General features: G+C 60.9%; 42 protein-coding genes and 2 tRNA genes (1 of these 44 running past the window's edge). 29 read left to right on the top strand and 15 right to left on the bottom strand.

The features are described from left to right. On the bottom strand, positions 1–208 hold a 208-nt coding region (locus KSY82_RS03375; protein ID WP_217752367.1), incomplete at its 3' end, for an IS110 family transposase. A gap of 543 nt (positions 209–751) precedes the next feature. Between KSY82_RS03375 and KSY82_RS03370 the strand changes: the two genes are divergently transcribed. Both KSY82_RS03370 and KSY82_RS03365 read left to right on the top strand, forming a co-directional pair. Beyond that, a complete protein-coding gene (locus KSY82_RS03370) occupies positions 752–2,572 on the top strand; it encodes an adenine deaminase (protein WP_217750274.1) in 1,821 nt (606 codons plus the stop codon). 206 nt (positions 2,573–2,778) lie between these two features. Further along, a complete protein-coding gene (locus KSY82_RS03365; RefSeq protein WP_217750273.1) occupies positions 2,779–3,573 on the top strand; it encodes a Cof-type HAD-IIB family hydrolase in 795 nt (264 codons plus the stop codon). 105 nt (positions 3,574–3,678) lie between these two features. Here KSY82_RS03365 and KSY82_RS03360 read toward each other — a convergent pair whose 3' ends face one another. The 6 genes from KSY82_RS03360 to KSY82_RS03335 all read right to left on the bottom strand — a co-directional run bounded on the left by KSY82_RS03360 (position 3,679) and on the right by KSY82_RS03335 (position 7,949). Continuing rightward, positions 3,679–4,521: a Cof-type HAD-IIB family hydrolase gene (locus KSY82_RS03360; RefSeq protein ID WP_217750272.1), complete on the bottom strand. Its 843-nt coding sequence runs from the start codon at positions 4,519–4,521 to the stop codon at positions 3,679–3,681. Positions 4,522–4,608: 87 nt separating this feature from the next. Beyond that, complete coding sequence (locus KSY82_RS03355) at positions 4,609–6,027, bottom strand: citrate synthase (protein ID WP_217750271.1); 1,419 nt, start codon at positions 6,025–6,027, stop codon at positions 4,609–4,611. Positions 6,028–6,104: 77 nt separating this feature from the next. After that, the gene (locus KSY82_RS03350; RefSeq protein WP_006235289.1) at positions 6,105–6,392 is read right to left on the bottom strand and encodes an ACT domain-containing protein; all 288 of its coding nucleotides are present in this window, start codon (positions 6,390–6,392) and stop codon (positions 6,105–6,107) included. 396 nt (positions 6,393–6,788) lie between these two features. Continuing rightward, complete coding sequence (locus KSY82_RS03345; RefSeq protein WP_303246696.1) at positions 6,789–7,157, bottom strand: site-specific integrase; 369 nt, start codon at positions 7,155–7,157, stop codon at positions 6,789–6,791. Positions 7,158–7,175: 18 nt separating this feature from the next. Continuing rightward, the gene (locus KSY82_RS03340; protein WP_006235292.1) at positions 7,176–7,427 is read right to left on the bottom strand and encodes a helix-turn-helix domain-containing protein; all 252 of its coding nucleotides are present in this window, start codon (positions 7,425–7,427) and stop codon (positions 7,176–7,178) included. A 9-nt stretch (positions 7,428–7,436) separates the two neighbouring features. Then, positions 7,437–7,949: a DUF2975 domain-containing protein gene (locus KSY82_RS03335; RefSeq protein ID WP_217750269.1), complete on the bottom strand. Its 513-nt coding sequence runs from the start codon at positions 7,947–7,949 to the stop codon at positions 7,437–7,439. Between the two features lie 135 nt (positions 7,950–8,084). On the opposite strand from KSY82_RS03335, the gene KSY82_RS03330 reads away from it, so the two are divergent. From KSY82_RS03330 to KSY82_RS03260, 16 genes are all read left to right on the top strand, one after another. Further along, the gene (locus tag KSY82_RS03330) at positions 8,085–10,307 is read left to right on the top strand and encodes a hypothetical protein (protein ID WP_217750268.1); all 2,223 of its coding nucleotides are present in this window, start codon (positions 8,085–8,087) and stop codon (positions 10,305–10,307) included. Positions 10,308–10,312: 5 nt separating this feature from the next. Further along, positions 10,313–11,053, top strand: a complete 741-nt coding sequence (locus KSY82_RS03325) for an ABC transporter ATP-binding protein (RefSeq protein ID WP_117769450.1) — start codon at positions 10,313–10,315, stop codon at positions 11,051–11,053. 279 nt (positions 11,054–11,332) lie between these two features. Beyond that, entirely contained in the window at positions 11,333–12,565 is a 1,233-nt protein-coding gene (locus KSY82_RS10345; RefSeq protein WP_254881700.1) for a P-loop NTPase family protein, read from the top strand. Beyond that, a complete protein-coding gene (locus tag KSY82_RS03320; protein WP_254881698.1) occupies positions 12,466–13,014 on the top strand; it encodes an ABC transporter ATP-binding protein in 549 nt (182 codons plus the stop codon). The genes KSY82_RS10345 and KSY82_RS03320 overlap by 100 nt, the downstream gene beginning before the upstream one ends. A 186-nt stretch (positions 13,015–13,200) precedes the next feature. Continuing rightward, positions 13,201–13,626, top strand: a complete 426-nt coding sequence (rpmE, locus tag KSY82_RS03315; RefSeq protein WP_055285657.1) for a 50S ribosomal protein L31 — start codon at positions 13,201–13,203, stop codon at positions 13,624–13,626. A gap of 307 nt (positions 13,627–13,933) precedes the next feature. Beyond that, complete coding sequence (secA, locus tag KSY82_RS03310; protein WP_217750266.1) at positions 13,934–16,741, top strand: preprotein translocase subunit SecA; 2,808 nt, start codon at positions 13,934–13,936, stop codon at positions 16,739–16,741. Then, a complete protein-coding gene (prfB, locus tag KSY82_RS03305) occupies positions 16,741–17,889 on the top strand; it encodes a peptide chain release factor 2 (protein ID WP_217750265.1) in 1,149 nt (382 codons plus the stop codon). Before secA ends, prfB begins: the two co-directional genes overlap by 1 nt. A gap of 165 nt (positions 17,890–18,054) precedes the next feature. Continuing rightward, positions 18,055–18,945, top strand: coding sequence for a YitT family protein (locus KSY82_RS03300; RefSeq protein ID WP_217750264.1), 891 nt, complete (start codon positions 18,055–18,057; stop codon positions 18,943–18,945). A gap of 207 nt (positions 18,946–19,152) precedes the next feature. Then, on the top strand, positions 19,153–19,983 hold the full coding sequence (locus KSY82_RS03295; protein WP_117634793.1) for a transketolase: 831 nt from the start codon (positions 19,153–19,155) through the stop codon (positions 19,981–19,983). A gap of 1 nt (position 19,984) precedes the next feature. Next, positions 19,985–20,926: a transketolase family protein gene (locus tag KSY82_RS03290; RefSeq protein WP_217750263.1), complete on the top strand. Its 942-nt coding sequence runs from the start codon at positions 19,985–19,987 to the stop codon at positions 20,924–20,926. Positions 20,927–21,373: 447 nt separating this feature from the next. Beyond that, positions 21,374–22,594 (top strand): cell division ATP-binding protein FtsE, encoded by a 1,221-nt coding sequence (ftsE, locus tag KSY82_RS03285; RefSeq protein WP_217750262.1) that lies wholly within the window; start codon positions 21,374–21,376, stop codon positions 22,592–22,594. Next, complete coding sequence (gene ftsX, locus KSY82_RS03280; RefSeq protein WP_217750261.1) at positions 22,581–23,501, top strand: permease-like cell division protein FtsX; 921 nt, start codon at positions 22,581–22,583, stop codon at positions 23,499–23,501. Before ftsE ends, ftsX begins: the two co-directional genes overlap by 14 nt. A 135-nt stretch (positions 23,502–23,636) precedes the next feature. Further along, entirely contained in the window at positions 23,637–25,772 is a 2,136-nt protein-coding gene (locus tag KSY82_RS03275; RefSeq protein WP_217750260.1) for a ribonuclease R family protein, read from the top strand. 177 nt (positions 25,773–25,949) lie between these two features. Continuing rightward, positions 25,950–26,555 carry a recombinase family protein gene (locus tag KSY82_RS03270; RefSeq protein ID WP_035137411.1) on the top strand — a complete coding sequence of 202 codons (606 nt, stop codon included), beginning with the start codon at positions 25,950–25,952 and terminating at the stop codon, positions 26,553–26,555. A gap of 105 nt (positions 26,556–26,660) precedes the next feature. Further along, entirely contained in the window at positions 26,661–27,242 is a 582-nt protein-coding gene (locus KSY82_RS03265) for a VanZ family protein (protein ID WP_217750259.1), read from the top strand. 122 nt (positions 27,243–27,364) lie between these two features. Further along, positions 27,365–27,724, top strand: coding sequence for an arsenate reductase family protein (locus KSY82_RS03260; RefSeq protein ID WP_055251871.1), 360 nt, complete (start codon positions 27,365–27,367; stop codon positions 27,722–27,724). A 196-nt stretch (positions 27,725–27,920) separates the two neighbouring features. On the opposite strand, the gene KSY82_RS03255 is transcribed toward KSY82_RS03260, so the two are convergent. Next, positions 27,921–28,331 carry a hypothetical protein gene (locus tag KSY82_RS03255; protein WP_195503493.1) on the bottom strand — a complete coding sequence of 137 codons (411 nt, stop codon included), beginning with the start codon at positions 28,329–28,331 and terminating at the stop codon, positions 27,921–27,923. Positions 28,332–28,607: 276 nt separating this feature from the next. On the opposite strand from KSY82_RS03255, the gene KSY82_RS03250 reads away from it, so the two are divergent. The 6 genes from KSY82_RS03250 to KSY82_RS03225 all read left to right on the top strand — a co-directional run bounded on the left by KSY82_RS03250 (position 28,608) and on the right by KSY82_RS03225 (position 31,192). After that, a tRNA-Gln gene (locus KSY82_RS03250) sits at positions 28,608–28,681 on the top strand. Positions 28,682–28,698: 17 nt separating this feature from the next. Beyond that, positions 28,699–28,775, top strand: a tRNA-Glu gene (locus KSY82_RS03245). Positions 28,776–28,872: 97 nt separating this feature from the next. Then, entirely contained in the window at positions 28,873–29,790 is a 918-nt protein-coding gene (locus KSY82_RS03240; RefSeq protein ID WP_215694750.1) for a tetratricopeptide repeat protein, read from the top strand. Beyond that, positions 29,780–30,250, top strand: coding sequence for an SsrA-binding protein SmpB (smpB, locus tag KSY82_RS03235; protein ID WP_006235325.1), 471 nt, complete (start codon positions 29,780–29,782; stop codon positions 30,248–30,250). The genes KSY82_RS03240 and smpB overlap by 11 nt, the downstream gene beginning before the upstream one ends. Before the next feature lie 206 nt (positions 30,251–30,456). Next, on the top strand, positions 30,457–30,960 hold the full coding sequence (locus KSY82_RS03230) for a flavin reductase family protein (protein ID WP_217750258.1): 504 nt from the start codon (positions 30,457–30,459) through the stop codon (positions 30,958–30,960). 88 nt (positions 30,961–31,048) lie between these two features. Next, positions 31,049–31,192, top strand: a complete 144-nt coding sequence (locus KSY82_RS03225; protein WP_006235327.1) for a rubredoxin-like domain-containing protein — start codon at positions 31,049–31,051, stop codon at positions 31,190–31,192. Positions 31,193–31,345: 153 nt separating this feature from the next. Here the strand turns inward: KSY82_RS03225 and KSY82_RS03220 are convergent, their stop codons facing one another. Then, positions 31,346–32,602, bottom strand: a complete 1,257-nt coding sequence (locus KSY82_RS03220) for an Nramp family divalent metal transporter (protein ID WP_217750257.1) — start codon at positions 32,600–32,602, stop codon at positions 31,346–31,348. A 362-nt stretch (positions 32,603–32,964) separates the two neighbouring features. Here KSY82_RS03220 and gltB point away from each other — a divergent pair, with 362 nt between their 5' ends. The 5 genes from gltB to KSY82_RS03195 all read left to right on the top strand — a co-directional run bounded on the left by gltB (position 32,965) and on the right by KSY82_RS03195 (position 43,369). Further along, a complete protein-coding gene (gene gltB / locus KSY82_RS03215; RefSeq protein WP_217750256.1) occupies positions 32,965–37,662 on the top strand; it encodes a glutamate synthase large subunit in 4,698 nt (1,565 codons plus the stop codon). 5 nt (positions 37,663–37,667) lie between these two features. Continuing rightward, positions 37,668–39,149, top strand: a complete 1,482-nt coding sequence (locus tag KSY82_RS03210) for a glutamate synthase subunit beta (protein WP_055285688.1) — start codon at positions 37,668–37,670, stop codon at positions 39,147–39,149. A gap of 415 nt (positions 39,150–39,564) precedes the next feature. Next, positions 39,565–40,272, top strand: coding sequence for a hypothetical protein (locus tag KSY82_RS03205; protein WP_217750255.1), 708 nt, complete (start codon positions 39,565–39,567; stop codon positions 40,270–40,272). Positions 40,273–40,626: 354 nt separating this feature from the next. After that, positions 40,627–41,703 (top strand): hypothetical protein, encoded by a 1,077-nt coding sequence (locus tag KSY82_RS03200; RefSeq protein ID WP_217750254.1) that lies wholly within the window; start codon positions 40,627–40,629, stop codon positions 41,701–41,703. Between the two features lie 295 nt (positions 41,704–41,998). After that, positions 41,999–43,369: an amidohydrolase family protein gene (locus tag KSY82_RS03195; RefSeq protein ID WP_217750253.1), complete on the top strand. Its 1,371-nt coding sequence runs from the start codon at positions 41,999–42,001 to the stop codon at positions 43,367–43,369. A gap of 93 nt (positions 43,370–43,462) precedes the next feature. Here the strand turns inward: KSY82_RS03195 and KSY82_RS03190 are convergent, their stop codons facing one another. The 6 genes from KSY82_RS03190 to KSY82_RS03165 form a co-directional block, all read right to left on the bottom strand. Further along, complete coding sequence (locus KSY82_RS03190) at positions 43,463–43,936, bottom strand: hypothetical protein (protein WP_217750252.1); 474 nt, start codon at positions 43,934–43,936, stop codon at positions 43,463–43,465. Between the two features lie 112 nt (positions 43,937–44,048). Beyond that, a complete protein-coding gene (locus KSY82_RS03185; protein ID WP_229077164.1) occupies positions 44,049–44,318 on the bottom strand; it encodes a metal-sensing transcriptional repressor in 270 nt (89 codons plus the stop codon). Between the two features lie 138 nt (positions 44,319–44,456). Beyond that, complete coding sequence (locus KSY82_RS03180) at positions 44,457–44,678, bottom strand: heavy-metal-associated domain-containing protein (RefSeq protein ID WP_055251893.1); 222 nt, start codon at positions 44,676–44,678, stop codon at positions 44,457–44,459. Between the two features lie 147 nt (positions 44,679–44,825). Continuing rightward, complete coding sequence (locus tag KSY82_RS03175) at positions 44,826–47,165, bottom strand: heavy metal translocating P-type ATPase (RefSeq protein WP_217750251.1); 2,340 nt, start codon at positions 47,163–47,165, stop codon at positions 44,826–44,828. A gap of 500 nt (positions 47,166–47,665) precedes the next feature. Beyond that, positions 47,666–51,001 (bottom strand): CAP domain-containing protein, encoded by a 3,336-nt coding sequence (locus KSY82_RS03170; protein WP_217750250.1) that lies wholly within the window; start codon positions 50,999–51,001, stop codon positions 47,666–47,668. A 240-nt stretch (positions 51,002–51,241) separates the two neighbouring features. Continuing rightward, positions 51,242–51,547, bottom strand: the final stretch of a protein-coding gene (locus tag KSY82_RS03165) for a protein kinase domain-containing protein (protein ID WP_217750249.1). The gene runs 1,779 nt beyond the window's last position; 306 of the gene's 2,085 nt are visible here — the last part of the coding sequence; the start codon falls outside the window, past its right edge; it ends in the stop codon at positions 51,242–51,244.

Here is a 51,547-nt window from a genome sequence, read left to right as displayed (position 1 = left end):
CGAGGGACCCTATGTTGCGGAACTGGTCGACCACGACGAGCGTGCCGGCGGGCGCGGAGGCGAACAGCGCGTCGAGCTCGGCCTCCCTGTTGCGGACGGGGGCGCTGGCCAGCACCTCCCCGTCGCGGTCGATCAGGCAGGCCCAGTGCGACGACTTGCCGACGTCCAGGCCGAGCACGGCCGCGGGTCTGGTGGATGGCGCTTTCACGGTGGTATCCTTCCGGTAGTCGTTCGACCGGATGGCCTCCCCCTCGGCACTCACATTACCAGCCGCGGCGCCTGCCCGGCACTTTCCTATCAGCCGTCGGGGGCGGCGCGCCCCGCGCCGGCAGCACCCAACAGGCCCTCTCGGGGGCAGGGACGTTCGGCCGTGCGCGGGCGCCCGGTCGGCGGCCCGTTCTGGGCGCGCCTCAATCGTAGCCCGAGATGGTCCCGGGCTGACAATTTCGACTGTAATGGACGTTCTTGAATGACTAGTCGTTTAAGAACGTCCCCAACGACTATTGCGCCCTCTACCCGCGGCATTGTCTTGCTCCGGATGCGGCAGTTAGGGACGTTCCTTTTGTGCCGGCACTTTGGGACACTCCTTGTCATTGGTGCAAAGCAGCCTGTCCCCATTGCGCCAAGCGGCGTGTGCCGTTAAGCGGATGGGGTGTTAGCGGGACCTTCTTTTGGGCATACAATTGCTATTGGCTTGCTGCGGTGAAGGCTCGTCCGCTCCGCAGTTATTTCTACAGTTAAAGGAGTATGTATGTCCGTTGAGGTCATGAGGTCTGTGATCGATGCAGCCGAGGGTCGCGTGCCCGTCGACACGCTGTTTGCCAATGCGCAGATTGTCGACGTATATGGCCAGCGCGTGGCGCCCGGTAGCGTTGCCGTCAAGGATGGCGTAATCGTCGGCGTGCTCTACAACGGTCGCGACGATGCCGCCGGCACCTACGAGGCGACCGAGGTCATTGACTGTCAGGGTCGCTATATCGCCCCCGGCTTTATCGACGGACATCTGCATATCGAGTCCTCGAACATCCGTCCCGCCGAGTATGCGCGCATGGCGGCGACGCGCGGCACCACCACTGCCATTGCCGACAGCCACGAGATTGCCAATGTTGCCGGTCTCGACGGCTTGCGCTTTATGATTGAGGATGGCCGCCGCGCACCCATCTCCATCAAGTACATGATGCCTTCGTGCGTGCCCGCGCTGCCCGATGAGCAGGCCGGTGCCGTTATTTCGGCTGCCGATATGCAGGCGTTTTTTGCCGAGCATCCGGGCGATGTCTTTGGTCTGGGCGAGATGATGAACCTGCCGGGCGTCTTTATGGCCGATCCCGAGACCTGTGCTCGTATCGACGCTGCCAACCAGACGCCGTCCAAACAGGTTGACGGTCACGCCCCACTCGTTGCCGGCAAGGACCTCAACGCCTATGCCGCGGCGGGCATTATCGCCGACCATGAGTCGACGATTCCCGAGGAGGCACTCGACAAGCTATCTCGCGGCATGTATGTGATGCTGCGCGAAGGTACGTGCAGCCATGACCTGGCTAACCTGTCTCCGATGTTGCTGGAGAATCCCGCGCGCGCCCGCCGCTGCTGCTTTGCGACTGACGACCGCGCCCCTTCCGATGCGCTTGCAACCGGCATGATCGACAATGCCTGCCGCGTGGCGATTGAGGCCGGTATCGACCCCGTGGTCGCTATCTCTATGGCGTCCCTCTCCACGGCCGAGGCGTTTGGCCTGGATCACGGCTGCCGCGACCCGCATGAGCTCCGCGGTGCGATTGCCCCGGGTAAGCGTGCCGACCTGCTGGTGCTCAATGACCTGACGTTTGCCACGGCTCCGCATCGCGTATATGCCGCCGGTGCTCTGGTGGCGCAGGACGGTACCTTTGTGGGCGAGATCGCACCCGAGATGGCCGAGGTTGCGGCCCTTGCCGATGAGCTGCGTGCCTCCGTTAAGCTGCCGAAGCTTTCGCTCGACGTATTCGACTATGCCTTTAAGCCGGGCGAGGCCGTGATTGACGTGGTGCCGGGCAAGGCCATCACGGGCATGGTTCGTCCCGAGACTGACGAGGACTTGCGTCGCATTATGCTGATTGAGCGCCATGGCCGCGGCGTGTCGCTGCAGGCCGAGGGCGCCGACGGCGACGGCCCCGCTGGCCTGGGCCTGGTCGGCAAGCATATCGGTCGCGGCTGGGTGCGCGGTTTCACCATCACGGGTGGCGCCATTGCCTCCACGATCGGCCACGACTCGCACAACGTGTGCGTGGTGGGCGACAACGCCGCCGATATGATGGCCGCCGTTGAGGCCGTGGGCCAAGGTGGTCACGTGCTGGTGCGCAACGGCGAGGTCGTGGCGCGCATTCCGCTGGCGCTCGGTGGCCTGATGAGCGAAGGCACGGCCGAGGACGTTGCCGCGCAGCACGACGACTTTATGGTCAAGGCGCGCGCCATGGGTATTGAGCCGCCGCTCGACCCTATCATGGGCATCATCTTCCTGCCCCTGCCGGTCATCCCGACGCTCCGCATCCGCCCCGAGGGCATGTTCGACGTCACGACCTTCACCTACGCCGACTAGTCATCGGGGACGTTCTTAAACGACTAGCCGTCGGGGACACTCTTTGGCGGGCTGCCTGACGCCGCGACCGTAGGACCTCTGGCATGTGTGAGCTATTTGCCAGGTCCTTGCAACGTTTACGCCCGCGGAGTCTTATTTGAGCTTCCTTTGGGTACGTTGGAATCGGATACGCGTTCGATTCCAACAAGCCCGAAGGGAGCTTTTCTATGTTTAAACTGATTGCATCCGATATGGACGGCACACTGCTTGACGAAAACGGCCAGGTGCCTCCCGAGACCTATGAACTGATTCTGGCGCTACACGAGCATGGCGTGCATTTCGCCGCATCGTCAGGTCGTCGCTACGATCGCCTGTGTGAGTTCTTTGCGCCCGTTCGCGACAAGATGGACTTTGTCGCCGCTAACGGCGCCCAGGTCTACGCCGACGGTAAGATGGTAGACCGTGAGGTGTATTCGCACCTGGCGATTCGAAGGCTCGCCCAAGCCGTCAGGACGTTTCCCAATCTGCATCTTGCGCTCTTTGACCGAACCAAGTCCTTCCTGCTCGATGACGAGTGCAAGTTCGTGCGTGAGGTCGATAAGGACCTTCCCAATGCCGAGCGCATTTGGGAGCTGCCCGATCCCAGCGCAAATATCATCAAGGCGAGCATCTTTTGCGATGACGGTGCCGTTATGGACAGTGCGTACGTGCTACAGCGCGAACTTGGTCAGCTCTTTACTTTTGCACCTTCGGGCAACGCGTGGATCGATGCCATGCAGCCTGGTGTGTCGAAGGCCTCGGGTATCGCGCAGCTCGCGGAGCATTACGGCATTGAACGCAACGAGGTCATGGCGTTTGGCGACTCGATGAACGACTACGAGATCATTCGCTTTGTCGGCACGGGCTGCGCGATGGAAAACGCGCGCCCCGCGCTCAAGGCGGTGGCCGATCGCGTGGTGGGTTGTAACCGCGACCACGCCGTCCAGCAGGAGCTTCGTCGCGTGCTGGAGGGCCTCGCTTAATCCGACAGATGGGGACGTTCTTGTTCTGCCGGCAGTGGGGGACAGTTCTTGCAGCTTTTCGCGAAGAGTGTCCCCAACGACTAGTCGTTTAAGAACGTCCAATGACTAGGCGAGGACGGTCATGATGGTGCGGGCGACGCCGTCGTGGTCGTTGTCGAACTCGGTGATGGCGTCGGCGGCCTTGCGGTCCTCGGGCTCGGCGTTGATCATGGCCATGCCGTGGCCCGCTGCCTGCAGCATGGGGATGTCGTTGATGTTGTCGCCGAAGGCCCAGGCGTCGGCGAGACGCTCGCCCAGATGCTCGCATAGCCACGTGAGGGCCGTTCCCTTGGTGGCACCCTCGCCCATGACCTCGATATTCATGGCGTACGAACGCGTGACTTCAATGCCTCCGAGCGTGTCGAGTTCCGCCGCGATGGCGTCGCGATCAGCCGGGTTGTGCCAGTACATGGCGATGCGCTCGAGCGTCTCGACCTCGTCGATCTTGCTGTCGATATCCATGTCGATCGGTGTTCGTGTGCGCTTGAGCGAAGCCGCGATGTGGGGGTCGCCGCCGCAGAATTCGTCCAGGCGCGTGTAGAGCGAGCGGGGGAGGAAGCACTGCCCATCCGCGAAGATATCGAAGGTCACATCGTGGCCGGCGGCGATGCGATGGATGCGATGGGCAATGCCGCAATCGAGCGGACGGCTCAAGATGCACGTGGCGCGCGAGGCGTCGGTGGGCACATCGTCGTCGAGCTGCCAGACGCTGGCGCCATTGGCGCAAACGGCATAGTGCACGGCGGTATGGGCGAGGATGGGCTCAAAGATGCCCGACAGCGGACGTCCCGTGCAGGGCACAAATTCAATCCCGCGTCGAGCGAGCTCGTCGAGCATCGCCCAGGTGGCATCGCTCATCTGCTTATCGCTCGTCAACAGCGTTCCATCCATATCGGAAAACACAATCATTTGATGCAGCCCTTTCTGCTGGCATAAAAAGCGTGGCCGAGGGCGATGATGCCCTGGCCACGCTCGGGTTCTATAACGGTCCGCGTCCTAGCGATCGGCGAGCGGCTTGTACTCCAGCGGCTCGATAACCGGGCGATACGCGGGGCGAATAATGCGGTGCGCGCAGAAGAGCTCTTCCATGCGGTGTGCCGACCAGCCGGCCATGCGGGCGACGGCGAATAGCGGCGTAAAAAGCGTCTCGGGTACGCCGAGCATCTTGTAGATAAAGCCCGTGTACAGGTCGATGTTGGCACAGATGGGCTTGGTCATGCCGTGGTCGCGCATCACCTGCGGTGCCAGGCGCTCGATACGCTCGATGAGTGCGAACTCTTCGCCCAAGTCCTTCTTGGCTGCCAGTGAGCGCGCGTAACGGCGGCAGACCTCGGCGCGCGGGTCGCTGAGCGTATAGACGGCGTGGCCCATGCCGTAGATGAGGCCCGTGCCGTCGAAGGCCTGCTTGTCGAGGATCTTGCCCAGGTAGGCCGCGACCTCGTCCTCGTCCTCCCAGTTGGAGACATGCGCGCGGATGTCCTCGTGCATAGACACGACCTTGGCATTGGCGCCGCCGTGGCGCGGGCCCTTGAGCGAGCCGATAGCCGCGGCGTAGGCGGAATACGGGTCGGTGGCCGAAGACGACAGCACGCGGCAAGCGAAGGTGGAGTTGTTGCCGCCGCCGTGCTCGGCATGCAGCATAAGCATCACGTCGAGCAGCATGGCCTCGTCGCGGGTGAATGCCATGCCGCCGCGTAGGACCTGCAGGATGGTCTCAGCGGTGGAGAGGCCGGGTGTGGGGTGCGGCACATGAACCTCGGAGCCGCGGCGCTTGGCGACCGAGGCCATATGCGCGAAGGCGGCGATGCGGGGGAGACGGGCGAGCATGGAGATGGCGACGTCGATTTCGTGTTCGGGTGTAATGGCGTCGGGCTCGGCGTCGAAGGCGTAGAGCAGCAGCACGGCGCGCTGAAGCACATTCATGATGCTCGACGACACCGTGGTCATGGGGAACTCACGGACGAATTCGTCGCTCAGGTGCCTAAAAGCACCCAGGCGTCCGCAAAAACCGTCGAGTTCCTCTTTGGTGGGCAGCGAGCCCGTGATGAGCAGGTAGGCGACCTCTTCGTAGCCGTAGCGGTTCTCGGCCTGGGCGTTGTTGACCAGATCCTCGATGCTGTAGCCACGAAGCGTGAGCTTGCCCTGATCGGGCACGACTTTGCCGTCGACCTTGTTGTAGCCGTGCACGTCCGAGATGCGGGTAAGGCCCGCGACCACGCCCGAGCCGTCGGCATTGCGCAGGCCGCGTTTGACGTTGTGCTCTACGAACAGGTCCTCGTCGTACGGGGCGGTCGGCAGGCCGTGGTAGAGGTTTTCGCTTTCGGGCGAAATCTGACGGCTCGCCTCGTAATCCAGAACCAGGCGGCTCAGGTGATCGTCGAAGCGGTAGTAGATTTTCTTGGCGTCGTAGGCCATGCGCGCTCCTCTCCGGTCCGCTTTGGGGCCGCGCGCTTGGACGATATGACGTCAAGCTGCCCCGAGCGGCTTGTTCGCTACAGGCGGTACATAAAGTTAAAGACGTCCTCGCGCTGGATGGACACGTTGACGCCCGAAAGCTCGCCGGCCTCGGCCAGCGCCTTCTGCAGCTCGGCGAAGTCGAGCTTGGACTCGGCGGTGTCGGCCAGCATGGTCATGGTGAAGATGTCCTCGATAATGGACTGCGTGATGTCGCGGATGTCGACGTTGGCCTCGCCCAAAACGCGGGTGACGCCGGCGACGATGCCGGGGCGGTTCTTGCCAAGGACGGTGATGACGATGCGGGAGGACGAGATCTCGGCCATGGGAAACCCTTTCGCGTGGTTGCGGTGCGCGCGGGGCGCTCCGCTACGGTACAGTGTTCATCATTGTACCTGTCTGGCGCAAAAAAGGCGCGCTCGCTGCGGCGTTACATGCCTGCAACATGAGCGTAAGGGGGAAGGCCGTACGGGGAAGAGCCGTCTGGCGCGTGTCCGGCTCGTGTTGGGTTGATTTCCGATCTCAGCCGAACACATTGAGCGGACAGGCCGTTCCCGCAGTCAGCCGAACGCCTCCGACGGCTGATTCCGAACTGGAAGCGGAGGGCATCCCCGCCCTTCGGTAGGGGATACCGCTCCGCGGCGCATGCCGCGGGCGGCGCCCCTATCGGACCACCGTGACCTCAGTTGGGATGGGCCCAGCACTGCCGCGTACTCGGTGAGCTAGAGCCAACTGTTCGTCTTCACGTCGCGTATGGCGATATTTCGGTCGTCCGGCTCGGTGATGCCGTAGCCGAACGCCTGGAGCGTCTCGATGGACTCCTGGATCCTCTGTTGGAACATGGGACCCGGATCGACCCTCGGCCCGAGGTGCCCGCGCCAAAGGCACGGCGTGGCGCGCAGCATGTTATGGATTTTGGAGATGGGCTCGATGTCGGCGTAGACGTTGAGCGTCGCCATGGCGTCCTTGATGAACGAACCCATTCCCTTCGCGTACGCCACCGAGTGTCTGATCGAGATCAGGCCCGTCTCGAAATCCACATCGCACCACCGAAGGCCGCAGACCTCGCCGATTCGCATCCCCGTGCGCAGGGCGAGTACGACCGCCCTCTAATCCTCGGCGGACCAATCGAGTCCGAACTCCTTTCGGGCATCCTCTTCGCTCATGACTTCGAGAAGGTCTCCGGGTTGGCAACGAAGGGCGAGGCATAGCTGCTCGAGTGTGTTGAAGCGAATGCCGCGAATATGCCCTTTTTTAATGCGGGACAGGTTCACGGGCGTGGTTCCAATCCTTTCGGCAAGTTCGTTCGAGGAAATCTTTCGCTCGGCCATGATCTTGTCGAGGCGAACAATTACGGGCATGGCGTTTCCTTACGCAATCTCGTCGGAGTCGAGGTGCAGCTCTCGGGCGTACAAGAAGAGCTGGGAAAGCATGAACAGGACGATGCCGAGAACCAGAGAGGTCCAATCGAATGATGAAGCGATCTCTTGGGCGCCGACGGCCCCCTCGCCGCCAAACATCGAAACGGAGGTTTTGAGTGAGCCGGCGTAGAGGCTGGTGGCAGCTTGAACAACGAAGAGAATGCCGAGCACCTTCAAGCATGTCGCAGACCCTTTCTTGAAGGGGTCTCCGCTCTTGATCGTCCACACGAGAACGGCGCTGAGGATGGTCGTAGCGATACCGATGACGGCAGGGACCAATGTCGAGATCGCAAGGGCTGGATACGCGGGGGAGTCTGCAATTACAGGGTTGTCGAGCACTTCGATTGCTGGCTTTAAGGAGAACGCCACTTGTGCGATGGCGGTGGCGCAAAGGGTCGCAGAGGCTATCGCACATGCGATGCGGAAGGAATGAAGCCGGGGAGTGCGATTGTCGGAACTCATAATAACCTCCGAAGAATTTAAAAAACTCAGGTTACTTTTTAACAGTTTATGTTAAATTGACTTTGCCGGCAAGTAATAAGGGCCGAGCATTTTGTTCGGCCCCTCTGTTCCGACTGGATGAGGTTAAGGTTGGCGATGAATATGCTCAAAATCTCGAAGGCGATCTTTAGGTCGCTTCTCTCCTCCAGGTCGCTCTGTGTTGTCGTTGTTGCGTTGATGGTTCTTTGTGCTCTGCCCGTCTTCAGGAGCGCGGCTGGCATCGACGGACGGGTCGAATACCTCGAGTCGGGAATAACCCGTGTTGAGCAGGAATTGTCAGCATCCTATGCGGATGCGCTTGTGAATGCGGGGGAGGACGGTGTCTATACCTCTTCATCAAGCATGCCCGCGCTTCTGTACCCTCTTGCCGCGGGACGTCTTATCTTGGCACCGCTCTCTCCCCTACTTCCGTTTCTGCAGATATCGGATGGAGAGTACACCTATTATGACGGATCGAAGGAGTACTTGCTATGGGTCGCAACGGCCGTTGCCGTCTCGTTCCTTGCCGCGCGTCTTAACAAACGTGAAAAGCTCATCATCCAGGCACCGATGGGCGAGCTGGGTAGACTTGTTGCATCGAGCGTATGGGCGAGTGTTTTTGCAATGCTTGCCGTCCTCGCCATCAATCTTCCAGGGATAATCGCCGCGCTTGTGAAGAATGGCCCGGGCTCGCCGTTCTATCCGATAGGCTACATTCAATATGCGACTCCGGTTATCAAACCGGCTTGGCTGGTGTTCGCGCAGACGGCCATCTTGCAATTCTTGGTGGCAGCGTTCATCTCGCTTGTCGTTCACCTTGCCGTGAAGATTGCCAATAACCCTACGCTTGGAATCGTGTTCGTATGTGCCCTGATGGGGGTGACGATGGTTCCCGGGTATTACGGAAGATCCATCGCTTTACGTGAGTTCGCCCTGTTGAATCCCCTTACGTATGCGAACACTGAGTTGACCGTCGGCGCCTATAGCCCGTACCCGACAACGCAGATAGTGAATCTGCCTGGACTTTGCTTCGAGCGTGGCGCGATTGCCCTCGTATGCGCAATCGGGATCGAGGTGCTGGCAATTAGCCTGCTTTGCGTTGCTGGAAAGAGCGGCTGCGCGTGCCCGATATCCCCGATTTGTCTTGAGAGAGGTTCCTTCACTGCATCGAGAACGGCAACTCGTTCGAGCGCTTGTGCCTCCGCCGTTGCATACGTAAGAACGATGGGGAAACTGCTCCTGCGTTCTCCTACCCTCGCCGTATGCGCGATTGCAATGTCGACGACGATGCTGGCCCCGGCTCTGGTCGAGATGTTTCCTGACGCTGATAACGTTTCCGCTGTTCGGTATAGGGATGGGGAGCTCCGTTCAATAGATCGGTATCTAGAGCAGAACGCTGCGAATATGGACGTCGAGGGCAAAGCGGCCCTGGAAGACATGCGGGATGCTCTTTCGGGTTTCGTGTACGCGCCTATGCCTGCGGAGGGGTTTCGAAGCCTTGCGACGTACGAGCGCGCTCGAGGTGAGCTGGGCGCGGCAGATGCGACTCTCCTGCAATCGATCGGAATCGAGCCGGAGACTCCTTCTCGTGCGGAGGCGCGCGCCCTTCTGCTTGAGTCGATCGCGAACTTGCCGGACCCCAAGGTTTACGAGTTAAGTACGAAGATGCCCCCATTAATCCTCCTTTCGTATCTCCAGGCAGCGCTTCCCTCCTTATTTTTGCTGTTGCCCGTGGTTGTCACATCGCTCGCGTGCACCCACCTGCAGTGTCGTTCCCTTCTGGTTCTCCAGATCCCCGCAACAGCGCATGTGCGTTTTCTGACGGCTGTTGCGCTGGCTCTCCTGCTTGGCTTGGTGCTGCTTTTGGTGTCGATGGTTCCCGCTGTCGTTGTGTCCGTGATTAAGAACGGTGCGGGTGGATCGGAGTATCCCGTCGCTCTCATTCGGGCGGGAGCTTCGACAACGTCCACGGTGGGGGAGGCGGTGTTGTGCAGTATTCCGTTGCTGGTCATGGCATACGGCGTGATTTCCGTCGTCGCTGCGTTGACAGCAGCGATTAGCCGCAACCCCGTTGTCACCGGAATGGTTTGCGCGGTTCTCTTGGTGTTGGGTTCGTTGAGCGCTCATGTTGAAAGCGTGGGCATGGGCGTCGCGCTGCTGGCTCCATTCGCCTCGTTTGATCCCGCTTCCCAGGTGGGGACGATTGGGTTCCTTGGGCGAGGGACGAACGCGATGCCTTTTGGAGAGGTCGTCGGCGCATCGGGCGCTCTGCTGGTGGTCTTGGGCGCCGTATCTCCGTTGATGGTGCGCCTGAGTGTTCCAAAGATCGAAAGGGGATGATCTCGATGATTGACCTTCAAACGCTGACGATCTCTTATGGAAAGAAGGTGCTCGTAGATTCGGTGAACGCTGAGTTTGCCCCGGGTACGGTCTACGGTCTCGTCGCTCCGAACGGGCATGGAAAGACGACGTTGCTGCGTGCGATGGCAGGTTTGCCGGGTCCTCGCGTGGACGGGAGCATCGTTCTGGATGAGGTGCAGGGTACGGGTGCGAGAGAGGTCCGTTCTATGATCTTCTATGCACCTGGTGAGGGGACGCTGCTGTATCCCGGATTGCGTGCGGAAGATCACCTCAAGATGGTTTGCGATATGTGGCCGCATGCTCGCGATATCGAAGAGATAGTGGAACAAACGCAGATAGGCGAGTTCGCGAAGATGAGGATCCGCACTCTGAGCCAGGGCATGAAGCAGCAGCTTACCCTGGCGATTGCGTATGCGACGGGCGCGCGGTACCTTCTATTAGATGAGCCCATGAACGCGCTCGACCCCAGCAGGGTGGACTTGCATTCCGAGATTCTCAGGAAGCTGGCCGATTCTGGTACGTGCATCATCATGTCATCCCACATCTTGGATTCGGTCGATAGGCTGTGCGATGAGATTCTGTTTTTGAAGGATGGGAGGCTCATTAGAAGCATTCCGCAAGATGATGCTGCGCCGAAGTCTCCTGGATCCCATTTCGCAAAGCCTGCCGGACGCGCCGAGGGTGCGCTAAGCACGTATCGGCGACTCTACGAAAAGGGCGGGTAGAAATGCAAGTTAAAAATCTATGTGGCCAATGTGATACCGTTGAACCCGCGTATCGATACCGTTCAGCCATTCGCCTCGCCCCCATCTTACGCATCTTCATCCGGTCTGTTACTTTTAATCTAACGATTCTTTGAGGAATGCAGGTGCTTCTGAATGTACTGTCGACTTCTTCTCAAACTAATCCTAAGAGACAAGGCCGTATGGATTTCCACGCTCGTTCTTGCTGCAGCCTTCTCCATCCCCATTGCGTTCAATTCACCCATCTACGGCCCCTTCTTTATGAAGCAGGGCATGCAGGGCTTTGTCGACGCATTCAATACGCGCGCGCCCCAGGCCAGCGGCACAGACCTATCGCCAGAGCAGCAAGATGACGCTGAGCTTGCAAGATACGCGAACGCCGCCCTCGCCGCTCAAACCGACGCCGCCTTTCTCGACTCTGCCGAGAGCTACTACGCGCTCATGGACGAGGGCTTCCAATCCGGGTCCATCGTGGGGGACCAGGAGACCAATGACGCAGAGCTCGCATATTGCCGTGCCCTGAGCAGCTCCGGCATCGCGGATATCCCGGCCTCCGCAAACGACCTGCCGTTCCTCTCCTTCCTGCCCTACGCCATTGCCCAGGCGCCGTCCTTCCTTCCCTTCATCCCCTTCCTTCTCTCGTCGATACTCGTGCTCGGCGCCACAAGGCCTGCGACCCTGGCGGCAAAGGCGCCCGTGCCCAAATTCCGGCGCCTTATCCAAACCGTGTTTTCGATAATTGGCGCGGGGACCGCGATGCTCCTCGCCGGCCTTGCACCCGGGGGCATTTGCGCCTTGGCCCTAAACGGCTTCGGGCAGATCGGGTACCCGATCGCCTTCTTCCATAACGGCGCGCTCACTACCACGACCGCGGGAAACGTCTTCACGACCATACTTCTCGCGCTGCTCGCGGGTGGAACCTTGATATCCGTTTGTTCCGTCGTCCTATCGACCGCAACGAGGCGCGTCTTCGCGGGCCCCCTTACCTCCGCGTTGCTTGTCGCGGCCCCGGCATTCCCGTTATTGTCCGATTCGGCACTGGGGCATAATGCCGCGCTCGAGCTCCTGCCGCTGGCCGTGTTCTCGCCTATCGAGGCAACGGGTTACGTAGGATGCTTCCCGACGGAATTCATTGGCTCCGGTTCGGGCGGCGCATCGATGCTTGCCGTGGCCCTGGTATACGTCGCGGTCCTTTTCGCGGTCGGCGCCGTTGCGACGCGTTCGCCCAAACAGTCTGGACCCGCGAAAAAGCACCATGGGCTCGAGCTTCTGGACGTGAGCGTGGGATACGGAAGCACGACGATACTTTCAATCGGATCGCTTTTCCTGAGCCCGGGAACGGCGGCGGGGCTCGTCGCTCCCAACGGCTCGGGGAAACCACCTTTCTTGAAGCGCTGTCGGGCCAATTTCCCACCCGCATCCGCTCGGGAAGCCTGTTGGCAGACGGAATCTACCAACGTCGATCAGCCGAATTCGCAGAACTCGTCTACCTGAGCTCTTCGGGCGGCGCGGATCTCTACCCCACGCTATCGGCCCGCGAGCACCTCTCTTTCGTTAGGGAGGCGTGGAAATCGGCCGCCGACATCGACTCGCTCTGCAACTCCCTCGGAATCTCCCCATATCTCGACAAGCCGACCCGTAAACTCTCGACAGGAATGAAGCAGCAGGTAAAGCTTGCCATGGCGATAGCGACCGATTGCCCGTACCTCATCCTCGATGAACCGCTGAACGGCCTCGATCCGGGAAAACGGAAAACCTCCTGCGACGCGATGCGCAGCGAGGTGGAGCGGGGACGCAGCGTGCTCATCTCAAGCCATCTGCTCGACGACCTGGCAGACCTCACCGACTCGTTCTACTTCATCGAGGCCGGCACGCTCGTGGAAAAGACCGAGTCGTCCTCGCAGACGCTCAAGCAGGAATACCTCGATACATACGAGAGATGAATGTGGGGGAGTGTTCGGATGAAGTTGATATTTAAGGTCCAGCTCGTGTCGTTCCGAAAAGACCGTGAACCTTTTGTGGGACACGCGGCGCCGTGGTACCATAGCCAAGTTTGTTGTCTTGGTCGGAAACCAAGACGCCTTATGCGCTGATCGGTAACCAGCGCCTGACCAATAAGGAGTCCTACCATGAAGCAGGGTATCCATCCCCAGTATGTCGAGTGCACGGTGACGTGCTCCTGCGGCAACACCTTCAAGACGCACGCTACCGTGTCCGAGATGAAGGTCGAGCTTTGCAACGAGTGCCATCCGTTCTACACCGGCCAGCAGAAGTTCGTCGACACCGGTGGACGCGTCCAGCGCTTCGCCGACAAGTTCGGTGGCGCCGCTGCCGCCCAGCTCAAGAAGGCTGAGGAGGCCAAGGCTGCCAAGGCCGCCAAGGCTGCTGAGGCCGAGGCCGCTCGCAAGGCCGCCGCTGAGGCTAAGGCTGCCGAGAAGGCTAAGCGTGCCGCTAAGTTTGCCGAGGAGGCTGCCAAGCAGGCCGCCGAGGCTCCCGCAGAGGCTCCCGTCGAGGAGACCGCTGCCGAGGCCGAGACCACCGAGGCTGCTGAGTAAATAGCTCGCCGCGGAATCACTCGCATTCATGGCATAAGGGCCGTGCATCCGTTTGGGTGCGCGGTCCTTTTCTTTTTATTGGTGCAAACCAACCTGCCCCCATTGCACCAAATGGCAGAGAGGCGGCGTTTGCCCAGATAAAAACTGCCAAAATAAACCAGTCCCCTTTTGGCAGGTTGGTCGTAGTTATTACGTGGCGGTCGAGGTCGACCGTATAGGCCGCGCCTTGTTTGGCTAAAGTACAATCATCTGTGTTTAACTCGCCCGCAGCTGCACGGCGTGGGCGATGGCCAAAAAGGAAAACCACATGGGATTCATGTCAAAGCTGCTGTCCTTTGGATCCGATAAGGACCTTAAGCGCTACTACAAGATCGTCGACCAGATCAACGGTCTTGAGCCCCAGTTTGAGAAGATGACCGAGGAGGAGCTCCGCGGCCAGACCGATAAGTTCCGCGAGCGTTACGCCAACGGCGAGTCGCTCGACGACATGCTTCCCGAGGCCTTTGCCACCGTGCGTGAGGCTTCCAAGCGCACCATGGGCATGCGCCACTTTGACGTGCAGCTCATTGGCGCCATGGCACTGCACGAGGGCCACATTGCTGAGATGAAGACTGGCGAAGGTAAGACCCTCGTCTCCACGTTGGCCGGCTATCTCAACGCTATTGCCGGCAAGGGCGTGCACGTCGTTACTGTCAACGATTACCTTGCCAAGCGCGACTCCGAGTGGATGGGCCGCATCTATAAGTACCTGGGCATGACCGTCGGTCTGCTCCAGAACAACATGCCGCTCGAGCTCAAGCGCCCGGCCTACCAGGCCGACGTCACCTACGGCACCAACTCCGAGTTCGGCTTTGATTACCTGCGCGACAACATGGTTACCCGTCCCGAGCAGCGCGTGCAGCGCGGTCACAACTACGCCATCGTCGACGAGGTTGACTCCATCCTGATCGATGAGGCCCGCACCCCGCTGATCATCTCGGGCGCTGGCACCAAGTCCGCCAGTACCTACAAGGACTTCGCGCGTGCCGTGCGTGGCCTTGAGCGCGGCGAGGACGTGTCGCACGACATGCTCACCGCCACCGAGGACGTCGAGCCCACGGGCGACTATGTCATGGACGAGGCCAAGCACACCATTGCCGCCACCGAGCGCGGCCTTAAGAAGATCGAGCGCCGCCTGGGTATCGATGACATCTATGCCGATCTCTCCGGTCAGCTTGTCAACCACCTGCAGCAGGCGCTGAAGGCCCAGTACATGTTCCACCGCGACAAGCAGTACGTGGTCACCAACGGCGAGGTCAAGATCGTCGACGAGTTCACCGGCCGCATTATGGAAGGCCGCCGTTACTCCGAGGGCCTGCACCAGGCCATCGAGGCCAAAGAGGGCGTGCTCGTGCGCGAGGAGAATCAGACGCTGGCCACCATCACCCTGCAGAACTACTTCCGTCTGTATGACAAGCTCTCCGGCATGACCGGTACGGCACTTACCGAGGATGCCGAGTTCCGCGAGATCTACAAGCTGCCCGTCGAGGTCATCCCCTCCAACAAGCCCGTGCAGCGCGTGGACCACGAGGACCTGGTGTACCGCACCATTCAGGCCAAGTACAACGCCGTCGCCGACGATGTCGAGCAGCGTCACGCCAAGGGCCAGCCGGTCCTGGTGGGCACCGTCTCCATCGAGAGCTCCGAGAAGCTGTCCTCCGCCCTTACCAAGCGCGGCATCGCTCACGAGGTCCTCAACGCCAAGCACCATGAGCGCGAGGCCCACATCGTTGCCCAGGCCGGACGCTACGGCGCCGTGACCATCGCCACCAACATGGCCGGTCGTGGTACCGACATCCTGCTGGGCGGCAACCCCGACGAGCTGGTGCGCGAGCGCCTGGAGTACGAGGGCCTGACCATGGAGGACGTGACGCCCGAGCAGCTCGAGCAGTTTAACGCCGAGGCCAAGGAGACTTGCAAGGCCGAGCGCGAGCGCGTGCTTGCCGCCGGCGGCCTGACCGTCATCGGCACCGAGCGCCATGAGTCCCGCCGTATCGACAACCAGCTGCGCGGCCGTTCCGGCCGTCAGGGCGATCCAGGCGAGACCCAGTTCTACCTGTCGCTCGAGGACGACCTCATGCGCCTGTTCGGCGGCGACAAGATGGACCGCGTCTCCAAGATGATGGTCACGGCCGACATGGGCGACGACATGCCCATTCAGCACAAGATCATCTCCAAGGCCGTCGAGAGCGCCCAGCACAAGGTCGAGAGCATCAACTTCTCCATGCGTAAGAGCGTCCTTGAGTACGACGACGTCATGAACAAGCAGCGCCAGGTCATCTACGCCGAGCGCAATAAGATTCTGGACGGCAAGGACCTGACCGACCACATCACCGAGGTCATGCACGACACCGTGTACCGCTGCGTGCAGGAGTTCTGCACCAAGGACAGCCACGATGGCGAGCGCGACCTGGAGGGTCTGCGCAAGTGGGTTGTGGAGCTCACCGGCCACATCGATACGCCGAAGTTCCCCGACGAGGATTATGAGGCCCTGGCTGCCGATGTCCTGGCTTACGTAGAGAAGTGCTACAACATGAAGGCCGAGCGCTTGGGCGAGGACCTGATGCGCGAGCTCAACACCCAGGTCATGCTGCGCGTCATCGATACCCGCTGGATGAACTACCTGCAGGAGATGGACTACCTCAAGACCGGCATCGGCCTGCGCGGCTTTGGCCAGCGCGACCCGCTGGTTGAGTACAAGACCGAGGCCTACGGCGCGTTCCAGATACTCGTCGATACCATGTACGAGGATTATCTGCGTACGGTTCTGCGCATCGAGATCAAGGCTGCCCCGCGTGCCGTGGAGCACAAGGAGGAGCCCGCGCTCGAGGGTGCGCACTTCTCCGGTCCTGCCGAGGTCGATGGTGACAACGGCGGCTCGGTGCTGCGCAAGCAGGCGCAGGTGCAGGCCCGCACGGCTGTCCAGGGTGGTCCGGCTGCCGTCAACAACGGTGGCAAGGTGACCACCTATCGCAAGTCCGAGAGCGACGATCCGTACGTCAACGTGGGCCGCAACGACCCGTGCCCCTGCGGTAGCGGCAAGAAGTTTAAGTACTGCCACGGCAGGAATCGTTAATGGCTGAGGCTTTAGAGGTAACGCCCGCCGAGCTGGACGCGTTTGCGGACCGGCTCGGTGAGGTCGAGTCGTATCTCCACCTGGACGAGAAGCGTACCCGCGTGTTCGAGCTCGAGGCCAAAAGTGTTGCCCCTGGCTTTTGGGATGACGCCGACGCCGCCCGTGCCACCATGGAGGAGATCGCGCGCACCAAGGAAGATATCGCTGCCGTGGACACCGCGCGCGGCGAGCTTTCCGATGCCCGCGCCGCGCTGGAGCTTGCCGAGGAGATGGGGGATGACCCCGACGCCGTCGCCCTTCGCGAGGAGGCTACAGCCACGGCTGAGCGCCTGGCCCGTGCCATCGATGAGCTTGAGCTTTCGAGCTGGTTTACCGGTGAGTTCGATCACGGCGATGCCATTGTGACCATCAAGCCCGGACAGGGTGGTCTGGAGGCCCAGGACTGGACCTTCATGCTCTTTAAGATGTATATGAAGTATTGCCAGCGTCGCGGCTGGAAGGTCACCATCAACGACTGTCCCGCGGCCGAGGTCATCGGCATCGACCGCGCGACCTTTACCGTCGAGGGCAAGGACGCATTTGGCATGCTGCGCGCCGAGGCCGGTGTCCACCGCTTGGTTCGCATTAGCCCCACCGATGACAAGAAGCGCCGCCAGACCACGTTTGCCGGCGTCGAGGTCATCCCCGTGCTACCCGATGATATCGACATCGAAATCAGTCCCGATGACATCCGCGTGGACGTGTACCACGCGAGCGGCCCGGGCGGTCAGGGCGTTAACACCACCGACTCCGCCGTGCGCGTGACGCATTTCCCCAGCGGCATTGTGGTCACCTGCCAAAACGAGCGCAGCCAGATCCAGAACAAGGCCGCGTGCATGCAGATCCTCAAGGCTCGCCTGTACGAGATTGAGCTCGAGAAGCGCGCCGAGGCGCTCGATGAGATTCGCGGACCCAAGACCACGATTGGTTTTGGCAACCAGATTCGCAGCTACGTGCTCTACCCGTACCAGATGGTCAAAGACCTACGCACGGGCGTGGAGACCAGCAATGTCGAGGCCGTCCTTGACGATGGCGACCTGGACCCGTTTGTTATTGGCTACCATCGTTGGGCCACCGGCAACGCCGATGCAGAAGGCTCGGAGGTCTAAAACATCGGGCGGCTTCAAGCCGATGCCAAGCCCAACGGTTGGACGGGTTTGTATCCAGAATAAACCCTGCGCAGGGGTGGTTTTTGTTCGGCGAATCGGTAGAATCGAATACAAGAAGAAGTTCAAAGCGCATCCGATGGGGTGCGCTTTTTTGAGGGAGGCAGCATGGCATATCGTCTGGACATCAAGCGCATTCTTTCGATGAACTTCTTTCACGACCTGCCCCAGATCATGTTGGGGTGTGCCTTGGCCGCCATCGCGACCGACTTGTTTTTGATTCCCAACGGTCTTGCCGCCGGTGGCGTTACGGGCCTTGCCACCATTATCCAGGCGGTCGGCGCGGCGCGCGGCCTATCGCTTCCCGTTGGTATTCAGACGATCGTGATGAACGCCTTGCTGTTGTTGGTCGTTATGCGCGAGGGCGGCATGTTCTACGTGGTGCAGACCGCGACGGGCTTTGTGCTGCTGGGCTTCTTTACCGATCTGTTCGCCCCGTTTGTAGCACCTCTGGCGGATGCGGACCTGATGCTCCCTGCCATGTGGGGCGGCATTATTACGGGCATCGGTTACGGCATGGTGTTGCGCGCCGGCGCCAACACCGGCGGCTCGGACACGATTGGCCAAATCATCTCGCGTAACACCTCGCTGCCGGTGGGCTCGACCGTCATGGCGATCGATGTTGCCGTATGCGCGCTATCGGCTCCGGTCTTTTCAATCGAAAACGCACTATATGCAGGCCTTTCGATGGTCATTAGCGGCTACGTGATCGATGCCGTGGTCGATGGTGGCAACAAGCGCCGTATGGTACTCATCATCTCGGACAAGTTCCCTGATATCGCTGCCGATATCATGTATGGCCTGGGTCGTGGTTGTACCAAGTTTAAGGCGACTGGCATGTATTCGGGTGCCGAGAAGCCGGTGATTATGGTCATCGTGAGCCGTCGAGAGCTCAATACCCTCAAGACGATTGTGCGCGAGCGCGATCCTCATGCCATCGTGACGGTTGCCGACGTTACGGAAGCCTTCGGCGAGGGCTTTAAGGACATTAACGCGTAGGGGCGACCGCGTTCCATCCAAAAGACGTTCACATTGATAAACCGTTTCATCAGCGGTTCTGCCTGCTAAATTGTTCAAATAATGATAAAAACTCTGGTAAAGCCATCAGTTTCCAGCATAATGAATGACGTACGTGCATTGCGGCTGTGTTGGGATTACCTTCGGTGCCGTGCGCATTTTGTCTAATGAGGATGAAAGGAAGGCACAATGAGCGACGAAGAGCTCAAAAAGGTTGCCAACGAGGTAAGGAAGGGCATCGTCACCGGCGTGCACGCTGCCAAGTCCGGCCATCCGGGCGGTTCGCTCGGCGCTGCCGACATCATGACCTATCTGTACTTTGAGGAAATGAACGTCGACCCGGCCCATCCCCGCAAGGCCGACCGCGATCGCTTTGTGCTTTCCAAGGGCCACTGTGCACCTGGTCTGTACGCTGTGCTCGCCGAGCGCGGGTTCTTCCCCAAGGAGGACCTCGAGACGCTGCGCCACATCGGCAGCCACCTGCAGGGTCATCCCAACATGAACGACACTCCGGGCGTTGACATGTCCACCGGTTCGCTCGGCCAGGGCATCTCCGCCGCCGTGGGCATGGCCGTTGCCGCCAAGCACTGGGGCGATACTTATCGCACGTACGCCCTGCTGGGCGATGGCGAGAGCGAGGAGGGCCAGGTCTGGGAGGCCGCCATGTTTGCCGGCAACCAGCAGCTCGACAACCTCTGTGTGATCGTCGACCACAACGGCCTGCAGATCGACGGCCCCGTCGAGGAGGTCAACGACCCCATGCCGCTCGCCGACAAGTTCCGCGCCTTTAAGTTCCACGTGGTGGAGCTCGCCGACGGCAACGACTTCGACCAGATCCGCGCCGCCTTTGCCGAGGCTCGCGCCACCAAGGGGCAGCCGACCGCCATTATCGCCGAGACCCTGAAGGGCAAGGGCGTGTCCTTTATGGAGAACCAGGTTGGTTGGCACGGCAAGGCCCCCAACGATGAACAGTTTGAGCAGGCCATGGCAGAGCTCACGGCCGCCGGAGAGGAGCTCTAGGATGGCAGACGTCAAGAAAATCGCCACGCGTGTAAGCTACGGCGAGGCCCTCGTCGAACTCGCCAACGAGCACGATGACTTTGTGGTCCTCGACGCCGACCTGGCCGCCGCCACGCAGACTGGCAAGTTCAGGGCAGCCTGCCCCGACCGCTTCTTCGATGTGGGCATTGCCGAGAGCAACCTGATGGGTGTTGCCGCCGGTATCGCAACCACCGGCCGCGTTGCCTTCGCGAGCAGCTTTGCCATGTTCGCCGCCGGCCGCGCCTTTGAGCAGGTCCGCAATTCCATCGGCTACCCGCACCTTAACGTTAAGATCGGTGCCACGCACGCCGGTATCTCGGTGGGCGAGGATGGCGCCACGCACCAGTGCTGCGAGGATATCGCCCTCATGCGTGTTATCCCCGGCATGACCGTGATTGTTCCCGCCGACGACGTCGAGGCCCGCGCCGTGACGCGCGCCGCCTACGAGTGCGACGGCCCCGTGTACATGCGCTTCGCCCGTCTGGCCTCGCCGGTCATCAACGATTCCGAGACCTACAAGTTCGAGCTGGGCAAGGGCATCGTCATGCGCGAGGGCACCGACGTCACCATCATCGCCTGCGGCCTGATGGTCGGCGAGGCGCTCGAGGCTGCTGAGCAGCTTGCTGCCGAGGGCATCGATGCCGAGGTCATCAACATGCACACCATCAAGCCCATCGACGCCGACCTGATCGTCAAGAGCGCCACCAAGACCGGCCACGTCGTGACCGTCGAGGAGCACTCCGTGATCGGTGGCCTGGGCAGCGCCGTTGCCGACGTCCTGTGCGAGCAGTGCCCGACGCCGCTCAAGAAGATCGGCGTCAACGACACCTTCGGTGAGTCTGGCCCGGGCGCCGAGCTCCTGCACAAGTACGGCTTGGACGCGGCCAACATCGTGGCGACCACCAAGGAGTTCTTGGCCTAGGACAAGACGAGGCAAAGTATCGCCTCAACAACCACATACAAGCCAGAACAGGGGCGTCCCCAAAGAGGGCGCCCCTGTTTTTTCGGCAACAAACAAGACAGGCCCGCACCAAGCAAGGGCTTCCTCCGGGAAACGGGCCCATCCCAGCCAAGTGCAATTCAGCCCCCAAGCATAGCGCTGCTGCACCCAAATAAAACGCAGCGACCCCTTAGTTACCGCAGGCCGGGCACAGGGTTACTCTCCAAATCTTTCCGCAGGACGGAGGAGCCCCCGCCGCGCGAAGTGCGCAGCGGGGGCTCCGACATGTCCGAGGACGATTTGGAGAGTAACCCTGTGCCCGGCCGACGGGATCCCTAAGCACGCCATGCTTCTTATGTGCAGCAAAGCTAATGCTGCTAAAATATAAAGCGCTCATGTAGTTTAAACGCACGACGATAAGGAGCACCAGTGGGTAACCACTTCCGTACCTCCGGTGCGGGCGATGATGCCCCCAAGACGCAGGCAGGCGTCCAGGGCAGTCGTTTCGCCACTCCGGATTCAGAGGGCCAGCCTGTTGCTCAGGCCCCCGCTCAGCCGGCAGATCAGGCACAGCCGGCATCCGATCCCTTTGCCTACAATCCCACCAGCGATGTCGCGCTTTCCGGCACGGCGGGTTTTGAGCCCGTTCAGCCCGTGACCGCTCGCGTGGAGCAGCCTCAGGCTGGCGCCGCCACGCCGCAGCCTACCATGGCCGGCATTCCCGACCCCATGGCCCCTGCGACGCCGGCTCCTCAGCCTGCGCAGTCCGGTCTCTTTGCCGCTATTCCCGACCCCACGCAGCCTGCTGCCCCGGTGGTCGAGAGCGATCAGGCCGCCGAGGTCGCAAGCCTCGATAACGCGCTCAACAACCCCGATTTTACGTCGGTGTTTGCGCCCATCGATCCGCAGGCCAGCCGCAAGAAGATGGCCAAGCAGGCCGGTGTCGAGCCCGTCATCCTTATGGAGCATGTCACCAAGATCTATCCGGCACAGCCCAACAAGCCCGCACTCGACGACATCAACATCGAGATCTATCCTGGCGAGTTCGTCTTCCTGGTCGGTCACTCCGGCTCGGGTAAGACCACGCTGCTGTCGACGCTCAACCGCGACGTCAAGCCGACGAGCGGCCGCATCCTGGTTGCCGGTCAGGACCTCATGAAGATCAAGAACCGCAAGGTTCCGTTCCTGCGCCGCCAGATTGGCGCCGTGTTCCAGGACTTTAAGCTTCTGCCGCAAAAGACCGCCTACGAAAACGTGGCGTTTGCCCTGCAGTGCATCGGCAAGCCCAAGGGCGTCATTCGCAGCCAGGTGCCCGAGGTGCTGCGTCTGGTCGGTCTGGCCGATCAGATGGACTCCCTGCCCGACCAGCTTTCCGGTGGCGAGCAGCAGCGCGTTGCCGTCGCCCGCGCTATGGTCAACCGTCCGCCGCTGCTTATCTGCGACGAGCCGACGGGCAACCTCGACCCGGCGATCTCGCTGGGAATCATGAAGCTGCTCGAGCGTATTAACCGCACCGGCACCACCGTGATCGTCGCCACGCACGACCGCGAGATGGTCGATAGCATGCACCGTCGCGTGATCGCCCTCGAGGGCGGCCACGTTATCCGCGACCAGGAGAGGGGAGGTTACGGCAACTATGGCACCAACTAACGTTGGCTACTCCTTCAAAGAGGCAATCAGCCACTTCTTCCGTAACTGGACTACCTCGCTCGGCGCCGTCATCACGATCTTCCTTTCGCTGTTTATCATCGGCCTGTTTATCATGGGCTCCGCGATGCTGAACTCCGTGATCGGCACCGTCGAGGATCAGGTTGTCATCAACGCGTTCATTAGTGATGACGCCGATCAGGCCGATGTTCAGGCTTTTGAGGCCGAGCTTAAGACGTGGAATAACGTCAAGTCCGTGACCTATAAGGACAAGGACGATGCGCTGGCCGAGTATACGAGCAAGATGTCGGGCAACGCTGACGCCACCATGAGCGCGCTCGATGGCCAGAACCCGCTGCCGGCTTCGTTTGCAATTGAGATGGACGATCCGTCCAAGGTCGAAAGCACGGCAGAGAAGCTCAAGAAGAATGCCGATTTCCAGAAGATCGCGGATGACGGCGACGTCAACGCGAGCGTGCTGTACGGCCAGGAGGAAGTGAGCCACCTGTTCCAGGTGACCAACTACATCCGCATCGCCGCCGTGGTGCTCGTTGGCCTTCTGACCTTTATCGCATTCATCTTCATCAACAACACGATTCGCCTGTCCATTACGGCGCGTCGTCGTGAGATTGCGATTATGCGTCTGGTCGGCGCCAGCAACGGCTTCATTCGTGGCCCGTTTATCACCGAGGGCGTACTGCAGGCCATTTTGGGCTCGCTGCTTTCCATCGGCGTTCTGGAGCTGCTGCGCAATCTGATGATTCCGCGTTTGCAGGAGAGCATCGGCTGGATGTCGTTTGCCCTGCCGATGCAGTACTACCTGGTGACCTATGCTGCGCTGATTCTGGTCGGCGTGATTATCGGCCTCTTTGGTTCTGCCATCGCCATGCGTCGCTACCTGCGCGTGTAGGCATGCCTGGAATTCATCCCTTCCAACGGGTCGTCTCTTATGGGGCGGCCCGTTTTTTGATCCCTAGGGGACGGCAGGAAAGCGAATCATTTGGGTAGACTCTTTGGAGTTCGCAATCGATAGTTAGGAGGCGCCATGGGGCGCAATAACAAGCATAAGCGTGGAGCTCGCAATAAGCGCGGGCCGGTGCGCAGCGAACGCCGTCCGAGCCTGACCGGGCGCGTGCAGCTCTATGAGCACAGTGCCTACGTTGTAACCGAAAACGGCGACTACAAGGTCATGGGCCGTGGTAAGCGCGAGATCATGGATGGCGATACCGTTGCCGTGAGCATTAAGAATAGCCCGCATGGCGAGCGTCGCGCCGTGATCGAGGGCGTAGTTGAGCGCGCAGCCATAAGCGTGGTGGGTACGTACCAGACCGCCGGTCCGCTCGGTGTGATCGAGCCGCTCGATTCGCGCTTGAAGGCCGACTTCTTCATTTTGCCCGAGGATGCCTCGGCGGATCGTCTGGGTGTCCACCCGGGTGATGCCGTTGTCGCGCGCATTTTGACCTACCCGACGCGCCTGGAATCGGGCACTGTGACGATCGAACGCCGCATTGGCGGAGATGACGCGCCCGATTTGGGCGTTCAATATGTGATGGCGCGTTACGGCTATACCGATAGCTATCCCGAGGCCGCGCTGGACGAGGCCGAGGGGCTTTCGCTCGATGTGTCCGCGGCGCTTAAGGACCCGCTCCGCCGCGATCTGCGCGACCGCTTTGTCATCACGATCGACCCGGTCGACGCGCGCGACTTTGACGATGCCATTTCGTTGGAGCGCACGCCCGAGGGTGGCTACAAGCTGGGTGTGCATATCGCCGACGTTTCACACTATGTGGCTTGGGACGGGCATATCGATCTTGAGGCTCGCCATCGTACGACATCGGTGTATCTGGCCGATCGCGTGCTTCCCATGCTGCCCGAACGCCTGTCCTGTGACCTGTGCTCGCTTCGCCCTGACGAGGACCGTCTTGCGTTTACCGTCGATATCGAGCTCGATGCGCAGGGTCGCGTGCGGCATTACGATCCGTATCCCAGCGTGATTCGCTCGCGTGTGCGTATGGACTATGACGGCGCCGAGGCGCTGCTGGTGCGTGCCGGCGCGGTTGAGTATTCGGTGCTGGAGGGTGCAGCCGAGGATGTTGCGGCTGCCGAGGCCTCGCGCGAGGAAGCGCTTGAGCGCGGTCTTGCGTGCGAGGAGACTGCCCGCGGCTACAACATCGACCTCGGCGATTTCCTTGTCGCCGCTAACGAACTCGCCGAACTTCGCCGTCGTATTCGTCGCGCCCGCGGCTCAGTCGATTTTGACACGGCCGAGATTCGCGCTCTATTGGATGAGGACGGAGTGCCCGTGCAGATTGTGGCGCGTGAGCGTTCGTGTGCCACGTCGCTTATCGAGGAAGCCATGCTGCTCGCCAACGAGTGCGTTGCAGAGTGGCTGGCAGACCGTGATATCGAGGCCTGCTATCGCGTGCATGAGGATCCGAGCCCCGATAGCCTGCACGGTGCCGCCGTTGCGCTGGCGCAGCTAGGCATCATCGACGATCGCCGTGCTGCCGGTATTGCCCTGGGGAGTCCCGATGAGCTGCAGGCTGCAGTTGATGCTGCCGCCGGTACGGCAAACGCACCGCTCGTCAACACGCTGCTTCTGCGCAGCATGCAGCGCGCGCTGTACAAGCCGCGCAACGAGGGCCACTTTGCGCTCGCCGCGCCGTGCTACTGCCACTTTACGAGTCCCATCCGTCGCTACCCCGATCTGGTGGTGCACCGCGTACTCAAGCTGCAGTTGGCCTATGAGCAGCTCGGCGGCAAGGACGCCTTGGTCCGTACGCCGCGGCTGATCGGCAAGGGACGCGAGTCGCTGCCGCGCATTCTGCCGCAGATCTGCCGCGCATGCAGTGATGCCGAGCGCGCGGCAGACGCCGCCAGCCATGCGACGCAAAAGATCAAGATTGCCCAGTACTATGAGGACCGTCTAGGCGAGCGCTATGCCGGAACCGTCTCGTGGGTTAGCAGCATGGGCCTCTTTGTGCGCTTGGACCTGACGCAGGTCGAAGGCTTGGTTTCGATCAAGAGCCTGGGCAACGAGTGGTTCGAGTTCGACGAGGACGCGCTAACGCTCACGGGTGCCGACACGGGCACCCGTTACGAGCTGGGGCAGCGCGTGATCATCGAGGTCTCGCGCGTCAATACCACGCGTGGGCACTTGGACTTTAAGCTTATCCATTAGCCAAATCCCGACTGATGGTGGGGGAGCGGAGGGCGGCCTTTTGGGACCGCCCTCCGCATTTGAATCGCGGCTACCTTGCCGTCTGCTCGGCCGCCCGCTTACCTGCTATTTGAGAGGTAAAACCTACCAAAATAAACCTGTCCCTTTTTGGCAGGTTTACAAGAAAGCGGGGATGAGATGGCGACGGTGTACGGTTATGCGCGGGTGAGTTCGCGCGATCAGAACCTTAATCGGCAGCTGGATGCGCTGGGCGCCTATGGCGTGGGCTCGGCGAATATTTATGCCGACCATGCGAGCGGCAAGGACTTCGATCGACCGCGTTATCGCGAGCTGCTGCACGTCCTGGGAGACGGGGACGTACTGGTGGTGCTATCTATCGACCGACTCGGTCGTAATTACTCCGAGATTCTTGAGGAATGGCGACGCATTACCAAGGAGCTCGGGGTTGCCATTGTGGTGTTGGACATGCCATTGCTTGACACGCGCGTCAGGGCCAGCGGCGCGCCGGATGTGACCAACACCCTGATTGCCGATATTGTGCTGCAACTGCTGAGCTACGTGGCGCAGGTGGAGCGCGAGAATATCCATCGGCGCCAGGCGGAGGGAATTGCAGCGGCGCGGGCGCGAGGGGTCCGTTTCGGTCGACCTCGCAAGCCGTGCCCTCCTCAGTTTGAGCTGGTGCGCGATAGCTATGAGGCGGGTGATATTACCCGCAGCCAGGCAGCAAAGTGCCTGGGCGTGTGCGTGGGGACGTTCGATCGCTGGATGCGCGAGGCGGGGTAGGGGTTTGCGTCGCTTTGTCGCTTCCTGTTGCGATTCAAATTTTGATACGGTGACGATGTCATTTGGGGCTACACTCGCTGATATTCAAAAAAAGGAGGTTGGCCCTTGGCGCGCGTAAAACAAATAATCGGATGGACCGCGATCGTTCTGTTCGCTGCAACGCTGGTGGGCATCTGGGTGCTGACGGAGCAAAATGCGGTGGAGACGTCGTTGCTGAGCGAGTCCACCGCGCGTGTGGTGGAGGATCAGGCTACGGGCGTTCAGGCTGCCGATGCCACGGGTGAAGCCCAGACGGAGAACGGAATGACCGGGGGCACCGATTCGGCTGCCTCGAATGTCCGGTCTGGCCGACTTGCTTCCATTCGCATGTGGGTGGGCACGAACGTCCGTCGCGTTGCCCATACCGTAGAGTTTTTCTTCGTCGGATTATTCGCCTCCGTGGTCGTGGTTTGCTTTTCCAGGCGTCCGTGGAGCGTATGCTCCCGTTGCGTGCCCGTATTGCTCTTTTGCGCCGCCTGCTCCGTTGGCGATCAGGTACATAAGATTTTTGTTCCCGGCAGGCATTTCGACGTTATCGATTTAGGATTCGATGCTGCGGGCTATGTCACCGCCATGCTGTTGGTATTGCTGGCAGCGGCGTTGGTGCGCCATGCGACTCGGCCGATCGGCGCCCATGCGAGGCGCTAGCCTTAAGACGAGACATTGCGACTGCCTATGCTTCGACATTGACTACAATAACGGCTGCAATCGCGAGTGGTCGTCGATGTGCAGTTTTCCAGACACCTGTTTTCTCTAAGAAAGGAAATCCCATGGCGGTATTGTTTGTTGAATATCCCAAGTGCTCGACCTGTAAGAAGGCCAAGGCATGGCTGGACGAACATGGGGTAGAGTATATCGATCGCGATATCGTTTTGGACAATCCCACGGCTGATGAGCTTGCGACCTGGATCGCTCGTTCGGGGCTGCCGGTGCGGCGCTTCTTTAATTCGTCGGGCATGAAATATCGAGAGCTGGGCCTGAAGGCGCGTCTGGATGCGGGCATGACGGATCGGGAGTGCTACGAGCTGCTGGCGACCGACGGCATGCTGGTCAAGCGTCCGCTGCTGGTGGGCGACGACTTTGCGATTCCCGGCTTTAGGGAAGCGGCTTGGGCCGAGGCGTTGCTGTAGCGGCTGCGGAAAGTGCGACCCGGAATTCGCTTCCAGAATGGGATGCACTTTCCCAAAGTGGCCGGTTGCGGAAAGCACGTCCCATTCTGAGCTTCGATTGTGGGACACGGTTTCCGGTTGAGGGCTCGACGGGAAAGTGGGGACCAGTTTGAGCTTGAAATTTGGGGCGCACCTTCCGCCGGCGGGCCTGCCCCAGTCAGTCCGCCAGCTGTGCCCATTCGTGCGGATCGTAGACCTTTACGTGTTTGTTGGGCTTGCCGCTCCAGTACTCCTCGTCCATAAAGGGCAGATATGCCTGAACGCCGGGGCAGATAAAGGGAATCCGCTGCTGTTGCAGTCGCTCGCGCTGGCGCTGCTCCAGGTGCGCCTCGGATATGACGGTCGGCATACCGGACAGCTCGACGAGGCTTGCCTGGATTCGCTTAAGGTCGGGGAGTCCCGCGTGCCATGACACCCGCATGATCAAAAAGGATGCACGGCGGTATTTTGCCTGCATCACCGTGATGGCGGGGCGCAGTGTGGGATGGATTTTGTCCCGTTCGGGCCAAAGGTCAGCAGTGATCTCGAGGCCCAGGGTCTCCCATAGGTAATCAAGCTCTTCGTCCATGGCGCCTCGATATCTACGCAATCATTGATACTTCGATTGTGTTGCCTGGTGCTATCGTTTTCACGGTAGAATCTGCCAACGGTTGACGGCTACCGCTCGCGGCGTTTTGCCCTTCGTGTACAGCGGTTGGCTTCACAGGTCCTTCACGGGTTGGACTAAATTAGGCCAATTTGACTGAATTTTAAAAAAGTCAAAATTGGGGCTTGCGTCACGGCGAGACTTCCCGTATATTTCTTTCTTGCGCAAAGGCACAGCCGAGCGCAGCGATGCAGTCATTGGGATGTCGTCTAATGGCAGGACAGCGGATTCTGGTTCCGTCAATGGGGGTTCGACTCCCTCCATCCCAGCCATTGCATTTGCTACATATGGCCCGTTCGTCTAGCGGTTTAGGACGCCGCCCTCTCAAGGCGGAGATCACCAGTTCGAATCTGGTACGGGCTACCAAAATTGAACGCCCGGGCCTCGTAAGAGACCCGGGTTTTGTGTATTGACCGATGTTTAAGGCGCGCGTTGAGTCTGCCGCCCGGACCGAGGAGTTGTCATGGACCTGCCCATCAGCTTGCAAGACATCACGTATGCCGAGAACTATCTGGCGCAGGGCGACCTGGCTACGGCGACGCCGCTGCTGGAGCGCTTGGTGGAGCTCGCCGAGGAGTATATCGACGCCGAGTGCAAGACGGAGGAGAAGCGCCAATACTTTAGCTTCGATAGCAAGTTTGAGCGCTTGGCCTATCGCCGCGTGGAGAAGGATCCGCGCGAGCTCGTGCAGGTCGAGGTGCCTTTTGACCGCCTGTACTCTGACATGGCGTTTGCCTACATTCGCCAGCAGGATTATGTGAGCGCTCGCAATGCCCTGATGCAGGCCGTGCGTTGGGACCCCATGAACTGCAACTATCGCTTGGATTTGGCCGAGCTGTTCCGCGCACTCGAGGACAAGCAGGAATGGGCATCGCTCTCGTTCTCGGTGCTGGAGCGTGCAAGTGATGGCAAGTGCGCCGCCCGCGCTTACGCCAATCTAGGTCAGTACTTCTTGGAGCCCGAGACCGAGAACGTTTCGGCTGCCGTGGGCTGCGCGCGTCTGGCGCTGCGCCTGGCGCCCAACGATGCGCATACGACGCGCCTGCTCAACAAGATCCATACCACCTATCCGGATGCCGCCGATGAGAGCGACGAGCACGTGATGGGCGAGCTGGCGTTGCAAGGCGTTCCGACCTCACCTTCGGCCGAGATTGCCATCTGCCTGATTATGTGCGCGACCGATGCCGCAAGCGACGGCGACAAGCAGGAGGCGACGCGCCTGACGGTGCGTGCTCGCGACTTGGTGGGCGAGGAAGCCTGCGCGGCGATTATCAAACTGGTGCGCGAGAGCGATGCTGAGCTCAATGCCGAGCGCAAGGCAAAGCGCGAGGCTGCGGGCTCAAACGCCGATGGCGCCAAGGAGGCCGGCGATGCCCAGTAAGCGCGAGCGCAAGCTCATTTCCAAGAATCGCTCGGCACATCACGAGTACTTTATCGATGAGACCTTTGAGTGCGGCATTGAACTGAGCGGCACCGAGGTCAAGTCGATTCGCGAGCGCGCCTGCCAGATCACCGATACCTTCGCGCTGATCCGCGGCGGGGAGTGCTGGCTCGTCGGCCTGCATATCCACCCTTATAGCCATGGTGGCGTGTGGAATCGCGATCCCGACCGTCGGCGTCGTCTGCTGCTGCACCGCAAGGAGATCGACTTTCTTGACGGTAAACTTCGCAACCGTGGTTATGCGCTGGTTCCTTTGGAGCTCTACTTTAATACGGACGGCCGCGTAAAGCTGCTGCTGGGTCTGGGTCGCGGCAAGAAGCTCTACGACAAGCGCGAGGACATGGCCAAGCGTGATGTCCAACGCGAGATCGACCGCGCCCTTAAGGAACGCAACCGCTAGGTACTCTGTATAAGTTGCGGTGGAATACGGACTGTTTTGCCTGTTTGAGGGGCTATTCAGTCCCTATTTCACCGCAACTGCGGGCGCCTCATCTTGCTTGCTGTTTTGACACATATGTCTCAAAGGCGGCGTCCGTTATGGGTGCCGCCTTTTTTGTGGGTACATACATCCATGAGGTTCAATCCTGGGTTAGGGGAGTGATCGTTATGGACAAAACTGCGTTCTTTACGATGCCGAGCGGCCTGTATGTGGTGAGTGCCGCGGCCGACGGGCTGCGTGCCGGCTGCGTTATCAACACAGCGGTGCAGGTGACGTGCATGCCGCCGCGTATTTCGGTTGCCGTGAACAAGGACAATGTCACCTCGGGCGTCATCGCATCGGCCAAAGCGTTCGCGCTGACCGTGATCGATCAGACTGCCGACATGCTCTACATCGGTAACTTTGGGTTCCGCACCAGCAGCGATTATGACAAGTTTGCCAAATACGAGACCCGCGAGACGGCTCTGGGCATGCCCTATGTGCCTGAGCACGCGGCGGCCTTGTTTAGCTGTCGTTTGATTGATACCGTGGACGTGGGCACGCACCTGCTCTTTATCGGCGAGGTGGAGGATGCCGAGCGCTTGAGCGGCGAGACCCCGCTGACCTATGACTACTATCACAAGGTGCTAAAGGGCAAGACGCCGCCCAAAGCCTCGTCGTATCAAGGCTAGAAATGTTCTAAAAATACTTGCATTATATTATTGAGAATATATACTAATAAGCAAGTACACCAGCAGTCACGTTCGAGAGGAGAACATCATGGCTGAGGAGAAGAAGACGTATAAGTTTGTGTGCACCGTTTGCGGCTACGAGGTTGAGGTCGACACGCCCGAGCTGCCCGAGGACTACGTATGCCCGGTCTGCGGCGTCGGCCCCGATGAGTTTGAGCTCGTCGAGGAGTAACTCGTAGACACACGGCGATTAGCCATACAGAGCTCTGTCCAAGGGTCCCGGCTGGATATTCCGGCCGGGGCCCTTTTGATTTATCTGACGGTTTAAAACGGCCTTACGTGTTACAGATTGAGACGTTATATCTGGACAGTCACGCCATCCCAATTACATCCCCGTTAGCAGCACGATGTCGAGAACCGTTACGATGACGCCGATTCCTACGAGCAACGCGTTGAGCGGGCGCGAGTTGGCGTATTTGCCCATGACGCGGGGCGAACTGGTGAGTCGTATGAGCACAAAGACCGTAATCGGCAACTGAAGCGACAGCAGCGCCTGACTCCAAATGAGACCCTCAAAAGGATTTGGGACGACCAGGCACGCCGCCACTGCGCCGGCGAAACAGGCCACCACCCCGATCGAGGAATGTCGGTCGTGGACGTCGTATTCCTCGTCGAACATGCCTGCGGTGATGGTGCCTGCCGCCATGCCTGCCGTCACACTACTCGAGAGGCCCGCAAACAGCAGCGCCACCGCAAAGATGGTCGAGCTTGCTGGGCCCAGAATGGGGGAGAGCGTGTCCGCTGCGACGGCGAGGTCGTCTACGACAATGCCGTGCGCAAAGAAGGTCGTTGCGGCCAGGATGACCATGGCCGAGTTGATTGCCCAGCCCACGCCCATCGAAAAGAGCGTGTCGAAGAGCTCATAGCGCAGACGCTCTTCGATAACCTGCTCGCCTTGGCCTTCGAAGTGCATGGATTGGATGACCTCGGAGTGTAGAAAGAGGTTGTGGGGCATAACGACCGCACCCAGGACACTCACGATAATCGCGGCAGAGCCAGTGGGCATACTGGGCGTGATCCAGCTTGCGGCGGCTTGCGGCCAGTCGACCTTGACTAGTGCAAGCTCGGCCAAAAACGAGAGTCCTACCACGCCTACGAAGGCGATGATCCAGCGTTCGGCACGCTTGTAGGAGTTCGTCATGAGCATCGCCATCGATACTGCCGCCACGATGACGCAGCCCGCGCGCACGGGCAGCCCAAAGAGCATTTGAAGGGCAATCGCGCCACCCAGGACTTCGGCCATGGCGGTGGCGATGGTCGCGAGATAGGCGCTGCCGAGCACCGCGCGTCCCACGATGCGGGGGAGAAAGCGGGTCGTGGCCTCGGCAAGACAGGCGCCCGTGGCGATACCCAGGTGCGCCGCATTGTGCTGCAGCACAATGAGCATAATCGTGGACAGTGTGACGATCCACAGCAGCGCGTAGCCAAACTGCGAGCCCGCGGCCATATTGGAGGCCCAGTTGCCCGGGTCGATAAAGCCGACGGTCACGAGCAGCCCGGGGCCGATGTGCCGCGCAATGTCTAGGCCTCCGTGACCACCGGTGCGTCGGCAGCCAAAGTGTTGTTTGAGATGGTTGAGCATGGTGAGCTCCTGCGTGCCGTTTGTTTGACGCCGCAAAGGATACCCGTTTTAGGCTCAAAAGTTAACCAAGACTAACAAAATTGTTGTATTTGAATAGGATGGTGAAAGGGGATTGCTGAAATGTCTTGATCTGTAACAACTAGGGATGGAAATTGGGTCTTACTGTTACGGATTGAGATGTTTGAAGCGGTGAGCTTACAGGCCGAACTTGGGGCCTATGTTGTCGCCCTTGAGGTCGGCGGTGTCCACTCGTAGGGCGTGCGTTACGCGATTGTTTCGAAACGGGCGGGAAACACAACGGGCCGGCGATGCACCTAGTATGCCTAGTCAACTGACTGTCTAATAGCTAGGGGAGGATCGCGATGCAGGCAGATTTCGCTCAGCAGCAGGGCCTTTATCGCCCCGAATTCGACCACGATGCATGTGGCATCGGCGCGCTTGCCGATATCAACGGCGAGCGCCATCACCAGATTCTGGACGACGCACTGTCCATTCTGGTCAACTTGGAGCACCGCGGCGGTACGGGACTCGAGAAGAACACCGGCGGCGGCGCCGGCATCCTGTTCCAGGTTCCGCATCACTTTTTCCGTAAAGAGGCCCAAAAGTGCGGCCAGATTCTGCCGGCAGAGGGCGACTATGGCGTGGCCATGCTGTTCTTCCCGCAGGACGACAAGGGCGTAGAGGATGCCCGCCGCGTGTTTGAGGAGGGCTGCGCCGAAGCCGGCGTGCCGCTGCTCTTCTGGCGCGAGGTGCCGGTCGACCCGCACGACCTGGGCGAGACGGCCCGCGCCTGCATGCCTACTATCCTGCAGGCTTTCCTGGGCCGTCCGGACGACACGCCCGCCGGCGATGCCTTTGAGCGTCGCCTGTACGTGTGCCGCCGCACCATCGAAAAGAAGGCCGACGCTGAGTTCGCCCTGCGCGACAAGATCTTCTATGTGTGCTCCATGAGCTCGCGCACCATCGTGTACAAGGGCATGCTTGTGGCCACGCAGATGCGCCGTTTCTTCATCGACCTCAACGACGCCGCCGTCAAAACGGCCGTGGCGCTCGTCCACTCGCGCTACTCCACCAACACCACGCCCAGCTGGGAGCGCGCACATCCCAACCGCTTTATCATCCACAACGGCGAGATCAATACCCTCAAGGGCAACGTCAACTGGATTCGCGCCCGCGAACCCAACCTGTACAGCCCCGTGCTGCAGCACGATCTTGAGCGCGTGATGCCCATCATCAACCGCGAGGGCTCCGACTCCGCGATTCTGGACAATGTGCTTGAGTTTTTGGTCATGAACGGTCGTCCGCTCACGCGTGCCGCATCCATGCTGCTGCCCGAGCCGTGGGACCACAACGACAGCCTGAGTGAGGAGTGCCGCGCCTACGACGCTTACCAGTCCATGCTCATGGAGCCGTGGGATGGCCCGGCGGCCATCGCCTTTACCGACGGTCGCACGCTGGGTGCCGCCCTCGACCGTAACGGCCTGCGTCCCGCCCGCTACTATGTGACGCGCGACGGTCGCTTTATGCTGGCGAGCGAGGTGGGCACCATCGAGGTGAGCCCCGAGAACATCCTGACGAGCGGCTGCCTAGGACCGGGCCAGATGCTCGAGGTCGACTTTGCCCGCGGGCGCGTCATCTACAACGATGAGCTGCGTGCCCGTTACGCCAAGGAAAAGCCCTATCGCGACTGGATCGCCGAAGAGACACTGACCGTCGACGCGCTCGACAAGCCCGTCGCGCCCACGCCCGCCGAGGATACCGAGGTGCCCGCCGCCGTGCGCATGGCCAAGCTCGGGTATCACTGGGAGGATGTTGACGAAGTCGTGCGTCCCATGGCCCAGCAGGGCAAGGCGCCGCTCGCCTCGATGGGTATCGATGCGCCGCTGGCCTGCCTGTCCAAGAAGACGCGCTCGTTCTTCGACTACTTCTATCAGCTGTTTGCCCAGGTCACGAACCCGCCGATCGACGCCCTGCGCGAGCATATGGTCACCTCGACCACGCTCTACCTGGGCAACCACGGCAACCTGCTCGAGGACTCCCGTACGGCCTGCCAGCTGGTGCGTCTGGAGCGTCCGCTGCTGAGCGAGGAGGAGTTCGAGCGTATTTGCGCGATTGACCGTGTTGGCTTTAAGACCCGCCGGTTCCGTGCCGTGTACCGCCGCGACGCGGGTGAGGGCGCGCTGCAGGCTGCGCTCAAGCAGCTTGCCGAAGACGTCGAGGCTGCGGTTCGCGATGGCGTGAACATCGTGGTGCTGAGCGACCGTGCCGCTGCGGGCGAGGTACCCGTGCCGTCGCTGCTCGCCGTGGGCTGCGTGCACAACCACCTGATCCGTGCCGGTGTGCGCACCTTTGCCGATATCGTGGTGGAGTGCGGCGATGCCGTGTCTCCGCACGACTTTGCGGCGCTGGTGGGCTACTCCGCAAGCGGCATCTACCCGTACAACGCGCATGCGTGCATCCGCAATCTGGCGGCACGCGGCGACCTGGACGTGACGGCCGAGCAGGGCATCGCCAATTACAACAAGGCCGCGACGGCGGGCATCGTCTCCATCATGTCCAAGATGGGCATCTCCACGGTGCAGAGCTACCACTCCGCGCAACTCTTTGAGGCCGTTGGCTTTACGCCGGAGTTCGTCAACGCGTACTTCGCCGGCACGGTGAGCCGTGTGGGCGGTATGGGTGTCGAGGACGTTGAGCGCGAGCAAAACGAGCGTTACGACGCCGCGCTCGCTATCCTTAAGAGCCCGGCTCCCGATCAACTGCCCACGTTGGGCCTGACCAAGTGGCGCCCGCTCGGCGGCGAGGATCACCTCATCGATCCGCAGACTGTCTACTTGCTGCAGACTGCCTGCCGCGAGGACAGCTACGACACCTTTAAGGAGTACAGCGCTCGCCTGCACCGCACCGGCCGTGCCGTGCGCCTGCGCGACCTGCTCGACTTTGACGGCAGCGGCCGCACGCCGGTTTCGCTCGACGAGGTGGAGCCCGCGCTCAACATCGTCCGCCGCTTTAACACCGGCGCCATGTCGTACGGTTCCATTAGCAAAGAGGCACACGAGTGCATGGCCATCGCCATGAACCGCCTGCATGGCCGTTCCAACTCCGGCGAGGGCGGCGAGGACCCGCGCCGCGAGACCCCGCTGGCTAACGGTGACTCCAAGAACTCCGCGATCAAGCAGGTGGCAAGTGCGCGATTTGGCGTGACGAGCCGCTACCTGTGCAGCGCCTTCGAGATTCAGATCAAGATGGCCCAGGGCGCCAAGCCCGGCGAGGGCGGTCACCTGCCCGGCAAGAAGGTCTACCCCTGGATTGCCGAGGTCCGTCAGTCCACGCCCGGCATCGGCCTGATCTCGCCTCCGCCGCACCACGACATCTACTCCATCGAGGACCTGGCAGAGCTGATCTTTGACCTTAAGAACGCCAACCCCGGCGCGCGCGTGTCGGTCAAGCTGGTCAGCGAGGCCGGCGTCGGCACCATCGCCACTGGTGTTGCCAAGGGCGCTGCCGACAAGATTTTGATCAGCGGCCACAACGGCGGCTCGGGTGCCGCTGCTCGCGATTCCATTTGGCACGCCGGTCTGCCGCTGGAGCTCGGTCTTGCCGAGGCCCAGCAGACGCTGCTGCAAAACGGCCTGCGCTCGCGCGTGGTGCTCGAGGCCGACGGCAAGCTCATGGACGGCACCGATGTTGCCGTCGCCTGCCTGCTGGGTGCCGAGGAGTTTGGCTTTGCGACCATGCCGCTCATCTCGATGGGCTGCCTCATGCAGCGCGACTGCCAGCAGGATACCTGCCCCGCCGGCATCGCTACGCAAAACTGCCGCCTGCGTCGCGGCTTCCGCGGCAAGCCCGAGCACGTTGAGCACTTTATGCTCTTTGTTGCCGAGCAACTGCGCGAGGTCATGGCGAGCCTGGGCTTCCGCACCGTCGACGAGATGGTCGGCCATCCCGAGTGCCTGCGCCAGATCGAGGTCCCGGGCAACCGCAAGGCCAACCTGCTCGATCTGTCGCCCGTGCTGGCAAGCGCGACCTGTGAGTTTGGTGCCCACATCCCGGGCGCCGACGGCCGTCACTTCCTGCCCCAGATGGCTGCGGACAGCGAGCTCGATAAGACGCTCGACTCCACGTTGTTTGTGCCCTATACGGCCGATGCCCGTGCGCACCTGCGTCCGATTCGCTTTCGCGCCGATATCGCCAACGTCAACCGCTGCGTGGGCACCATCTTGGGCAACGCGGTGACCAAGGCGCATCCCGAGGGCCTGCCCGCCGGCTCCATCACCATCGATTGCGATGGTTCGGCCGGTCAGAGCTTTGGCGCCTTCCTGCCGCGCGGCATTACGCTCAACGTGTGCGGCGACGCCAACGACTACTTTGGCAAGGGCCTTTCGGGCGGCGAGGTGTCGGTGCGCCCCAACCCGCATGCGACCTACAAGTTCGACGAGAACATCATCGTGGGCAACGTTGCGTTCTTTGGCGCTACGAGCGGCCGCGGCTTCATTAACGGCCTGGCAGGCCAGCGCTTTGGCGTACGCAACTCCGGTGCCACGGTGGTGGTCGAGGGCTGCGGCAACCATGGCTGCGAGTACATGACGGGTGGTCTGGCGCTCATCCTGGGCGAGGTCGGGCAGAACTTCGCCGCCGGCATGACGGGTGGCGTGGCCTATGTCTTTGACCAGTACGGCACGCTCGATGCCCGTGTGAACCACGAGAGCGTTGAGCTTAAAGCCCCGACGTCCGGCGAGCTGGCGCAGATTCGCGAGCTCATCCAGGAGCACGTGGACGCGACGCAGAGCCCGCGCGGTATTAAGCTGCTCTACAGCTTTGAGACGATGAGCAAGCACTTTGTGAAGGTCATTCCAACCGAGTACGAGCGCGTGCTGGCGATTGTCGCCGCCGCCGAGGCCGTGGGCAAGACGCATGCGCAGGCCGAGGAGCTGGCGTTTGACATTGTGACCGGCCGCGCGAGTGCCGCGGATGTCGCTCGCTTTGATGTGGCGGGTGGTGTCGCTGGCGCTGCGCCCGCCACCGCCAGCTCTGTTGCTTCGACCAAGAAGGAGGCGTAAGTGCCATGGGTAAGCCCGGTGCTTTTCTTGATATCGATCGCGTGACCCATGAGCTGCGCCCCGTGGAGGAGCGCAGCCGCGATTTCGATCCGCTGTACGTGGAGCTCGACGACGACGCGCGCCGTGCCCAGGCGAGTCGCTGCATGATGTGCGGTGTGGCGTTTTGTCAGATGGGCGCGAGCTTTGGCAAGGCACGTCCGAGCGGCTGTCCGCTGCACAACCTGATTCCCGAGTGGAACGAGCTGGTGTACCGCGGCCGTTGGGACGAGGCTGCCGAGCGCCTGTCACTCACCTCGCCCATGCCCGAGTTCACGAGTCGCGTGTGCCCGGCGCTGTGCGAGGCCGCATGCAACCTGGGCTCGGTCGATGGCCAGCCCACGACGATCCATGACAACGAGCGCGCGATTAGCGACCATGAGTGGGCAAATGGCGGTCCGCACCGCTTTGAGCCGGCAGGGGAGGGTGCGCCCACGGTTGCCGTGGTGGGCTCCGGTCCCGCTGGTCTGGTGGCAGCATGGGAGCTTGCGCGTCGTGGCGCCCGCGTGACGGTGTTTGAGCGCGACGACCGCCCGGGCGGTCTGCTCATGTACGGCATTCCCAACATGAAGCTCGAGAAGTCCGTGGTCGAGCGTCGCGTGGCGCTCATGCGCGAGCTGGGCATTGTGTTCGAGCTGGGTGCTGACGTTACGAACCCTGCGGTGGCGGCCAAGCTCAATGGCTTTGACGCCGTCGTGGTGGCTGCCGGTGCTCGCGCCCCGCGTGGGCTGGCTGCTGAGAATATTGACGCACCCGGCGTGGTGTATGCCGTGGACTACCTGACGGCCTCGACCGTCTCGGTGCTCGATGGCGGCGAGCCTGTCGTCGATGCACACGGCCTGGACGTCGTGGTCATTGGCGGCGGCGATACCGGTAACGACTGCGTGGGCACCGCGGTACGTCAGGGTGCGCGCAGCGTGCGCCAGTTTGAGTTCTTGCCGGCGGCGCCTGATGCGCGCGCGGCGAGCAACCCCTGGCCGCAGTGGCCAAACGTTAAGAAGACCGACTACGGCCAGCAGGAGGCCATCGCTGTCATGGGCGGCGAGATGCGCGCTTGGGGCGTGGATACGCTCGAGGTGCTGCTGGACAAGAAGGGCGCGGCCGCGGGCCTGCGCGTGGTCGATCTGGATTGGTCGGCTGGCAAGCCCGAGCGCATCGCGGGCTCCGAGCACGAGGTGCCGGCCCAGCTGGTGCTCATCGCCTGCGGCTTTACGGGCCCAGAGCACGGTGTGTTCGACGCCGTTGGCGTGCCCGTTGCCACTGCTGGTCGTCCGCTGCCTGTGATGGCCGCCGAGGGCTCGCATCTTGCGGCGCGTGTTGGCGGCGTCGCTGTGGATGCCGCGCCGGTGTATGTTGCCGGTGACGCTCGTAACGGCAGCTCGCTCGTGGTGAACGCTATGGCCGACGCCCTGGCCTGCGCTGCCGAAGTCGCCGACGCGCTGGAGCTGTAAGGCGGCTGTCCACAGCTGAATCGTCAAGGGCTGTCCCCGAATGCCGGCCCAAAAGGAACGTCCCCAAGTGCCGGCAGCTGGGGACGTTCCTTATGTGCCGGCATTCGGGGACACTCCTTGCGAGTTCGCAGGCGACTTTGTCATTTGCCGACGTGCAAGTGTTCATTCGTCGACGTTTGCGACTGTGCTACTCTGCTCTTTCTGTGGTGGTAGCGGGCGTTTGCCTCAAATGAGTGAACTGACTGTCTATATCTACCTGCGGTTTCTTTGCGGTGCGCTCATTCGGTCAAGTGTCCCGTCAAGTGTTTGGTCAGCATCTGGTTTGCAGCCGGAGGCCTATTTTGCCCGCGCTGGTCGTGGCTGCCCACCCTCCTCGTAAGCTCAAATTGAGGTTCATCAGTTTGAGGAGGATGCCGTGACTGACCACGTTTTAGACCGAGCGCAGCTGGCTGAAGCCGTCGGCAACGATATTGCCGACATGGCCCATTTTTGGATGCTGCGGAAGTTCCAGTTTTTGGAGCCGGCACGCGAACAGTTCGAGATCATTGTCGACCCGTGGCTCAGCTATTGCACCGAGCCTTCGCAAAACGAAATCATGGCCTACAACATGGCATTTACCGATTGGCTGCTCTTCGAGCGCCCCTATCGCCATGGCAAGACGCTGCTCGAGCTGTATGTTGAAGAGCCGCCGACATCGCTTTCGCCTGCCTCGCTCAAGCGGCTCGAGCAGGTACGCGACACGCAGTATTTCTCGCGCTTTGGCATTTTGGACAAGGATCCTGCGAACGGCATGGTTGCGCTGAAGGATACGCGTGCCGACCGTCGCTTTGATGTCTACGACCCGCATATCGTGCAAAAGGAGCATTGGAGCGACGGCGCGATCGCGGTGCGCCTCGCCTGCATCGACGATGTCTGGCTGACGGCGGGACAGCTCTATCTGTATGACATCGCGCGCCTGAGTGACACGGCGGTCGATGGACCGGGTGCGGTGCATCCCGAGGATCTGCAGGACGGCTTTGACACCTCGTGCGTCAGCTTCTTTTTGCGCCTGGTCCGCGACATCATGGGCGCCCAGGGGCGCTACGTGAAGTCGCTCAACATCTACGAACAGGAATGGGAGTAAGGGATGGGCTGTCGCAGCGCCGCCGCGTGTCTATTTGTCTCGATCTGTAACGTTTAGGGACAAAAAACCGGTCTACCTGTTACAGATTGAGACGAACGCTTGGGCGCCGCTGGTTTGTCTAAATCTGTAACGTTTGGGGGGCTGGAGAACGTCTAACTGTTACAGATCGAGACGTTTGGCACCTGGTTGGGGGAATGTCTCAATCTGTAACATCTACAGGCCAAAACTCGACCTACCTGTTACAAATCGAGACAAAGGTTGGACGCGGTGTCGAAAGATCTCGATCTGTAACATCTAGCGGCCAAAAATCGGTCTTCCTGTTACAGATCAAGACATTTGTCAGCGGAGGCAACGGTGACGATGGTCCATTTGTCTGACGTGGTGGTGATGAAAGTGTCTAATACCGTTCTCAAACACAAACATGCGACTCGCAACACGTTGGCGCGGAATAGGATGCTCGCGCGGCTCACGGAGACGGCCAAGCAAGGTGCGCTGCTCGCAACGCATGACAATACCGAGCTCATGTGGCTGCGACGCCATGTTGGAACCGACGATATCGCGGAGCCCGAGCCGTACCTGTTCTGTTTTCAGCATGATTGGGATGCATTGACGCCGGCGGAGCGAGCGCTGAGGACTATCAGAGGGCTTGCGGAATTTCATCCCGATTGGGCGTTTTGGGGATATGACGCCGCACTGATATGGGGTCTGGAGGTGCCGAACGATCTGCTTGGGCCGCGTTTTCTTGTTAAGACGGGTTGTTCGGTGACGTTGAGCAGCGGGTGCAGGTTGTTGCGTCCACAGATGGCGGGCGCGCTCGAGCGTGTTGATGGCGTGCGGGTGACGTCGTTTTGGCGCACGGTGGAGGAATGCTTGCTGCGTGCGCCGTTCTCCTACGGGTTGGCGATTGCCGATTCTGCACTGCGGGCGAAAGGCGTATCACGTGGGGATTTGTGCGAGCGCCTCCGCGCCGATTGCGAGGGCAGGCGAGGGTATCGCAGGGCACAGGTGATCGCGTCGTATGCGGACGGGCTGTCCGAAAACGGCGGCGAGTCTCGGTTCCGAGCGTTCTTTATTGCGTACGGCTTTCCGGTTCCGGAGCTGCAGGTGGAGTTTCGCGACCCGCTCGATCCGAGCCAGGTGTTTCGCGTCGACTATTTTTGGCGGTTCGAGGACGGAACGTGCGTGATTGGCGAGCTCGACGGAAAGGGGAAGTATGCCTTGCAGAACGGCGAGGGCTGGGAGTCGGTCGACCCATTCGTGGCAGAACGTCAACGGGAGTCCCATCTGACAATGCTCGGGCACAAGGTGCTTCGGTTTACGTTTGATGAGCTCAAGAATCCGGGGAAGCTGGTTGAGAAGATGAGGTTGGCGGGTATTCCGCGACGGCCCGATTTGGCTGAGGAGTGGAGACGTCAGTGGTATGGGCGCTGAGAGGTTTTGTCTCAATCTGTAACGTTTAGAGGTTATTTGAGCTCGTAACTGTTACAGATCGAGACAAACCGGTGAAGCGTCGACCGAATGTCTTGATCTGTAACAGCAAGGGGCCCAACAACCCTGTATCTGTTACAGATCGAGACACTTCCCTGGTGTCGCTGGGGTGGGACTGCAGCGTATTCCGTCCCCCACATCCCCTCTTCCCTCCGTTAACCGATATGTCTGTGGCAATCGGGCTACACTGGATAATAATGGACAGATGTTCAAGTTTTCTGAGGGGGAGGAGCTCGATATGGCGTCTGCCGATCGTTCCACGTTGTTTATCAATGCGACCGTCCTGGATGGTTCGGAGGATATGGAGCCGCAACCCGATATGGCCGTGACTGTTGAGCGCGGTGTCATCACGTGGATGGGGCCGAGTGCTGTGGCGCAGGCGCCTGCGGGTGCCGAGGTTATCGACCTGGCGGGTGCGTATCTCATGCCCGGTCTCATCAATATGCATGTGCATCTGTGCGGTTCGGGCAAGCCTGTCTCGGCCGGCGATGCGGGCGCGCTGATGAAGAAGCTCGATAATCCCGTGGGGCGCGCCATCGTGCGCCATATTCTTAAGGGCAGCGCCCAACAACAACTGGCAAGCGGCGTGACCACGGTGCGCGGCGCGGGCGACCCACTGTTTGCCGACATCGCCGTTCGTAATGCCATCGACGCCGGCAAGTATCAAGGTCCTCGCCTGGTGGCGCCGGGAACGGGCGTCACGGTGCCGGGCGGCCATGGTGCGGGCTTGTTCGCCCAGGTGGCCAACAGTCCCGCCGAGGCAGCCGAACAGGTGCGCGACCTGTACGCGCGTGGTGCCGACGTCATTAAGCTGTTCGTGACGGGCGGCGTGTTCGATGCGACCGAGGTGGGCGAGCCGGGCGTGCTGCGTATGCCGGTGGAGGTTGCCGCGGCGGCATGCAAGGCGGCGCACGATATGGGCCTTCCGGTTATGGCCCATGTCGAGAGTACCGAGGGTGTGAAGGCCGCACTTGAGGCCGGCGTTGACACGATTGAGCACGGCGCTCCGCTGACGCCCGAGATCCTGGAGCTGTACCGTGGCGCCGCGGGCACGCAGCTCGAGGGGCGTGCGCCCAGCGTTACCTGCACTATCAGCCCGGCGCTGCCGTTTGTATTGCTCGACCCGGAAAAGACCCATTCGACCGATACGCAAAAGAAGAACGGCGACATCGTGTGCTCGGGCATCATTGAGAGCGCCCGTGCCGCACTGGAAGCTGGCGTTAAGGTGGGCCTTGGCACGGACTCGAGCTGCCCGTTCGTGACGCAGTACGACATGTGGCGTGAGGTGGCCTATTTTGCCAAGTATGTCGGCGTGAGTAACGCCTTCGCGCTGCATACGGCCACGCAGGTCAATGCCGAGCTGCTGGGGCTGGGCGGCGAGACCGGCACAATCGAGTGCGACAAGGCCGCCGATATCCTGGTGACACGCAAGAACCCGCTCGATGACCTGTGCGCACTGCGTGAGCCGACGCACGTGATGTGTCGCGGCGATCTGGTGCGCAAGCTCAAGGTGAAGCGCATTCCCGAGGTGGACGCCGAGCTCGACGCGATTATGGCCATGCCTGCCGAAGCGCTTGCCGAGGAGCTCGCCCGCGATGGCGTAGCATAGGTGTGACAAAGGGACGGTCCCTTTGTCATAATCAAAAAAAGCCGAGGTCTCAACACGAGGCCTCGGCTTTTATTTTGTCCCATGGTATGGCGGCTAGGAGCGCGTCTCCATCTTGGCGTGGCACTTGGGGCAGGTGACGCGAATCTTGCCCTTGCCCTTGGGAACGGAGAGCATCTGGCCGCAGTTGGGGCACTTGAGGTATGCCGTGGTTTTGCGACCCTTCCACATCTTCTTGGCCGTGCGCTTGGCGCGCTCAAAGTCTTCCTTGCTGGTGCCGGCCGCGCGCGAGGTGCTGGCCGCTGCAGTTCTACCGCCCAAGCTGGCGACGAACTTGCCCAGGCCGGGGACGTTCGCGGTCGCGGCGACAAAGGCCTCGTTCTCCTTGCGACGTGCGTCGACGTTTTTGGACAGGCCGCGCAGCACGCCAATCACGATAACGGCGATGGCGATCCAGCTGAGCCACTGGATGCGGGCTATCGATCCGACCATCGCGATGACGATGCCGGCAAAACCCATCACGATGGTGAGTTCATCGGCACCATTGCGACCCTTCATAAAGTCATTCATGCAAATTGCCTTTCGTTCGATATGCTGCACGCCTTTATACCCGATTTAGAGCAAGGGGGACAGGTTAATCTGCACCAATGTGGTGCAAACATACCTGTCCCCAATGCCCCAATTACTTGGAGAGCTTGTCGACGACGCGTTCGATCTCGGCGAGCTTGGCGGCTTTGAGATCTTCGTCGCCCGATTCGATTGCCGAAGTCACGCAGCCCTCGATATGCGCCTTGAGCACGTCGGCGTTGATGCGCGCAATGAGCGCCTGCGTTGCCATGAGCTGCGTGGAAATATCGACGCAGTAGCGGTCCTCATCGACCATCCGCAAGATGCCGTCGATCTGGCCGCGTGCCGTCTTGAGCATGCGGGTCACCGATTTGTGGTCTGCCATCATGGCGGGTCCTCGTTTCTGGTCAATCTTCCGGATGCCCCCGTCAGTTGCGGTGAAATACGGACTGTTCAAAGGTCTAGGGCGGCCCAACAGTCCGTATTTCACCGCAACTTCTGAGGATTGAGTAGGCAGCGCCTGCTACGCGGCGGTTACGGACAGGGCATGGAATTTCTCGCCGGCGCCCTCGACGGCGGCGGCGAGCTGCTCGGCGGTCACGGTGTCGGCGCACTCCACCTGGACAGTCTGGGTCTCGTGATCGGCGTCGGCATCGGTCACGCCGGCAACGTTGAGCAGCGCCGTCTCGACGGTGGCGTCGCAGTGGCCGCACATAAGGCCGGAAGTCTTAATTGTGAAACGCATGGATATTCCTCTCTGTTGTGTCGGCTTTCCCAGGCACCCGACCTTGACCTTCAAGCCGTCGCTCGCGTATCAAAGTACGCGTCGCTCCTCTTTCAGGTCAATCTCGGGCATCTGGAAAACCCGTTCTAAATGGACTGAATGGTGAGCCTATTTTGCCACTTTCGGCTTAAAGGTTCGCAGGCGCAGCGCATTGGACACGACGCAGACACTCGACAGGCTCATGGCCGCGGCGCCGAACATCGGCGAGAGCTGCCAACTCGTGAGAGGGAAGAACACGCCCGCGGCAAGCGGAATGCCGATGCCGTTGTAGAACAGCGCCCAGAACAAGTCCTGCTTGATGTTGCGGATCGTGGCGCGCGACAGCTCGATGGCGCGGGCGACGTCCATGAGGTCGCTGCGCATGAGCACCACATCTGCCCCCTCCTTGGCGATGTCGGCGCCGGTGCCGATCGCAAGGCCCACGTCGGCGCGCGCCAGGGCGGGGGAGTCGTTGATGCCGTCGCCCACCATGGCGACCTTGCTGCCCGCATCCTGCAGCTCGCGCACGTGGCGTTCCTTGTCGGCGGGGAGGACGTCGGCGATGACCTGCTCGCTGCTCAACCCCACGCGGCGGGCGATGGCCTCGGCCGTCACGCGGTTGTCGCCGGTGAGCATGCACACGTCGACGCCAAGCGAGCGCAGTGCGGCGATGGCCCCGGCGCTCGTCTCCTTGACCTCGTCCGCCACGGCGATGGTACCGACAAGCTCGCTGTTCTTGGCAAAGAACAGCGGCGTCTTGCCCTCGGCCGCGAACTGTTCGGCAAGGCCGGCGGGAACCTTCACGCCCAGCTCGTCCATCAGACGCACGTTGCCGGCGGCGATGACATTCTGCCCCTCGCGTGCCGTAACGCCTCGCCCGGGCACGGCGGTAAAGTCCTCGACCATGCGTGCGACGATTCCGCGCGCCTCGCACTCGGCCATAATCGCCTCGGCCAGCGGGTGCTCGCTTGAGCGCTCCAGCGCAGCGGCCAGCTTGAGCAATGCCTTTTCGCTCATGGCGGGCGAGCCGTCAGCGCGCGTGGCTACCGTGATATCGGTCACAGCCGGCTTGCCGCGGGTGACGGTGCCCGTCTTGTCGAGCACCACGGTGCCCACGCTGCGTAGGTTCTCCAGCGCCTCGGCGCTCTTAAACAGAATGCCCATTTCGGCGCCCTTGCCGGTGCCGACCATAATGGCGACGGGCGTGGCCAGGCCCAGCGCGCACGGACAGCTGATCACCAGCACGGCCACGGCGGAGGTGAGCGCCTCGTTTATGCTGCCGGTCAGTGCCATCCACACCGCAAAGGTCACGGCCGAGATCGCAAACACCACGGGCACGAACACGCCGGCGACTTTGTCGGCCATGCGGGCGATAGGCGCCTTGGTGGCGTTGGCGTCCTCGACGAGCTGGATAATCTTGGCGAGCGACGTGTCGGCGCCCACGCGTGTGGCACGGAAGGTAAACGAGCCGGTACGGTTGACAGTGGCGGCGTTGACGGTGTCGCCGGCGGTCTTTTCCACGGGGATGGACTCGCCGGTGAGCGCGCTCTCGTCCACGGCCGAAGCGCCCTCGAGTACGACGCCGTCGACAGGGATGGACTCGCCGGGGCGCACGCGCAGCACCTGGCCGGGAAGGATGGCGTCGACGTCCACAGCGGTCTCGGTGCCGTCGTCGGCCACGATGGTCGCGGTCTTGGGCGCCAGGTCGATGAGCGCCTCGATGGCGCCGCCGGTCTTGGACTTGCTGCGCGTCTCGAGGTATTTGCCCACGGTGACCAGCGACAGGATCGTGCCGGCGCTCTCAAAATACAGATTGTCCATGCCCGTTATCATGGCCTCGTGTACCTGACCTGTGGCCAGCTGGTCGGCCATGATAAACATGGCGTAGAGCGACCAGGCAATGGACGCGGTGGCGCCGACGGCGATGAGGGCGTCCATGGTGGGCGCGCCGTGCGCGAGCGATTTAAACCCATTGATAAAGTACGCGTCGTTGACATAGACGATGGGGATGAGCAGGACGAGCTCGGTGAGCGTGAGCGTCATGCTGTGGGTGTGGTCGGTGAAGACGCCGGGCAGTGGCCAACCGAGCATGTGCCCCATGCCTATGTAGAACAGCGGGATGAGGAAGATGATCGAGATGATGAGGCGGGTACGCATGGCAGAGGCGGCGGCCTCCAGCTTTTTGGTGGGCGACTCCATATGGGTGACGCCAGACCTGGCCTGCGAGCTGCCGCTTGAGGCGGCGTCGGTGCCCGCGCTGATGGGCGAGGCCGAGTAGCCAGCGCGATCGACAGCGGTGCAGATATCGTCGGGGGAGACCTGCGCAGGGTCGTAGTCCACCAGCATAGAGCCGGCGAGCAGATTGACCGCGACGCTTTGGACGCCGTCGAGCTTGCTCACGGCACGGTCCACGTGCGCTTGGCACGCGGCGCACGTCATACCGCCCACGTCAAACTTATCCTGAGCCATGGCTTCTCCTTTCTGTAATTTGGTGTTGGAATTGTTAACCTGCTGATACTATACACCCATACCCCCTGGGGGTATACAGTGGAGATTGAAATGTATGCCATTCTGTTATTGGCCGAGGTGATAGCCAGGTCGGCGGACCGTAGCCGGTCTAATGTCTCAATCTGTAACAACTAGACCCGTTTTTGTCGAGTAACTGTTACAGATCTAGATATTACATCGAGCCACAACTTAACGTCTCAATCTGTAACATCTGGGGACTGTTTTGCCTGCTAGATGTTACAGATCGAGACAAACCATTCGAGGGTAACCCGAACATCTCAATCTGTAACAGTAAGACCGATATTTGGGTCCTAGTTGTTGCAGATCGAGACAATCTCGGAGCAGATGCCCTGGCCGTTCAATGTAAAACGCCGGGGCGCCCGCGTGATGGGTGCCCCGGCGTATGCTGAGCAGGGTTTGCGAAGCGGTGGAAGGGAAGAGAAGCCGTCCTCCCGAAATCCTTACTCCTGACGACGTTTCTTGTCGGTTAGGAAGACGCCGGCGGCTACAAGCACGACGCCTCCGATGACAAACGTCTCACCGGCGAGCGCAGCATTGTCGCCTGTGATGGGAAGTGCCGAGTTGGCGGCCGTCTTGGCGTTGCCAGCAGACGGCTTTCCAGCAACCGGCTTAGCGGCAGCCTGCGTGATCTTGGCCTGCTCGGCCTTCGATGCCTCTTGCTCCTGGCGGGCGATCTCGTCCTTCAGGGCTTGCTCGGCGGCTACGCGTTTTGCCTTCGCCTCGTTGTAGGCATTGAGCGCCGCGGTGTAGGCGGGCGTCGCAGCATCAAGGTCTGCCTGAGCGGCATCAAGTGCGGCCTTTGCGTTATGTTCTGCCTGCTTGGCGGCGACGCACTTGGCAAAGAGGGCATTGAGCGTATCGTTCGCGTTTGCATCGGAGCCGGTTGCGATGCCGTTTTCGACATTGACGGACTTGAGCTTTCCGAGAGCGGCGGCAGCGGCGTCCGGTGCGGCCTGAGAATTCTCGACCGCCTGCTCGGCATTCGCTACGGCATCATTCGTCGCACTAAGAGCAGTTTCGGCCGCAGTCACTGCTGCGTCGGCGTCCTTCTTGGCTGCCTCGGCCGTGGCGAGATTATCGGCCGCGTTGTTCAACGCATCGGCATGTGCCTGCTTTGAAGCAAAGTCGTTTTCCGCCGTGGTCAGATCGCTCGCGGCGTGCTCCGCGGTCGCTGCCTTGGCCTCGACGCCGTCCTTGGCGATAGTGAGGGCCTGCTTCTTGGCAGCCGCGTCGCGCTCCGCCTTTTCAAGAGCGCTCTGGGCAGACGTCTGAGCCGCCGTGGCTTCATCGAGCGTTTGATGGGCCTTGTCAGCCTTCTCCTGGGCCGCAGCAACATCGGCAGAATACTTGGCAAGTTCCTTCCTTGCATCTTGCAGAGCCTGCTGCTTTAAGAGAGCCTCTGCCTTGGCGTCATCAACCTTCTTCTGACTCTGAGCGGCTTGCTCTTGCGATGCCTTAAGCTCGGCGCGCTTCTGGTTGACGACCTGCTCTGCGGGCGCCACGTTGCTTTGGGCGGCTTTAACCTGGTCTTCGGCTTCGGCAACTTTTCCGTTTGCCTTGGCGAGATTCTGCTCTGCTTGAGCGACCTCGGCAGCGGCACCTGCCACGTTGCCATTTTCGGTGGCAAGGTTGCTGTTCGCGGTATCAACGCCTTCTCGCTTTTGAGCGACGAGGGTCTCTGCTGCCTTTACGGCATCGGCTTTCGATGCCGCTGTGCTGCGCTTTTGCTCAAGGTTCGCTTTTGCAGCGGCAAGGTTTTCGCTGGCCTTGGAGAGACTCAGCTGATACTGATCAAAGAGACTCTCGAGTTCATCGATTGAATATTCTTTCTCGTACGAACCGTAGTTGTCGTCAACCTCCAAGATGTAGGTATATGAGAGATGAGTTCCTCGAGAATTAATGCCGTATCCCATGGTTTTGGCGTCAGGCTGTACGATATTCAAATAGTGGCCGACGGTGCCAAAGCCTACCTTTTGCTCTCCGAATTCGGTGCCGTGGCTCCAGAAAGTATCCCAAGCATCTTTGGGGGCAATTTCGCCAAGGCCGGCTTTCGCTGCGGCCTGGTCAAATATATTCTTTTCCTCATCAACCCACTGGTGTGCGACATTTCTTTTCAAGTCATAGTTCCATGCGGCATTTTCGAATCGCGCATAGTCTGAATGGTCTAGCATGGCGTCTGAGTAATTGGAGTTCGACTGAGCAATTGCCATCTGCTCGGCCGTCACCTTAAGCTCGCTAAGGCCGACGCTTTTGCGATATTCATTAATCTCGCGCAGCTTGCCAAACGAAAGCTTGGCGTTGTCGAGTGACGTGCCGTCCTTTTTATCGCCGATGGTCGTTGGGTTTAAGTCGCTCTGCTTATAGATGATGTCTGCAGCATCGTTGGCACCGATGAATTGGTAAAAGCCGATGACGCTCTGCGCCTCCGCCGTCGTAGCCTTATCGGCTGCCGCCTTGCACGTATCGTATGCTTTCTGTGCATCGACAACGGCTTGATCGGCGGCCGCCTGGTTTGTCTTGGCAGTTTCGAGCGCCTTGTCTGCTTGCTCCTTCTCGGCTTTTGCCTGGTCGACTTGTTTCTGAGCGGCCTTTGCCTTCTCCAGCTCGGCAGCATGCACCTGCTTTGCCGAGGTCAACTCCGATTGCGCCGCATCGGCTTTCGCCTGGGCTGCCGTTACATCATTTTCGGCTGCTGCGACTGTCTGCTTCTTGGCTTCGAGCTCGCTTTCGGCACCGGTGAGGGCGTCCCGCTTGGATGCAACGTCACTATTTGCCTGAGAAAGACCTGCTTCGGCAGCCGCCTGCTGCTGCTTCGCCTGATCGAGTGCGCTTTGGGCGGCATCGACCTTTGCCTGAGCGGCGTCATACTCCGGGCCCTCGGCGCCTGCCTTTGCGGCTGCCAAATCGGCTTGCGCGCTGTCATACGCTGCCTGTGCCGCGACTACCTTACCATCCGCGGCGGTCTTTGCCTGTTGAGCGGAAGCCAGCGTGCCTGACGCCTCGTTGTAAGCGCTCTGCGCGGCGCTCCGAGCCTGCTGGGCATCGGCGAGTGCGGAGTCGGCAGCGGTTTTTGCGGCCTTTGCCTGGTCAAGAACCTTCTGGGCATCTGCGGCAGACTGCTCGGCGGCCTTGATTTCCTCCGGCGTTGCGTTGGCGGCTGCCTTCTGGGCTTCCTCAAGCTTGGCCCGTGCGTCGGCTGCCGCCTGCTTTGCGGAGTCGAGTGCCTTCGTCTTGCTTTCGGCATCGGCCTTGGCCGTGTCGAGCTTGCTCTGGGCATCCTTTAACGTGGCGCTGGCGCTGTTGGCCGCCTTGACGCTTTCATCGAGTTGACGGGCGTATTCGGCACGCGCGGCGGCTTCTGCCTGCGAATTGTTGGAGACGGAAGCGTCGTAGGCAGTCTGGGCGTTGTCGCGGACCGTCTGCTTTTCGGTATAGGGGGCAACCGCCGTGTCGTAGTCGGACTTGGCTTCTGCCTCGGCAGCCTTTGCGGCGTCGATTGCGGCCTGCAAGTCGGCAATTTTCTGGGCGTTCGTCTTTACTGCGGAGCCTGCCGCCTCGCCGGCGTGGGCGGCGAGCGGGGACATGATTGCGTCCTGTGCCGTGGTGTCGCTCAGATCGTTGGCAAATGCCGAGAACGGGGCGAGCAACGACGAGCCGGTCATTGCGATGGTGGTGGCTGCGGTGACGGCGAGTCGCGCGGTCTTGTGACCCGCGAATGCGCGATGGGGCTCGGCGCCGCCTGAGACTTCCAAGTGTTTAGGTGCGTACTTTGCCATTTCTTCTCCCAATCGTTGAAGGGGTACCTATGACAATTCGTACGTTACGACCGCCGAAAGGGTTTCTGTTGCGCAACATTGGCAAGAAAATATCGACACACTTGAGTCACATTTATGAGTCGAAGTTCTCGGCAAGCTAATGTCTCGTTCTGTAACATCTAGCAGCAAATATGACCTCTAACCGTTACAGATCAAGACAATTGCCGGGGAGGGGTCCCGTCACGGCAAGACGCCCGCCGCCTAGATGCAGAACCCGGGGATCACACAGGTTAGCTTGTTTGGCTTGTCCGCAGGCGTTGCGTACGTAAAGGCGTCGCCGTCGTGGCCCACGCGATTCAAATAGAGTGTGCCTCCACTCTCCGATGTGTCAGGACTCACCGTGCGCTCCCACCAGCAGGTGTCCTTGCCCTTCCACTGGCGGACCATCGTCTCGTTCGTGGAATACGGGCTCACCTTGAGCTCGCGGAAGAGCTGATACTCTTTGCCCTCGCCGTTGTAGATGTCTGCCAGGTAGTGATAGTCCTTGGCAAACGAATCGGGCGGTTG

The sequence above is a fragment of the Collinsella aerofaciens genome (genome assembly GCF_019131995.1).
Lineage (GTDB): Bacteria > Actinomycetota > Coriobacteriia > Coriobacteriales > Coriobacteriaceae > Collinsella > Collinsella aerofaciens_S.
This window is presented reverse-complemented; position numbering and strand designations above follow the sequence as displayed.

What these genes read in the sequence shown, in the direction of transcription:
- KSY82_RS03370 (WP_217750274.1), top strand. Translation starts at nt 752, where the DNA reads ATGTCCGTTGAGGTCATGAGGTCTGTGATCGATGCAGCCGAGGGTCGC.
- KSY82_RS03365 (WP_217750273.1), top strand. Translation starts at nt 2,779, where the DNA reads ATGTTTAAACTGATTGCATCCGATATGGACGGCACACTGCTTGACGAA.
- KSY82_RS03360 (WP_217750272.1), bottom strand. Translation starts at nt 4,521, where the DNA reads ATGATTGTGTTTTCCGATATGGATGGAACGCTGTTGACGAGCGATAAG.
- KSY82_RS03355 (WP_217750271.1), bottom strand. Translation starts at nt 6,027, where the DNA reads ATGGCCTACGACGCCAAGAAAATCTACTACCGCTTCGACGATCACCTG.
- KSY82_RS03350 (WP_006235289.1), bottom strand. Translation starts at nt 6,392, where the DNA reads ATGGCCGAGATCTCGTCCTCCCGCATCGTCATCACCGTCCTTGGCAAG.
- KSY82_RS03340 (WP_006235292.1), bottom strand. Translation starts at nt 7,427, where the DNA reads ATGCCCGTAATTGTTCGCCTCGACAAGATCATGGCCGAGCGAAAGATT.
- KSY82_RS03335 (WP_217750269.1), bottom strand. Translation starts at nt 7,949, where the DNA reads ATGAGTTCCGACAATCGCACTCCCCGGCTTCATTCCTTCCGCATCGCA.
- KSY82_RS03330 (WP_217750268.1), top strand. Translation starts at nt 8,085, where the DNA reads ATGAATATGCTCAAAATCTCGAAGGCGATCTTTAGGTCGCTTCTCTCC.
- KSY82_RS03325 (WP_117769450.1), top strand. Translation starts at nt 10,313, where the DNA reads ATGATTGACCTTCAAACGCTGACGATCTCTTATGGAAAGAAGGTGCTC.
- KSY82_RS10345 (WP_254881700.1), top strand. Translation starts at nt 11,333, where the DNA reads ATGAAGCAGGGCATGCAGGGCTTTGTCGACGCATTCAATACGCGCGCG.
- rpmE (WP_055285657.1), top strand. Translation starts at nt 13,201, where the DNA reads ATGAAGCAGGGTATCCATCCCCAGTATGTCGAGTGCACGGTGACGTGC.
- secA (WP_217750266.1), top strand. Translation starts at nt 13,934, where the DNA reads ATGGGATTCATGTCAAAGCTGCTGTCCTTTGGATCCGATAAGGACCTT.
- prfB (WP_217750265.1), top strand. Translation starts at nt 16,741, where the DNA reads ATGGCTGAGGCTTTAGAGGTAACGCCCGCCGAGCTGGACGCGTTTGCG.
- KSY82_RS03300 (WP_217750264.1), top strand. Translation starts at nt 18,055, where the DNA reads ATGGCATATCGTCTGGACATCAAGCGCATTCTTTCGATGAACTTCTTT.
- KSY82_RS03295 (WP_117634793.1), top strand. Translation starts at nt 19,153, where the DNA reads ATGAGCGACGAAGAGCTCAAAAAGGTTGCCAACGAGGTAAGGAAGGGC.
- KSY82_RS03290 (WP_217750263.1), top strand. Translation starts at nt 19,985, where the DNA reads ATGGCAGACGTCAAGAAAATCGCCACGCGTGTAAGCTACGGCGAGGCC.
- ftsX (WP_217750261.1), top strand. Translation starts at nt 22,581, where the DNA reads ATGGCACCAACTAACGTTGGCTACTCCTTCAAAGAGGCAATCAGCCAC.
- KSY82_RS03275 (WP_217750260.1), top strand. Translation starts at nt 23,637, where the DNA reads ATGGGGCGCAATAACAAGCATAAGCGTGGAGCTCGCAATAAGCGCGGG.
- KSY82_RS03270 (WP_035137411.1), top strand. Translation starts at nt 25,950, where the DNA reads ATGGCGACGGTGTACGGTTATGCGCGGGTGAGTTCGCGCGATCAGAAC.
- KSY82_RS03260 (WP_055251871.1), top strand. Translation starts at nt 27,365, where the DNA reads ATGGCGGTATTGTTTGTTGAATATCCCAAGTGCTCGACCTGTAAGAAG.
- KSY82_RS03255 (WP_195503493.1), bottom strand. Translation starts at nt 28,331, where the DNA reads ATGGACGAAGAGCTTGATTACCTATGGGAGACCCTGGGCCTCGAGATC.
- KSY82_RS03240 (WP_215694750.1), top strand. Translation starts at nt 28,873, where the DNA reads ATGGACCTGCCCATCAGCTTGCAAGACATCACGTATGCCGAGAACTAT.
- smpB (WP_006235325.1), top strand. Translation starts at nt 29,780, where the DNA reads ATGCCCAGTAAGCGCGAGCGCAAGCTCATTTCCAAGAATCGCTCGGCA.
- KSY82_RS03230 (WP_217750258.1), top strand. Translation starts at nt 30,457, where the DNA reads ATGGACAAAACTGCGTTCTTTACGATGCCGAGCGGCCTGTATGTGGTG.
- KSY82_RS03225 (WP_006235327.1), top strand. Translation starts at nt 31,049, where the DNA reads ATGGCTGAGGAGAAGAAGACGTATAAGTTTGTGTGCACCGTTTGCGGC.
- KSY82_RS03220 (WP_217750257.1), bottom strand. Translation starts at nt 32,602, where the DNA reads ATGCTCAACCATCTCAAACAACACTTTGGCTGCCGACGCACCGGTGGT.
- gltB (WP_217750256.1), top strand. Translation starts at nt 32,965, where the DNA reads ATGCAGGCAGATTTCGCTCAGCAGCAGGGCCTTTATCGCCCCGAATTC.
- KSY82_RS03210 (WP_055285688.1), top strand. Translation starts at nt 37,668, where the DNA reads ATGGGTAAGCCCGGTGCTTTTCTTGATATCGATCGCGTGACCCATGAG.
- KSY82_RS03195 (WP_217750253.1), top strand. Translation starts at nt 41,999, where the DNA reads ATGGCGTCTGCCGATCGTTCCACGTTGTTTATCAATGCGACCGTCCTG.
- KSY82_RS03190 (WP_217750252.1), bottom strand. Translation starts at nt 43,936, where the DNA reads ATGAATGACTTTATGAAGGGTCGCAATGGTGCCGATGAACTCACCATC.
- KSY82_RS03185 (WP_229077164.1), bottom strand. Translation starts at nt 44,318, where the DNA reads ATGGCAGACCACAAATCGGTGACCCGCATGCTCAAGACGGCACGCGGC.
- KSY82_RS03180 (WP_055251893.1), bottom strand. Translation starts at nt 44,678, where the DNA reads ATGCGTTTCACAATTAAGACTTCCGGCCTTATGTGCGGCCACTGCGAC.
- KSY82_RS03175 (WP_217750251.1), bottom strand. Translation starts at nt 47,165, where the DNA reads ATGGCTCAGGATAAGTTTGACGTGGGCGGTATGACGTGCGCCGCGTGC.
- KSY82_RS03170 (WP_217750250.1), bottom strand. Translation starts at nt 51,001, where the DNA reads ATGGCAAAGTACGCACCTAAACACTTGGAAGTCTCAGGCGGCGCCGAG.